We start from the raw sequence: 41,341 nt of genomic DNA on the forward strand, positions 1-41,341 counted from the left end.
CGGCGTGATGCGCGCTCGGGATCTGGACGAGGCGATCGAGTTTCAGAACACTCCTTTATATGGGCTGACTGCGGGGCTGCACGCGCTGGATCCGCTGGAGATCTCGCAGTGGCGCGATCGGGTGCACGCGGGGAACCTCTACGTGAACCGAGGGATCACCGGAGCGATCGTGCGCCGGCAGCCCTTCGGCGGGTGGAAGCACTCGGTCGTCGGTGCCGGCGCCAAAGCCGGGGGTCCCAACTACGTGGCGAGCCTGGGGTCGTGGGAACCCGCGGGTTCGCTGCTTATAGCCGTCGACCAGTTTCGGTCGCAATGCGCGGACGCGTGGGAGCGAATGCGGTCGCCGGTCGATTTCACTGGTCTCGTCGCCGAGTCGAACGTTTTTCGTTATGTGCCGCTTCGTTCGGTTCTGCTTTGCGCCGGGCTCGCGGCCGGCGAGAAGGAGGTCGAGCTCGCGCTCGCGGCGGCTTCGGTGTGCGGCGTAGCGGTGAAGGTTGTTGCTCACGCGGAGGCTGCCGACGCGGTGCTCGCCGGCGGGGTCGACAAGGTTCGGTTGATCGGGATGGCGGACATGAGGTTGCGGACGGTGGCGCGGGATGCCGGTCTTTGGGTTGATGACATCCCGGTTGTCCTCGACCCACGACGGGAGATCCTTCGGTGGGTCAGGGAGCAGGCGGTGAGCGAAACCCGCCACCGCCACGGAAACGTGACCAACCGCCGCCCGGGTTTGGTGCCGCTCGGAATGCTCTGAACCGAACGGTCAGGCGCTCAGCTCGGGGCCGTCAAAACGATCCACCGTTGCGAATGTTTCGACTTCCGCACGCCGCAGCCTGGTCGGTCGTTTACCGTCCTTCGGGTAACCGAGCACGAGCGCGCCGGCGACCGCCCACCCGTCGGGCGCCCCCAGGACTTTCAGCACTTCCGATTCGCTGTGAGCGAGCATGCTCGTGAACACCCCGCCGATGCCCACGTTGTGAGCTTCCAGGAGGATGCTCCACGCGAACGGGTAGATCGATGCACCCCCGATGAACGTGTAACGGTCGAGGTCGCGATCGACCGCGGCCAGGCCGCGAAGGTTTGCTAGGAGCACAAGGATCACCGGAGCGGAGTCGAGGTTCTCGGCGAACCCGGCCGGTCCGGCTGCCGACTGGGCAGCGATCTTCGGCGCCTCTTGCAACGCGCGGGCCTCGGCCTCCCGATCGGTGACCGGTGCCCACGGAACCAGCCCGGCCGAACCCAGCGCCATGTACTCGTACCAGCCTTCGAGGTAGAGGTCGCGCAGACGGCGCTTGGTATCACGGTCCTTGACGAGGATCACCTTCCACGCTTGGCGGTTACCTCCGCTCGGGGCGTAGCGGGCCACATCGAGTATGCGATAGACGACCTCGTCGGGCACCGGGTGCTCGGCGAAGTCGCGTACTGCCCCTGTCGTCTGGAGAGCCCGTTCCAGGTCCATAAGAAAAGGTATCCCGCTTCGCTACTCGACCCTGCGCAGCAACACTTCCTGGGCGACCGTGGCGAGATGGGTGCCGTCGGACGCGTAAACCTGGCCCACCGCCAAGCCTCGAGGCGTGCCTAAACCTTCGCAGCGAAAGTCGTGCAGCTGCCAGGCGTCCGCCGGAAACGGATGATGGAACCAGATGGCGTGGTCCAGGCTGATCCCGTTCCAGTGGCGTCCGGCGACGCCATCCAAGGACTGCTGCTGCGAACGGACTGCGTCTGTCGCGAGGTCGTCGGACAGATAGGCGAGAGCCGACGCGGCCAGGACCGCGTCGTCTGCTACGACGTCCGGGACTCTGAGCCACGCCATCGCGCGCCCTTCGCTCTCTTGTACGAAGCGGCGTTCGAAGAGAGGGCTCCAGCTGTTGTCGGGGACTGCGTCAGGATCGGGTGTCGTGGGGAACGGGGAGGGCACCCAGTACCGATCGGAGACGACCTGGGTGAAAGAGGCCGACATGTGAAGGATCGCCCCCATCGACTGGCGCGCGACGACAGCCCTCGTGACGAAGTTCCGACCGTTGCGCAGCCGGTCGACGTCGAAGCGGATCGGCTCGCTCGCGTCACCTCGCCTGATGAAGTAGGCGTGAAGGGAGTGGACCCGAAACGCCGGCTCCACGGTCGCCGCCGCAGCCCCGAGTGCCTGGGCGACGATCTGGCCTCCGTACAGGCCGCCCCACGGATAGCTCGGTCCGGTCCCGACGTACATGTCCGGCTCGCGTTCGTAAAGGGTCATCATTTCGGCGAACTTCACCGCGGCAGTCTGCCCGCGGTCAGCGCCAGAGGTCGACCAGGTCGATGCCTAGCTCGGCGAGCAAGCGGCGGAGCACCGGGAGCGACAGACCGCGGACCGTTCCGTCATTACCCTCGATCCTCTCGATCCACGGAGCCGAACGGCCTTCGAGGGTGAACGCTCCGGAAACGTGCAACGGTTCGTCGGTCGCTACGTAAGCGGCGATTTCCTTATCGGAAGGGTCGCCGAACCAGACCGTCGTTCCATCGGTGGCCGAGGCCTCTGATCCCGTCGCGGTGTCGATGACACAGTGCCCGGTATGCAGCACTCCGGCGCGGCCGCGCATCTGCCTCCAGCGGGCGGTGGCTTCGTCGGGGGAGAGTGGTTTTCCGGGTGCCGTCCCCTCGATTTCGAGGAGCGAGTCGCAGGCGAGCACGAGGTCAGCACCTTGGGGCAGCTTCGATGCCACCGCCCGGGCTTTCCGCTTGGCCAGCTCGAGGACCGCTTCGCCCGGCTTCAGGTGATCCACGCCCTCCTCGTCGACGTGGCTCGGGACGATCTCGGGCGCGAAGCCGGCGTCCTCCAGCAGGCGCCGGCGCGATTCCGATGCAGAGGCGAGGACGAGCCGGCGGTCCATGCGGAAGAGGCTAGGGCCGGCCTTCACCGCGTGACCGGGTAGGGAAAAGGAACCAGGGTTCCCAAACTCTACCCACTCAGGTCGAACAGGCGTTCGGTCCAAGGGGCTAACCTTCGGTCAATGACGGAAGACGCGCCGAGATGGGCTCTGGGTCTCGACGAGGTGCAGCGAGGGGCGGTCGAGCACGAGGACGGGCCGCTGCTCATCGTCGCCGGCGCAGGCACCGGCAAGACGCGGACGCTGGTTGCTCGGCTCGCTCGACTGGTCGACACCGGAACCGCGCCGGACCGGATCCTGCTCGTCACGTTCAGCCGGCGCGCTGCGGAGGAGATGATCCGCCGACTGGCACCTTTGGTGGGTCCCGAGGTCGCCAGGCGAGTTCACGCCGGCACTTTCCACTCGGTAGCTCACCGGCTACTCCGGCAGCACGCCGATGCTCTTGGATTGGGGGACGGTTTCACCGTCATCGACCAGGGTGACGCCGCGGACCTCATGCACCTGGCGAGGCAGGAAGTGGGAGGGGCCGAGGATGGGACAGGCCAGCGGAGGCGTCGTTTTCCGAGGAAGGACACCCTGGCGTCGGTCTATTCGCGGGTGATCAGCGCGCAGGAGCCTCTCGGACCCGTGCTGCGCCGGCACTTTCCCTGGGTGCAGGAGCATGAGCAGACGATCGGGGAGGTTTTTTCCGTGTACACCAGCAGGAAGAGGGCACAGTCGCTGCTCGACTTCGACGACCTGTTGCTTTACTGGCGTGCCGCGGCGGCGGATGCCGCGGTGGGCGAGGCGCTCGCGCGCGCTTACGACCACGTACTGGTCGACGAGTACCAGGACACCAACCTGCTGCAGGGCGAGATCGTCATGGCGTTGCGGCCCCGCGGCCGCCAATTGACGGTCGTCGGCGACGACGCGCAGTCGATCTACTCGTTCAGGGCGGCGACTGTGCGCAACATGCTTGACTTCCCGGCGCTCTTCCCCGGAACGACTTTGGTGAAGCTCGAGCGCAACTACCGCTCCACGCAGCCGATCCTCGACCTGGCCAATGCGGTGCTCGCGCAAGCGAGCGAGGGCTACAGCAAGCACCTGTGGACCGAGCAGGCCGGTGGAGGCAGGCCGGTGCTTGCGACGTGCCCCGACGAGGCATCACAAGCTGATGCGGTTGCGGACGTGATCCTCGAGCATCACGAGGCGGGTGTCGCGTTGCGAGACCAGGCGGTGCTGTTCAGGTCTGCTCATCACAGTGACCTGCTGGAGGTGGAACTTCGCCGGCGGGGGATCCCGTTCGTGAAGTACGGAGGGCTGCGTTTCCTCGAGGCAGCGCACATCAGGGACTTACTCGCCGCCTTGCGCGTCCTCGACAACCCGAAGGACGGGCTCGCGTGGTACCGCCTGCTTCAGCTGATGGAGGGTGTTGGGCCGGCGGGCGCTCGGAAGGTGATGGAGCGAATCGGCGTGTCTTCGGATATGGGTGACCCGCTCGCGGTGTTCCTCGAAACCGGCGAGTGCCTTCCCGTCCGGGCTTCGGGGGATTTCCAGTCCCTCGGCGGCGCCCTTTCCGATTGCAGGGGGGAGACCTGGTCTCCGGGCGCTCAGGTAGACAGGCTGCGCGAGGGCTTGGACCCCCTGCTCCGGCGCCGCTACGACAACCCCGATGTTCGCCTACGAGACCTGGACGCCTTGGGGCGGCTGGCCTCGGGCTACGAGACCACGGCGCGGATGGTTGCGGAGCTGACCCTCGACCCGCCGGCGTCGACTGGTGACCTGGCAGGTCCGCCGCTCCTCGACGACGACTACGTGATCCTGTCGACGGTGCATTCCGCGAAAGGAGGCGAGTGGCGGGTCGTGCACATCATCGACGCTGCCGAGGGAAGGTTCCCCTCGGATATGGCGACCGGCAGCCGCGGGGAGATCGAAGAGGAGAGGCGCCTTTTCTACGTGGCGGTCACCCGAGCCAAGGAGCATCTGCATATTTATGCACCCCTGCGCTACCACCACAGCGGGCCGTTCGGGCGAGGGGACAAGCACAGCTACGCGCAGCGAAGTCGTTTTCTGCCGCCGGAGGTCGATCTGCTCCTTGAACACCGCCCGGTGAGAGCGCGAGACGAAGATCTCGCTCTGCCGGCGCCGGCGGTGGCCTTGCCGGCGGCGGTCGACGAGTCGCTCAGGGGGCTGTGGTAGGCGCCGTCGTGGGCAGGGAGGTGGGTGCAGGCGAAGAAAGGCCGCCGAGGCCCGAGGGCCTCGGGCAACCCGCCGCCCTTCGGGCAGCGGGTTATCGGTTGCTGCTCGAACGCCCGTTGCGGGGCGGGGGACGCCGACGCTCGTTTCCTCGGCGATGAGGAGTGGTAGATCAGTCCTTGGTCGCCACGAAGTTCGGGGTCACATTCGACACCGGTTCGAATCGGTCGGATTGCACGTCATGAGCGTCGCCCCTGATCGAGCTGACCAGCGCTTCTCGGCACGACCCACACGGACCCCAGAACCTCTCGGTCACCTCGGCGTTGCACCGGGGGCAGCTGAAGGTGGAGCTATCGGACAGTGAGATGTCGTCGGCCATGGTGGGTCTGGAACCGTAACGCGCTCATAAGGCCAGCCGGTGGATGCCCCCGCTGATCAGGAAAGGCCGAGCGCTGCAGAGCAAGCCGGCCACTGGCCCCAGCCCGACTCAGACTGGAGCTTCTGGGCCGCCTGGTCCTGCATCCCTGGAGGTTCGAGGTCGGCGCGCCCGGGGTAGCCGAGGTTGCTCCACGTCGACTGGCTGAACTGGTAGGCCCCGTAGAAGCCGTTGCCGGTGTTGGCCTGGTAGTTGTCGCCCGACTCGCATTGGCGAAGCTGGAGCCAGACGCCCCCGGCGCCCCCGCCCGAAACTAGGGAGCGGACGACGGTCACGATGCCGCCGTTCACCGGCAGACCTTGCGTCCGGGCAGCCTCGAGGGACCCGAGCTTGCTCTGCAGGCTCGTTAACTGAGCCTGCTCGGCCTCGGCCTCTCGGAGGGCCGCCGCCCTGACGGCGGAAACCTTGTCGGCGGCAGCCTGGGTGGCCAGCTCCTGGCGCTCCAGGTTGGCCGCCGCGGCGCTCAGCTGGGTCTGCTCGAAGCGGTACTGGTCGACGGTGTCGGTCATGTCACCAGTCGCCACCTGCAGGTATTCGGCCCGGATCGAGGGATCCGCGCCCGCGGGCAGGTTTCCGGTCGAGGTGACCGTCCCGCCGGTGTAGCTCAGGATCGCCTCCTTGCGCAGCGCATTCTCGTCGGTCGAGACCTTCTCTCGAAGTTGGGCGATCTGCGCCTCGTCTGAGGCCACCTGCTGGCCCAGTATCTCGGCCTGCAGGCTCGCCTGGTCGTAGGCGAGTGCGAGGCTGTGGATGGCGCTGGCGCCGGCCGAGACCTGGCCCTGCAGGGCCGCGATCTGCTGTTTTGTGGCCCCGATCTGGGCGCCGCCGTTTCCGCTCGGATCCGCGCCCGCCCACGTGGAGGGCCCCAATCCCGACAGCACCAGGGGCGCGCCGAACAAGACAACGGCAACGATCCTTCCTGCCATCGTCCGCTTCACGAAGCCACGTCCGCGAAAGCCGGAGGCGGGCGCGGCTCGTAGGAGCCTCGCGATGCGTATCAAGTCGGTGGACGAACCTAGCCGCCTTCCCGCGGCCGAGTCCAACTGCGGGAGCCCCCGCAGGGACGCGGCAACCATTCGTAGCCAATACCCGCCGGCGCCCCCGGCGAATCGCCGCTAGGGGGCGCCCAGGACTGCTCGCACGGCCACCGTCGAGGACCCGAAGTCCGATCCGGAGAAAATTCTCCGTCTTCCTAGCCGCCCTACCCTGACCGGTCATGGGCAGCCCCGGGAGGCCGTTTCTCAACCCGAGGTACCAAGCCTTCGGGACGACAGTTTTCGCGGAGATGTCCGCTTTGGCAGAGAGGACGGGCTCGATCAACCTCGGCCAGGGTTTTCCGGACGAGGACGGGCCACCGGAGGTCCTCGAGGCAGCAGTCGAGGCGATCCGGTCCGGCCGCAACCAGTACCCGCCGGGCATCGGCGCCGCCGAGCTCCGCCACGCGATCGCAGGTCACCAGAAGCGGTTCTACGGGGTGGATGTCGACCCGGACACGCAGGTGCTGGTCACCGCGGGGGCGACCGAAGCGATCACCGCGGCTGTCATAGCTCTCTGCGACCGGGGCGACGAGGTGATCCTGTTCGAGCCCTTCTACGACTCTTACAAGGCCGCGGTCGCCATCGCCGGCGCCCAGCCTGTCCCGGTTCCGCTCGAGCCGCCGGTTTGGACGTTCGACCCCGACCGGCTCGCGGCCGCCATCACCCCCCGGACCCGGCTGATCATCGTCAACTCTCCGCACAACCCCACCGGAACCGTTTTCCCTCGCGACCTGCTGGAGGCCGTCGCCCGTCTGTGCGCCGAACGCGACCTGATCGCGGTCACCGACGAGGTCTACGAGCACCTGATCTTCGACGGGAATCACATTCCGCTGGCCACCCTGCCCGGCATGGCTGAGCGCACCGTGTCCATCTCCAGCGCCGGCAAGACCTTCTCGGTCACTGGGTGGAAGGTCGGCTGGGTGACCGGCACACCCGAGCTCGTCGGCGCGGTCCGCGCCGTTAAGCAGTTCCTCACTTACGTAAACGCGGGTCCCTTCCAGCCGGCCGTGGCGGCCGGACTGTCGCTTCCCGACACCTACTTCCGAGGCGCCGCCGACGCTTTGAAGCAGCGCCGGGACATTCTCTGCGCGGGCCTCGAAAAGGCAGGGCTCGAGGTCCACCGGCCGGCCGCCACCTACTTCGTCGTGGCCGACATCAGCCCGTTGGGAGAAAAAGACGGACGCGAGTTCTGCCTCAACCTCCCCGCGCGCTCCAGCGTGGTTGCGGTTCCCGCATCGGCGTTCTACGACGACCCGACTGCACCGCGACCGCTCGTTCGCTTCGCGTTCTGCAAGCGCCTCGAAGTTCTCGAGGAAGCCGCGCGCAGGCTCGCGCTCGTATCGAAGTAAGGCCCGCCCAGCTACCCTGGCCCCCTGATGGCAGAACGCTTTGGTGACGTGACAGTGGATGTCGGCGAAGACTTCGTTGCAGAGGTTGAGATCCATCGCCCACCAAACAACTTCTTCGATGCCTCGCTCATCCGCAACCTCGCCGACGCTTACTCGGCGCTCGACAAAGATCCCTCCTGCCGCGCGATCCTCCTCTGCTCCGAAGGAAAGCATTTCTGCGCCGGCGCTGATTTTCATCAGGAGAGCGACGCCGCGCCTCTGCCCACGGAGGGCGTGATGACCCTCTACCAAGAAGCCGTTCGGCTCTTCCGGGCGGAACTCCCCGTGGTCGTAGCCGTCCAGGGCGCTGCCATCGGTGGCGGGCTCGGCGTGGCTTGTTCGGCCGACTTTCGTGTGGGAGCCCCCGAAGCGCGCTTCGCGGCCAACTTCGCGCGGCTCGGCTTTCATCAGGGTTTCGGTTTGACCGTCACGTTGCCGCGCATTGTCGGGGAGCAGCGCGCGCTCGAGATGCTTTACACGGGCCGGCGGATCGGCGGCGAAGAGTCGGCGCGCATTGGCCTGCTCGACCGGCTTGCACCCCTTGACGGCCTGCGCGCCGCGGCGAGGGAGCTGGCCAGGGAGATCGCCGGCTCGGCGCCCCTCGCGGTCCGGTCGATCCGTCAGACGATGCGCGGGAATCTGGCCGACGAGGTTGCTCGCGCGACCGAGCGGGAGGACGCCGAGCAGACCCGCCTTCGCACCACCGCCGACTTCGCCGAAGGCACCAAGGCAAGCTTCGAGAGACGGGATCCGGTCTTCACCGGGCGCTGACCGCCGGCTTCCTCGCAGCAGCGGGGAGCCTTAGTGGGTAGCGAAAATCGACCATGATCGATTTTCCCTACCCGGCCGTGCTCAGTGGACCCGGTGGTACGCCCAGTCGAGACCCAGGATTACCGCGGCCGCCAGCAACGCCACCATCACGACGGCGAAGATGAGATCCGCCTTACGGGTGAGCAGTCCGTAGATTCCGAGCAGCTGCGCCACCCCGAGACAAATGCCTGCAAGAACCAAAAGACTCACGCGTTGTCGGGGCCGGCGATACGCATCCGAGTAAGGGTAATGGCGCGACCTCGGCCGCGGCCAGCACCCCCTTCATTCCCCTCAGGGAATAGGCGGGGTCCACAGGTCGAGAGCGTCCTCGGCCAGCCACTCGATGTTGCCGTCGCGAACGCCGCTCGACGACACGATTCCGTGCTCCAAAGGAAGTTGCAGCACCAGCGCGCCGGCGGGAAGGTCCGCAGGCACGACGCCGTGTCGTGGCGCGAGGAGTACGCGGGGAAGCAGGGCCACGGCAGCATCACGCGCGGAGCCCGACCCGCCGTACCAGCCGGGATCGGTGACCTGGAGCCACTTGTCGCTGCCGAGCACCACCGCGTCGTAGCCGGCGGCGATGTCGGAGATCAGGCCGCCGTCGTTGACGGCGACCGAGAGCCATGTCCTCGTTGCTGCGACCGCGTCGAGGAGCCGGACACGTTGGTCGAGCTGAGAGACGCCCGAGTCCTTTTTTCCGAGTGGGGAGTTCGAGACAGCGAGGACGAGCCGGTCGAGGCCACCCTGCCGCCACGCCGCCTCGGCGATCGCCACGTGGGCGACCGTCGGAGGGTCGAACGTGCCCGGGTAGACCCCGACCGTCTCGCTCACGATCGGCTCAGTACCGGTACAGCTCCGACTTGAACGGACCGCCCGGGTCGACTCCGAGGTACGCGGCCTGCTTGTCGGTCATCTGGGTCAGCCGGACGCCGAGCTTGTCGAGGTGCAGCCGGGCGACCTTCTCGTCGAGGTGCCGGGGAAGCACGTACACACCGGTCGGATAGTGCTCGGTCCGGGTGAACAGCTCGATCTGCGCGAGAACCTGGTTGGTGAAACTCGCCGACATGACGAAGCTCGGATGCCCGGTTGCGCAGCCCAGGTTCACCAGACGTCCTTCGGCGAGGATTATCACCGAGTGCCCGTCGGGAAAGTCCCAAGAGTCGACTTGTGGCTTGATGTTGGTGCGCTTTATGCCGGGGAAACGGGCTAGGCCGGCCATGTCGATCTCGTTGTCGAAGTGGCCGATGTTGCACACGATCGCGTTGTGCTTCATCCGAGACATCAGGTCGACGGGGATGATGTCGCGGTTGCCGGTGGCGGTCACGAATACGTCTGCTGTGCCGACGACGTCGTCGAGGGTGAGCACCTGGTAGCCCTCCATCGCGGCCTGCAAAGCACAGATCGGGTCGACCTCGGTGACGATGACGCGGGCACCTTGGCCGCGGAGCGATTGCGCGCACCCCTTGCCCACGTCCCCGAATCCGCAGACCACCGCGACCTTGCCGGCGATCATCACATCGGTGGCCCGGTTGATGCCGTCGATGAGCGAGTGACGGCAACCGTAGAGGTTGTCGAACTTCGACTTGGTCACCGAGTCGTTGACGTTGATGGCGGGGAACAGCAGGGTTCCCTCCTCGTGACGTTGATAGAGACGGTGGACGCCTGTGGTGGTTTCCTCGGTTACGCCTTTGATCGCCTCTGCAGTTCGGGTCCAAAGCTTGCCGTCTTCGCGCAGCGTCTTGTTCAGCGTGCCGAGGATGATGCCGTACTCCTCCGAGTCTTCCGGACCGAGGTCGGGGGTCTTCCCGTCGCGCTCGGACTCGACACCGAGATGCACCAGCAAAGTGGCGTCGCCACCATCGTCGAGGATCATGTTGGGGCCCTCTCCATCGGGCCACCGGAGAGCCTGTTCGGTGGACCACCAGTACTCCTCGAGGGTCTCACCCTTCCAGGCGAAGACTGGGATGCCCGCCTTGGCGATCGCCGCCGCAGCGTGATCCTGCGTGGAGAAGATGTTGCAACTCGCCCAGCGAACCTCGGCGCCTAGATGGACGAGGGTCTCGATGAGCACGGCCGTCTGGACGGTCATGTGCAGCGAGCCGCTGATGCGTGCGCCGGCGAGTGGCTTGCTGTCGCCGTATTCGGCCCGCAGCGACATCAGGCCGGGCATCTCCACCTCGGCGAGGTTGATCTCCCTGCGGCCGAAGTCGGCGAGGCTGATGTCGGCGACCTTGTATGGGGGAGAGGACGGGTCGGCCATTGGTGGCCTCCTTTTTTGATGAGTTCCAGGTCTTGACGGGATCGGCTTTGCGTGGGACGAGTCGCTCTCCGGTAGATGGTTTTGTGGGACATCTCGCTTTTGAGGGACAAATGAGCGGCTAAGCGCCCCGGATGTCCCGAAGAAACCGAATGTCATACAAAACTCAGCTCGGAGCGCGACGCAACACGCTCGCCGGGCCGGGGCCTTCAGGCCCTTCCCGTCTGGTCGGCCCGGACACCGCCAGCATACCTTGCGGTTGAGGGCCCCATCCGTGTCGAACTCACGGTACGTTCAACCCGTGGAAGACGTTCCCGATCGCATCCTGGTCGTGTTTGCCCATCCCGACGACGTCGACTTCGGTGCCGCGGGGAGCGTTGCCCGTTGGACCGACGCCGGTGCCACGGTGACGTATTGCGTAGTGACGGACGGGGCTGCCGGCGGCTCGGATCCATCGGTATCCCGGGACCAGATGCGCGTGATTCGCCGGAAGGAGCAAGAGGCGGCCGCGGCGGAGGTGGGGGTCAAGGAACTGGTGTGGCTCGGGTACCCGGACGGGCAGGTCGAGGCGTCGATCGAGCTGCGCAAGGACATCACCCGGGTTATCCGAGAGACCCGCCCGCAGCGCGTTCTGGCCCCGAGCCCTGATCGCATGTGGGACCGGATCTTCGCCAGCCACCCGGACCATCTCGCGGTCGGCGAAGCCGCGATGTGCGCCGTCTATCCGGACGCCCGCAACATCTTCGCGTTCCCCGAGCTGGCGGAGGCCGGCTTCCAGCCTCACACGGTGCCAGAGGTATGGCTCATGGGGGCACCCTCGTCCGACACCTACGTGGATGTCACCGATACATTCGATCGCAAGATGGCCGCGCTGCGCTCTCACGTCAGCCAGATCGGCGACCGCGAGGGGGAGCTGACCGACTTCGTCCGCACGTTTCTCTCCGACAACGGACGACGGGCTGGATGGGTAGACGGTCGTCTCGCCGAAGGCTTCCGTCGCATCGTTACCGGTTAGATCGCATCAGCACGGCCGGGCGTGGGGCAGGGGCCCCCACGCTCCCGGAGGAGGCCGGGTTAGGGCCCCGGCCGGGCTCGATTACAGAGTTTCCGAGAACGGCTTGTCCTTGTCGACCCTCGGCTCGGGCGGCAGCCCGAGGACCCTCTCTCCGAGGATGTTGTGTTGGATCTCGTCGGTGCCGCCACGAATCGACAACGACGGGCTCATCAAGAACATCGTCTCCCACTCGTCCGGATCATCCGCACCAACGGTTGCTTCCGCACCCTCGGTCGTCATCCCTAGCGATGCCAGTTTCTTTATGAACGCCGTGCCGCGCAGCTTCGACAGCGAATCCTCCGGACCGGGCGGCCGCCCGGCGGCCCGCTCCGCCTTTGCTCTCTCCGCAGACCAGCCGGCGATCCTGTACTCCGCGATCCGGGAGGCGAGTTGATCGCGAAGAACCGCGGGTGACGCTGAATCTGGGATCCTCGCGGCGAGCCGGCGCATCTGATCGAAAGTGACCCCAAGCCCGCCCCCAAGTGCTCCGCGCTCGAAGGAAAGGCAGGTGATCCCGACCGCCCAGCCCTGCCCGATATCACCGATCCTGTCGGTGTCGGGAAGCCACACGTCGTCCATGAACACTTCGTTGAAATGAGCGTCGCGGTTCATCTGCACGAGCGGCCGCACTGTCACGCCTCGCGACGACATGTCGAGACCGAACGCGGTGATGCCCTTGTGCTTGGGAATGCTCGGATCGTGTCTCGCCAACAACAGACCCCACTCGGAGTAATGAGCCCTCGACGTCCACACCTTCGATCCGGTGATTCTCCATCCATCACCGTCCCTCGTTGCCCGCGCCTTGAGCCCGGCGAGATCGGAGCCGGCGTCAGGCTCTGAGAACATCTGGCACCAGATCTCCTCGCCGCTTCGCAAGGGTGGGAGCCAGCGCGCCTTCTGCTCCACGTTCCCGTGGGCGAGAATGGTCGGCCCGACCAGGTCGATGCCGACGAGGAACGGATAAAGGTCCGGTGCTTTGAACCCCGACAGGACGGACCTGACCACGTTGGCTTCGGCCTTGCCGAGACCCATCCCGCCGTACTCGACGGGCCAGGTCGGAACCGCGAACCCGCCGGCAGCGAGAAGTTTGAGGTAAGCGCGCCCCGAGTCGAGGTCGTCACTGCCGGCGCCGAGCACGGCGACGCGTTCCGCGGAGTCGCGGCGCTCGAGCAGCTGCGACAGGCGCGCTCCGGTCTCGCGTCTCAGGGCGTCGAGCTCTTGGGCGTCAGGTTGGTTGGGCACTGTTGATCGAATCTACCGATCCCGAAGGGCAGCAACCGGTCCGGCACGGAAACAGTGAGGCTGGTAAGTCGCCGATCACTTTCGGCGTCACCTCCGGATTCTCTGCTTCGGCCACCAGGTCAAGCACCATGCCCGCGAAGCGCGGATCGGTTCCGGGCGTCGGCGTCCTGATGAGCTCGATGCCGCGTTTGGCGGCGGTGTCCTTCGCGACGAGGTCGAGGTCGTGCACGACTTCCATGTGGTCTGAGACGAAACCGATCGGCACGACGACGACCGTCTTCGTCTTGTCGTTCAGTTCGTTGATCGCGTCGTTGATGTCCGGCCCGAGCCACGGCTGTCCGGGACGCCCGGAACGGCTCTGGTAGACGATCTGCCAGGTGAGCGCGCCGGCGCTCTGGCCGACGACGTTCGCAACGTCGCAAAGCTCGCGTTCATAGTCGGACGCGCCTGCCATGGCCGCCGGGATGCTGTGGGCTGTCATCAGTACTGCAGCATCCGGGTGCTCTTTGAGCGCCTCACGCAACCCGTCGGCAAGTGGCTCGACGAATCCGGGATGGTTGAAAAAAGGTCGGAGTTTGATGACCTCGGGCGCGTCGAGACCGACACGTTCCCGCGCCGCCTCGATGTCCTCGATGTACTGCCGGCAGCTGCTGTATGACGAGTAGGCCGAGGTGACAAACGCAGCAGCCCGTTCGATGGCGTCGTCGCGCATCTCCTCGATCACATCATCGAGGTACGGGTACCAGTTGCGGTTTCCCCAGTAGACGGGCAGCTCGCGGTCTTGCGCGGTAAGGGTTCTTCGGATGTCGTCGATGAGCCGGCGGTTGAGCTCGTTGATCGGGCTCACCCCGCCGAAGCGGTCGTACTGCCCGGCGACCTTTTCGAGCCGTTCCGTCGGGACGGCCCGGCCCCGGACGACGTTCTGCAAGAACGGCATGACATCGTCGGGGCCTTCGGGGCCACCGAAAGATACGACCACGAGGGCATCGAACTTCACCGCCCCGAGCCTACGAGGCGGTGCGGGAATCCGTGCTCAGCTCTGCAACCACACCTCACGGTTCTGGGCGCCCCACGCGTTGCACTGCGCGGCCGTGGGCTCCCAGATGTCGAGGCGGTGACCGACGATCGAGCCCCCGGTGTCCTGTGCGATCCGAGTTCCGGCGCCGTCGACGTAGATGTGGCTTCCGAGCGGGATCACCGACGGGTCGACTGCGACGGTTTGGCTGTTGACCGGGGTGCCGGTCGCCGTGTTGCCACCCAGGTCGTAGCAGGTGACGAGGAACGTGCCGAGCGGCCGTCCCTGCGGCCCGACGACCGAAGCGGCTCCTACGGTTGCCGGGGGATCGGGCGGAGGGGGAGTTGGCCTGGTCGCCGCCCAGTACCCGGCTCCGTTCCGGGCGGCACCGATGGTTGCCACCTGGGTGCCGGACGGCTCGGTGGCGAGCGAACCGAGATAAGTCGCGTCGCCGAAGTTGAAGACTCCGCCGTCGGCCGCGGCGAGCCAGTACCCGCGGCCGCTTGTCGACGAGGCGATGCCCACTATCGAGGCGTTGAGATGCTGAGCGCCGGTGGAACCGAAGTAGCCGGCGTCTCCGAAGGTGAAGACACCCCCGTCGGAACCGACCAGCCAGTAGCCGGCTCCGGTCGGGGTGCCCGCAAGGCCGACGATCGGCTTGTTGAGCTGCACCCCGCCCAACGAACCGTGAAAGGCCGCGTCCCCAAAGGTGAAGACGCCGCCGTCCGACGCGACCAGCCAGTACCCGTGCCCGGTGTGCGTCGAGGCGATCCCGACGATCGGGGAGTTGAGATGCTGAGCGCCGGTTGAACCGAAGTAGCCGGCGTCACCAAATGTGAAGACACCTCCGTCGGAGCCGACGAGCCAGTATCCGTTCCCGGTTGGCGTGGCGGCGATCCCGACAATGGGGGAGTTGACGCGGATCCCGCCGAGCGATCCGAAGTACCCGGCGTCGCCGTAGTTGAACACCCCGCCGTCGCCGGCGGTGAGCCAGTAACCGTTGCTGGACGGGGTTGCCGCGAACCCGGCTACCGGCTTGGTGAGGTTGGCACCCGGTCCGCCGAGCCCGGCGGCCGAGCCGAATCCAGCCACGGCACCGGGGGTGTTCGCCGGCGGTGAGGGAGCGCTGTAGGCGGCGTTGCTGATGTGCAGGGGGGTGTGGACGGCCGGGTTCGCCGACGTCCGCGACAGGTGGGTCTGGTTTCCGAGCAGGAGAAGGGGGCCTGCTGCCGCAGTGGCGGCCACGAGGGCGACCTGCTTGGGGAGGCGACCGGGGCGGCGCCGGCGGAAGCCGGCGGGTCTGGGGCTGGTGCGGCCGAAATCAGGACGGCCTGTACCAACCCCGCATTCGGGCGTGGGACTGCTTTCAGTTGTGTTCACTTTGGGGGGGAACCCTTTCGTCAGCGCGCCGGCCGCGAAGAGCTCTTCAGAGCTGAAGGATTAGGGGAAGCGACCAGCGCGGGCCTCCGCTGGAAAGGGGAATGGCGGAGGTTGGCTTACGGCGCCCCGTCGGCGGTCTCTAGGACGGTCACCCGGGCGCCTTGTCTTTTCTTGGCCGAATAGGTTAACGGCACTAAGCGTTGACGGTACGGATTGTGACAAACGTCACGAGCAGGTAGGTCTACTAAGCCTGGCTCACTACCCGCGTTTGACGGAATCGAATCACCGCTACTCGAGCAACACACCCGGATTGAGCAGCCCCGTGGGATCGAGAGCGGATTTCACTGCCCGCATGGCCGCAAGCTCCGCCGGCGACCGGGACAGGTGGAGCCATTTCGTCTTCGCCCGTCCCACCCCGTGCTCGGCGCTGATCGAGCCGCCAAGGCTGGCGACCAGATCCAGGACGGCTTCGTCGACGGTCTCGTCCTCAGGGTCAGGCCCCACAACGTTGACGTGCAGGTTTCCGTCCCCGACATGACCGAAGAGCACGAGTTGCGAGCCGGGGGCCGCCTTTTCCACCGCTTCTCGCACGCTGTCCACAAAATCCTCGAGCTGGCGGAGCGGCAGGGTCACGTCCAGCTTGTGCGGGATGCCGAGGGTCGAAATAGCCTCCGTGTGGCGCTCCCGGTAGGACCAAAGTCGCTCCATGCCGGCGGGGTCGGTCGCGGCGGCGGTCGCCGACTCATCCAGCTCCAGCGCCATCAAGGCGTCGAACAACGACTCGCTCACGTCGCGGACTCCCGCGCACTCGACCAGCAGGTAGACCGGCCATCGCCGGGGCAACGGATCCCCGGCGCCCGAGTAGGACGTGACCAGGTGGAGTCCGTCCTCGAAGAACAACTCGGCCGCCTGAAGCCCCTCCGCCCGCCGGCGCAGCACGTCGAGCGCGTCCAACGCCGATCCGACGCCACCGAGGCCCAAGAGCGCGACGACCCGCTCGTTCTGTGCCGGTACCAGCCGGAGGCGGGCCGCGGTGACGACTCCGAGGGTCCCCTCGGAGCCGACCATGAGCTGGGAGAGGTCATAGCCGGTGTTGTCCTTGACCAGCCCTCCCAGGCGCGACACCGCCGTCCCGTCGGCGAGGACAACCTCGAGCCCGATCACCTGGGCGCGCGTCGAGCCGTACCGAAGCACGTGCAGCCCGCCGGCGTTCGTCGCTACGAGGCCGCCGACTGTTGCGCTGTCCCGGGCGGCCAGGTCCACGGGGAAGGACAACCCCACCTCACGTGCGGCCTGCTGGAGGCGTGCGAGGGTGACGCCCGCACCGGCGGTGACCTGCGCCGCCACAGGGTCGGGTTGCTCCATCCAGGTCAACCGGGAGGTGCTCAACACGACCGGGGCGGGCCCCGCCGGTCCGGGAACGGCGCCCCCGACCAGCCCTGTGTTTCCTCCCTGCGTTACGACCGGAACTCCCGCGCCGGCGCACGCAGCCACAACTCGTGCGACCTCGTCGGTCGACTCCGGGCGAACGACCAGCAGCGCAGCCCCGTTGAACCTCCTGGTCCAGTCCGTCTCGAACGCCGCCTTGGTGCCAGGATCGGTCAGGACGTGGCCCGGGCCCACGATCTCGGCTAGATCCGTCTCCAGACGGGCCAGGGACTCGGGCATCCAGTCATCTTCGCAGTAACACTGACCCGCCGGGGCCCCTAACCCCGGCTCCTCCGGCAGGCGGGGACCCCATCCCCGCCGCCGGCAGTAACGGCTCCCTTAGCATTGACCACGGCCGAGGGAGGTACCGCCAGATGACCGAGCAAGCAGCCGAGCAAGCAGCCGAGCGTGTAACCGTTGCCATCAAGGAGGGTGTCGCCGACGTGCGGCTGAACCGGCCGGACAAGCTCAACGCCCTCGACCAGGCGATGTTCGACGCGCTCGTCGAGACCAGCGCGAAACTCGCCGCCGATCCCTCCGTACGGGCCGTGGTCCTATCAGGCGAGGGGCGGGGTTTCTGCGCCGGCCTCGACTTCACGTCTTTCCAGGCGATGGCCAGCGAAGGGACCCGGGGCCGGGTGCGGCAGCTCGGGGACCGGCCGCCCGGGCGGATCGCCAACCACGGCCAGCAGGCCGCCTACGGGTGGACGGAACTGCCGGTGCCGGTCATCGCGGCGATCCACGGGGTGGCCTTGGGCGGAGGCTTCCAGGTAGCCCTGGGCGCCGATATCCGGATCGTGGCGCCCGACGCGCGGATCTCGGTCCTGGAGATGCGGTGGGGGCTGATCCCGGACATGACCGGCACCTTCATGCTGCGCCAGCTGGTCGGCCTCGAGGTGGCGAAGGAGTTGACCTTCACCGGGCGGATGGTCTCGGGCGAGGAAGCGCTGAAGCTGGGACTGGCGAGCAGGGTCACCGACAAACCTCGCGAAGCGGCGCTCGAGCTCGCTGCGCAGATCGCCAGCTCGAGCCCCGACGCGATTCGGGCCGCGAAGCGGCTCCTCAACCAGGCCGGCCAGATTCCCCTCCAACAGCAGCTGCTCGACGAGTCCCGGGAGATGGGCGCGTTGATCGGCAGCCCCAACCAGGTGGAGGCGGTGGCCGCATATTTCGAGAAGCGACCGCCTGTTTTCGCCGATCCGCACCTATGACCCGCGGAACCGCCGCCACTGCCTCTAATCTGGAGTCGTGACCGAAGCCCCCGCTCCGATCAACGAAATGGACGACGAGTCCGTCAACCCCGAGGACGCGGACTCCGTCCTGGCCGCTTTCCGCCGCCAGCTCGAAGGTCAGGTGTCCGTGCCGGCCTCCTTGGTCCAAGACACCCTGCTCGACCTCTGGGGAGTACTTCCCGAAGGAGAGTCCAGGACCGAGGTCGAGCGCTGGCTGACCGAGACCCTCGAGCGGAACCTCTACGCGGTCTCCGACGTCGACGCGAGGCTTTCGACCGTCTTCTCGGACAACTGACCAGAGCCGATCACAACTGATCAAATCCCGCGGAAGCGGGTACCGTCCTCTGGCGGCGCGCGACTGAGAGGCGTGCCAGGGGAGGAAATGAACGTGGCTGAGAACTCGAACCCTCGCCAGAACGTCACTTTCGCGAGCAACGGAAGCGAGGCTCACGGTTACCTCGCGTTGCCGCCTTCGGGCAGCGGCCCGGGCGTGATCGTGATCCAGGAATGGTGGGGTCTCACCACACATATAGCGAACATCGTCGACCGGCTCGCACAGGATGGCTTTGTCGCCCTCGCGCCCGACTTGTATGGCGGATCCACCACCCACAACGCCGATGAGGCCGGGCGGCTGATGCAAGAGCTGCCGGTGGATCGGGCGGCACGCGACCTCCGCGGTGCGGTCGACTATCTGCTCTCGAGGGACGAGGTCACCGGTGAGAGGGTCGGGATCGTCGGTTTTTGCATGGGCGGGGCGTTCGCCCTTCAGCTCGCCGTTCAAGAAGGCGGGAAGATCGCGGCAGCGATCGCGTATTACCCCGTGGGCAGCCTTCCCGATGACTACGCCGGCCTGCAGGCGGCTGTGCTCGTTCACGTCGCCGAGGGAGACCAGTTCGTTCCCGCCAGCCAGGCCGACCAGCTAGCTGAAAAGATCGCTGCCGGCACCGGCCGCAAACCGGAGCTCATCCGATATCCCGGTGGCCACGCCTTCAACAACCACGACAACCTCCTCGGAACCTACGACTCCGAGCTGTCCAAGAAGGCTTGGGGCAGCACGGTCGCGTTCCTAAGACAGCACCTCGGTTAAACCTCCCTGGCTCGGCTGTGCCACCGGCCGGCCGATCCTTCGAGAAGCAGCTCCATCCCGAACGTCGCCGAAAGTGAGGAGGCCGTCAGGCAATCCTCGATCGGCCCAGCGGTCACCAACCGCCCCTCCCTCAGCAACAGCACGTGGGTGAATCCAGACGGGATCTCCTCCACGTGATGGGTGATCATCACGATCGGGGGGCTCGACGGGTCAACTGCGAGGCCTCCCATCCGGGCGACGAGACGTTCGCGACCTCCCATGTCGAGGCCTGCTGCAGGTTCGTCGAGAAGGAGCAGAGACGGTTCGGTCATCAGAGCTCTCGCCAGGAGCACCTGCTGTCGCTCGCCGTCCGACAAGACTCCGAAGGGTCGATCCTCGATAGCCGCGAACCCGGCCTGGGCGAGGAGGCCACGTGCCCGCTCGAGCTCGGCTTCGGAGTAGGCGTGCCACCACGGCTCGAGCGCGCCATGAAGCGCGGACACGACGACCCCTGTAGCGCTTACCGAAGGGACGAGTTTCTTGGCGACGGCGGACGAGACCACGCCTATGTGCTCGCGAAGCCGGCGAACGTCGACGCGCCCAAGCCGGTGTCCGAGGATATGGACAGTCCCTCGAGTCGGATGGAGATAGCCGGATGCCAGCTCGAACATGGTCGTCTTGCCCGAACCGTTGGGACCGAGAACGACCCAGCGCTCGCCGGGCTGGACGGTCCAGTCGACGGAATGAAGGATCGGCGTGGCCAGACGGTCGAGGTCGACTGCCTCGAAGCGAAGCGCGGCTTGGGGACCATTTTTCACGAGCCCCTGAACCTACGCGACGATGAAAGGGTGCCCGGTGTGTACCAGACCCTCGATCAGCGTCTCAGAGAGGCCTTTGACTCCGTCGTGCCGGGAACCGATCCGGTCCTCCGCCCATCGACTCGGCCCGGTATCGACTTCCAGGCGAACGGGGCGATCGCGGTCGCCAAGCGCCTGGGTTCCAATCCGGGGCAACTGGCCGGCGAAGTCGTCGCAGCCGCCCGGCTGGAAGAAGTATGCAGCTCGGTCGAGGTGGCACCCCAGGGTTTCATCAACCTCACCCTCGACGACGGATTCCTTGCACAATCGGTGCAACAGCAAGCCACAGACCAGCGCCTCGGAGTTACCCCGGCGGAAACCCCGCGCACCGTCATAGTCGACTATTCGAGCCCGAACGTGGCGAAGGAGATGCACGCCGGACACTTGCGCACGACGATCATCGGCGACGCACTGGTCCGGATGCTCACCTTCGTCGGCGAGCAGGTCGTCCGCGAGAACCACGTCGGCGACTGGGGAACGCCGTTCGGGATGCTGATCGAGCACCTGCTCGACATCGGAGAGGAAAACGCCGCCCACGAACTGTCGGTGGGAGACCTCGACACCTTTTACCGCCAGGCCCGCACGACGTTCGACGCGAGCCCCGAATTCCAAGAGCGCAGCCGGCGACGCGTGGTCCTTTTACAGTCAGGCGATCCCGAGACCATGCGACTCTGGCGGATTCTCGTGGATGCGAGCGTCGCCTATTTCGACGAGGTCTACCAGGTTCTGGGTGTGCTCCTCACCGACGACGACATCTTCGGAGAGAGCTTCTACAACCCCCAGCTCGCGACCGTCGTCGAGGAGCTCGATCAGAAGGGTCTGCTGCGGGAGAGTGAAGGGGCGCTGTGCGTTTTCCCCGAGGGTTTCACGAATCGCGAAGGCGAGCCGCTGCCGCTCATCGTGCAGAAGAGCGACGGGGGCTATGGCTACGCGGCAACCGACCTCGCCGCGATCCGTGACAGGTTCGGGCGGCTCGGCGCGGACCTTGCCCTCTACGTCGTCGGCGCACCACAAGCGCAGCACCTGGCCATGGTGTTCGAAGCCGGAACCGAGGCGGCCTGGATCCCAAAGGGGAAGGAAGCGGTTCACGTCGCGTTCGGCAGCATCCTTGGATCGGATCGCCGCCCGTTCCGATCGCGCTCGGGCGATTCGGTGAAGCTCATCGAAGTCCTCGACGAGGCTGTCGCGCGAGCGGCTGCTGTGGTTGAAGCGAATACCGAGCTAAACGCGGCCGAGCGCGTTGAGGTCGCGAGGATGGTCGGCATAGGCGCGGTGAAGTACGCAGACCTCTCGACCGATCGGATACGTGACTACATCTTCGACTGGGACCGAATGCTGTCGTTCGACGGCAACACCGGGCCCTATTTGCAATACGCGAGGGTGCGTTGTCTTTCGATCTTTCGGCGGGGAGAGATCGATCCGCAGCCGTATGCAACTGGTGCTGTCCCAATCGTGCTTGGCGAGCCTGGAGAACGAGACCTCGCATTGCAGTTGGCCGGTTTTCCCGAAGCGGTCGGCTCTGCGATCGAAACTTGGAGCCCGCACAAGCTCTGCTCTTATCTGTTCGATCTAGCCGGCGCGTACACCACGTTCTTCGAAACCTGTCCGGTCCTCAAGGCTCCGGATCCCGCGGTTCGCGACAGCCGGCTCGCGCTGTGCGGAATAACCGCGTCAGTTCTCGGCGTCGGTCTCGCGGTGCTAGGCATCGAGACTCCCGAGCGGATGTAGAGGCCGTCGCGATGCCCGACGCGGTACGAATCGAAAAGAGTGGTCCTGTCACTACGGTGATCCTCCACCGACCAGAAGCCAAGAACGCGGTGGACCGGCCCACCGCGGAAGCTTTGGCGCAGGCGTTCCGAGAGTTCGACAACGACGCCGGCGCTTCCGTCGCCGTTCTCTTCGGTGAGGGAGACACTTTCTGCGCCGGCGCGGATTTGAAGGCGTTCGGCAGCGACCGCGTAAATCGCGTTGCCGCGGACGGCGACGGACCGATGGGACCGACACGCATGGTTCTCTCCAAGCCGGTCATCGCGGCGGTCAGCGGTTACGCGGTCGCGGGCGGGCTAGAGCTGGCGCTTTGGTGCGACCTGAGGGTCGTCGAGGAGGACGCGGTGTTCGGGGTGTTCTGCCGGCGCTGGGGGGTGCCTCTGATCGACGGCGGCACGGTCCGGCTTCCGAGGCTCATCGGCGAGAGCCGTGCGTTGGAGCTGATCCTCACCGGGCGACCCGTCCACGCCGGCGAGGCGGAGCGGATCGGCCTCGCCAACCGGGTCGTTCCGAACGGGGCCGCCCGGCAGGCATCCGAGGCGTGGGCAGCGGAGCTTGCCGAGTTCCCGCAAGTCTGCATGCGACAGGATCGCCTTTCCATGCTCGAACAGGCAGGGCTAGAAGAGGCGGACGCCGTACGAAACGAGCTCGAGCACGGGCGGATCTCACTGGCGAGCGCGGAGGTCGGCGATGGCGTCGATCGATTCCGCGCCGGCGCCGGCAGGCACGGCGACTTCACCGCCTAGCCCGCAACGACACCGACCCGTCGGGCCCCATAACACGGACTTGGCCCCGCCTCCTCCGGAGCATGGGAACCCCGCCTCCATGCCCGGCCGTCACACGGACCCGGCGGTTATCCCGGCCTCCTCCGGAGCATGGGGACCCCACCCCCATGCCCGGCCGTAGGATCGGCGTATGTCCATGCCGCCTCGGATCGCGATCGGGCCGAAGAGCGCAGCGTTCGCCGAGAACGCAGTCAGAGCTGGCGGGGGATTACCCGTGAAAATCGACGAGCCCGCCGAAGCCCTCGTCTGGCTGTCCGCGCATGACTTGGATTGTTTGAGCGAGGTCCTCGAGGACCGGCCCGACCTGCGATGGGTGCAGCTCCCCTTCGCCGGCGTCGAACGGGCGGTCGAAGCGGGGATCATCGATTCGAACCGCCTGTGGACCTGCGCAAAAGGGACTTACGCGGAGCCCGTTGCCGAGCACGCGCTGGCCCTCGCCCTTGCCGGCCTTCGCTGCCTCACCGAGCGAATCCGAGCGAAGACCTGGGGTTCACCCGCGGGTGTCTCCATTTACGGCCAACCGGTCACCATCCTCGGGGGCGGTGGGATCGCGACCGAACTGCTGAACGTTCTCCACCCCTTCGCCGTTAGGACGACCGTCGTCCGCCGGCTCGACGTCCCGCTCGCCGGCGCTACCGAGACGTTCACCGTCGACCGGATAGGTGACGCCGTCCGGGGAGCGCGGGTGGTGTTCGTGGCTCTGGCGCTCACCCCGGAGACCGAGCGCATCGTCGACGCCAAGCTCCTCGAGCAAATGGGCGAGCAGGCATGGCTGGTCAACGTCGCGCGCGGGCGTCACGTCGACACCCACGCGCTCGTCGAGGCGCTTCACTCCGGGACCATCGCCGGCGCCGGCCTCGACGTCACCGATCCGGAACCCCTTCCCGACGGGGATCCGCTCTGGACTGCGCCCAACTGCATCATCACGCCGCATACCGCGGACACGTGGGAGATGGTCCTGCCCCGACTGTCCGAACGCATCCGGGATAACGTCGCCGCCTTCGCCGCCGGCGAACCTCTCCGCGGTCCGGTCGACCCGGAGGCTGGTTACTGACCTGGCGAGAGGTTTGCCGGCGCTGCGGCCTGATCCAGCCGTTCGCCGGAAGGTGGCTGTGCGACTGCGGAGGTCTCCTCGACCTCGCCGGCCCACCGGCGGACCCCGTAGCGGACCTCCCGCCGCAGCCGTGGTCGATGTGGCGATACGGCAGTTCGATTCCTCCCGTCGAATCCTGGAAAAAGGCGACGCTCGGCGAGGGAATGACCCCCCTCGTCGAGATCTCCCCGGGTTTGTCGCTCAAGCTCGATCAGGTCTCGCCAACAGGATCCTTCAAGGACCGCGGGGCTGCGGTGCTGGTGTCGCTTGCCGCGGACCTCGGGGCCGGCACGGTCGTCGCGGACAGCAGCGGTAACGCGGGAAAGGCCGTCGCCGCGTACGCGGCGCGTGCCGGTCTGCCCGCCGAGGTCTACGTTCCTTCCGGCACTGCGGAGACGAAGTGCGCCGCCGCTCGAGCTAGCGGGGCCGAGGTCATCGTCGTCGACGGCGACCGGTCGGTTGCGGCTGCGGCCGCGAGGGCGCGCGTCCTGGACCCGTCGGCGTTCTACGCCAGCCACGTGTACCAGCCCGCGTTCGTACACGGGGTTAAGACCATCGCGTACGAGATCTGGGAGCAACTCGGCGGCGCGGCTCCCGGGACGGTCGTCGTTCCGGCAGGGAACGGAACTCTCGTCCAGGCGATGTGGCTGGGCTTTTCCGACCTGAACAGAGCCGGCCGAGTTCGCGGGTTGCCTCACATCGTGGCGGTTCAAGCCGAACGCTGCGCCCCGATCGCGGGTCTTACGATCGCCGAGTCACCGACGGCAGCCGCGGGCATCGCCATTGCCAATCCTCCTCGCGTCGGCCAGGTGAGGGCGGTCGTGGTTGCATCTGGGGGCCAAGTCGTGACCGTCTCTGAGGACGAACTCGAGCCCGCGCAAGACGAGCTGGCGAAGATGGGGATCGCGGTGGAGATCACGTCGGCGGCGGTATGGGCGGCTTGGAAAAGGGGAGCCGCCCCCGCAGACGGATCTGTCGTGATCGTCCTCACTGGCCGCTGAGCTCAGCGGTCGAGGCTCGTGTCGTCCAGCAGAACGGTCTTGATCTCCCACGGCGGAAGCTCGAAGCGCTCCTCCCAGCGCCCGAGCTCTCGACCGCACAGATCCACGAAGACTCCGCCTCGGCTGGGAATCTCGACCGGGTCGGCTCGGTCGGAGGGGTTGAACACGCGCATCTCTATCCGGTCTCCGTACCTGCGAAGCGACGACACCTTTGCGCCGTGCACCTCGAGGCGCGAGCCGCGAGGCGGCAGTTTTCCGGTCGCGGTGCTCGGCACGACAGGCATCGGTGTCCACAGATCCTCGGCGAGCCGCCAGGGATCCGCGTCTCCGACGACGAGGGCGTACCGCGCGCTGACCGGTCCGAGCATCTGGGCATCCTCGACAGGTATCGGTGGCCCGGCGATGTTCGGCCGCGCGGCGGTTGCCGGTCTCGAAAGGATTCCGGTCGCCCGCAATATGGTCAACGCAAGCGCGGACCCATCGTCGATCAGCTCGTACTCGCGTACTCCTTCATGGAGGATCGTCAGACCGCCGGCCGACACGAACCCGCGGGCGGGGTAAGTGGAGAGAGCCGGCTCACGTGGGCCACCCTCCGCCTTTTTCCTGGTGACAGAAGCGAAAACGCATCCCGCCGTGGTCGTCTCGGTCGGCGTTGGCAAGCGGAACTCCGTGCGCAGCCGGTGGTCACGGCACGGGTTGTCGAACCTCGTTTCGACCCTGACCGCCCTCTCGCCGGCGACGAGGACCAGGTCGGTCGTCACCTCGACCTGACGAAGGGAGCTCGTGCCGAGGCCGGCCGGCCACTCGAAGCTGCGCACGATCCGAAGCCGGCCCCGGACCGGCCCGGATTCGAGGACGTGGACTTCGACGTTGTCGGGGAGGTCGACCTTGGTCTGCGGGCTAGGAGGGGAGTAGTTGTAGGTGTCGCCGGCGTCAGGGCCGTCGACGAGCCGGTCCAGCCCGGTCAGATCGCCAATCGAGAACGTTCCGAGGTGAGGGTCGACTGTCAGGCGGACGAGTCCGTTGTCGAGCCGGTCGTTGTCGGCCCGTACCGGCTCGAACGGTAGCGGCTCGGGCGTCCAGGCCGCCCATCCGAACCCGGGTACGTCCCGGATGAGAGCGACCACCTTCTGGGCCGGCGGCCGGTCTACGCGCACGGTCAGCGGTGCGTCCGGTCGGGCGCCGGCGAGCGCCCACGCCTCGGCGATGGCTGAGGCGGTGGTGGGTTCTGGCCGGCGGGATGGGTCGTAGACGAGCGAGAGCTGCGGAACCCCGTCCTCGACGGCGACGGTCGCCTCGGTGCATTTCCCCGCCTCGCCGAGCCACCCCTGAGCGGTCAAGTCGCCGAGGACCTGCCCGAGATCGGCTCCGGTCGCCCGGCGGGCCTCGGTGCCACCGGGTTCGTGACCGAGGACCTGGGTCCCATCGGGAGGGATCTCGCCGGGAAGGACCAGCTCGACGGCCCCAGTTCGGGGGTGCGCCGAGGGGTTCAGCACGACCGGCCCATTGCTGTCGGTGGCGACGCCTGCGATGTCGGAAGCGTCCTGGATCACGGTCGCGGCGAGGGAGGAAGCGACGTCGTAGCGGTGGAGGACCGCCCGGGTCACCTCGTCGGATGAACAGGCGCAGATCGAGTCGTGGGCCGAGTTACGGATGGTCTCCAGCCACGCCCGGTCGAGGGTCTCCTGCGGCCAGAGGTCGGGGGGCAGCCAAAGCACCGCGAGGGGCTCGGCCAGCCGCTCGAGGGTGATTTCGGCGGCCGCGGCCGCGGCTTTGATGTCCGTCCGGTTGGAGACCGTCCCGGCGAGGATGGGGGCGCGGGCGCCGCTTCGAAGCTCGCCGGACCAGCAGGGCATGCCCTCCGTAGGCGCCTGGTCGAGGTAGTCGGGGAGCGAGGTGAGGGAGAACCGGTAGCGGTCCTGGGCGTGGTTTGCGCCGGCCAAGACCGCGGGAACGAAGGGCTGGATGCTTTGGTGATCGGTGCCGTTCATCAGCAGCAAGGGCGATTCCGGGCCGTCGAGCAGCTCCCCGGACTCTGCCTCGAGCGCTTCTACCCGACGGACGAGGGCCGCCGGGTCGTCCGGCAGGAAGGCCCCGTTGGCGTAGCCGACCGGGAGGTACTCGGCCCGGACCCGGCTTCCGTCGGGGGCCTGCCACCAGAACGCGGTCCGCCTGATCGCGTCCGGGACGCCGCGCCACACGACCGCGTGGCCGATGCCGGCGAGGGTGAGCAGCTGTGGCATCTGCGAGTTGTGGCCGAACATGTCCGGCAGGTAGCCGACGTGTTGGGCCGGGCCGAAGGAGCCCGCTCGCTCCATCCCGAGCTGCAGATTGCGGATGATCGTCTCGCCGGACACGCAGAACTCGTCCATCAGCACGTACCAGGGCCCGATGTTCAGGCGGCGTGCGGTCACGAGCGCTTCGATCCTTTTCCGGGCCCCTGGGCGGATGGCGAGGTAGTCGTCGAGGAGGGCGACCTGGCCGTCGAGAAGGAAGGCGGGCCAGTCGGAGTCGTCCTCCAGGGTGTCGAGGACACCTTCGATGACGCCGGCCAGTCGGAGCTGGAAAGCCTCGAAGGGGACATACCACTCGCGGTCCCAATGAGTGTGTGCGACTACCGGTACGGGGCGTGACACCGCGATGGAGGCTAGGCAGGTTGCCCGAGTCGTGCTACCTTCTCATGGCAACGAGGGTGCAGCATCGATTCACGAGCAGATCCCTCCCGGCTTCGGCCGGAGGCCGTCGGCTCCGTCTCAGGACGAGAGCCGCTCCGGCCAGGAAAGGAGGGATTGCTAGTGGCGACAGGAACCGTTAAGTGGTTCAACTCAGAAAAGGGCTACGGGTTCATCTCGCAGGAAAGCGGGCCGGACGTCTTCGTGCATTTCAGTGCGATCGAGGGCAACGGGTACCGAAACCTCGAGGAGAACGAGAAGGTGGAGTTCGAGGTCAACCAGGGTCCGAAGGGCCTTCAGGCGGCCAACGTACGCCGGCTCGGCTAGCCAGAGCCCATTGATCCCGACGGGCTGCTGGCCCGCCGGTCAAGTCCGTGACGTCCGTGACGTCTCTGACGTCTGGGGTGTCGGTGATGTCTGGGACGTCTGGGATGTCTGCAGCCACCGCGTTCTTTGGCGGTGCCGTGCCGTTTGGTGCGGCGCCGCTTTCCATTTCGCGGGGAGTCCCGGCTGTCTTCTGTTGTCCGCCCGGGCGGGTGGCCGACTTTTCCGTGGCAAATGGCTTTCTCCGTGACAAATGGATTCTCCGGGACAACGCGCACGGTTCGCGTCGCATACGTCCCTCAGAAGCCAGTTGCACCGCAAAAAACTCGCCTAGCGTGCCCCCTCGTCACAGGTCGAGGTTCGCACGCAGCGAGGTCACCGCGGCCGGGATGGTCACCCGGGCCCTCCCTCATGAGCGTCGAGCTGCTCGGGCGTGTCCAAGTCATCGAGGCAAAGGGGGTCGCCGGCGAAGGGCACCCAGGTGTCCTCCGGGACCAGCTGCGGCTTGACCTCGTCGATGAGAGAGAACATCGATCTGCTTCCCCCCGCAAGCAGCCGCGACGCCGCCGCGAGATCCTCCGGCTCGTAGCGGGCGCACAGAGGTTGCGGCACGCCGCGGGAGAGAGGCACGACTGAACAGCCAGGTTGGTGGTTCGCCAACCATCCGAGCATGGCAGCGTTCAGCCGGGGCAGGTCAGTGGCGACCACCAGGACCGGTCCTTTCCAACCGATTCGCACGAGCTCGGTAGCGCCGGCGACGAGCGCGGCGAGCGGCCCTGCTTGTGGCGGCGACTCGGCAACGCGGGACAGGTGGCTGAAGCCCGGACCGACTTCGAGCGCGACCTTGGTCGCGGCTTCGAGAAGTCGCGCCGTCCTCTCGGCGAGCGTGAGTGACATCGGTTCGCCATAACCGCTGCCGGACGATGGCAATCGGAGTGCCGCTTTGTCCGTTCCCATCCGGGCGCTACGACCTCCGGTCAGCAGCAATCCCGCGGTGTCCACGGTGGACATTGTGCCCCGCGGGGACATTGGCGATTCGCCGGCACGCGCGCGCCCAGAGCGTTCGTTCAGTCCGCCCAACGTGTGAACAAATTCCACAACGGATCCTCAACTTCGCACCGGCAGATGCCGACAACACAATCGGTGGTGCCTGACTCGCCCTTAAGAGTGCGGCAATCCGGGCGGGTAGGGAGCGCCTGGCTAGTCGCGGCCGGGATCACTCTTGGTGTCCTGGCAGGCGTCATCACGCCGGGTGCCGCGGCGGCGTACGCCAACCCCTCACATGGCTCCGCCGGGGCCCCGGTCGGACACGGAAACGGCAACCCCCACAATCAGACCTCGTCCGTGCAGACCCAATCGTCTAAATCGTCCATGATCCAGGCTGCCTCGACATCTGCGACTTCTTCGTCGCAACCGCCCGGCCACTCGAAGACATCGGGCGGCGTTCACGCCGCGTCGCTCGAGCCGGATTCGGGTTCGAGCACCATTTCAATTCCCGGCAACTGCCAGTCCCCTCAGTGCCAGGCGGTGGAAGCGACTTTGGCCCAGCTTGCGGGATCGCCGCCAGGCCCATCGGCGCAGACTCCAACTTCGTCGACGACTGTCCCGTCGGCCGGCCGTAACACGATCGTTCCCGGGCGGGTGCTCGCTTCGAGTCGGCCCAGACCCGCCGTCCGGGGCGCAAATCCCACAACCAACAAACCCTCCCTGGCACCACCTGCGCCGACTAACACCGGCCCGTCCGTGCTCGACGAACCGATGCAACTCGCAACGGGCGGCTGGCAGGGGATTTCGCTTCAGGCCGCTACCAGCCTCCGCATACCGATTCTCTTCGGAGCGGCTGTCTTGCTGTTCGTCTTGCTTCAGGCTCTTGTGGATCGACGCGATCCAAAGATGACCCGCGCCCCTGAGCGCGGCGAAGACGACAGCATGGGATTCTCTTGACGGTGGCCGCCCCCTTTCCGGCGGCTATCCGGGAGGGGGCGCACGAACTAACCAGCCTCGAAGAGCGTTTGGGCCTCCTCCTCATGGTCCGGATCGGGACCGTGGGATTCGTCGTTCTCACCGCGCTCTTCGCGTCGGCGCAGGTCGGCTTCGGGATCACGGACATCGGGCCGATATCCGCCACCTACCTCACGATCGTCGCGAGCGCGGAGTGGTACCGGCGAAAAGGGCGGCGTGGTCGCATGACCCTGCACCGCTTGCTCCTGCCGCTCGACGCGGTGTACCTCGCACTGGTGAGCGCGCCCTCCGGTGGTCCCCGGAGCCAGCTGGTCGTCCTGTTCGCGGTGCAGCTGATCGCCGTCACACTGCTGGTGAGCGAACGGGCCGGCCTGCGGATGGCGCTTTGGGACTCGTTCCTGTTCATACTCATCCCGACTCTGTCGTTGTCGGCGAGGATCGGCTCCTTCCTGGGCGTCCGCGCGGTGGCGGCCCCACGGGCCTCGGAGACAGCGCTCGCCATAATGGGCTTCTGGGCCGTCGCACTGTGCACCGCGTTCTTCTCGTCGGTCAGCGAGCGCGAACTGCGCCGCAGCAAGGCTGAGCTTTCGGAGCTTGCCGGGATGGCCGCGGCGATGGAGCTTCTCCACGCGGAGGAGGAGATCTTCTCGATACTGCTCTTGACGGTTACGAGGGCCTTCGGATTTCGAAGGGCGGCGCTGTGGTGGGTGCGCGGCAACCGACCGAGAGGACTGGTCCTTTCCCCGGGAGGCGACAAGACGGAGTCGTTCTCGGTTCCCGAAACTGCGCGGCACGACAAGGTCGTGAGGTTGGTCTGGGATTCGAGGAGCCCGATTCTCGTCAAGCACCTCAGCCTCGATGACGACCCGGCCGCTGCTGGCATGCTGCCCCATTCCCGCAACGTCGTAGTCCTCCCGATCCAACTCGAAGGCGGCGACCTGGGCGTGGTGCTTTTGGAGCACGGAGGCCATCCTTTTACCTCGAGGTTGCCCAAGCGGGTGCTGCTGATGCTCAGCCAATTCGTCGGCCACGCAGCCCTCTCCGTGCGCAACGCCCGGTTGCTAGACGAGCGCGAGCGGCTCGCCACCATCGACGGGCTCACCGGGGTCTCGAACCGAAGACAGTTCGATCACGTGCTGTCGAGAGAGGTGAGCCGTGCGGAGCGGTCGTCCGAACCGCTCGCGCTCGTCATCTTCGACCTCGACCACTTCAAGATCGTCAACGACACCCAGGGCCACCTCGCCGGCGACGAGGTGCTGAAGGCGTTTGCGGGCATTCTGAGCCATGCGGTGCGCGAGATGGACGTCGTAGCGCGCTACGGAGGCGAGGAGTTCGCTTTGGTCCTCCCCCGATGCGACCAGAACGGGGCCGTTCTGGTCGTCGAACGGGTGACCCGGGGACTTCGCCTTTCGGAAGCCCTTCAAGGTGTGACGGTCAGCGCCGGCGTGGCGTCCCTGCCCGCCAACGCCGCGGACGGGCGTGAGCTGATCGAGGCCGCCGACGAGGCGCTCTTCGAGTCCAAGCGTGCGGGACGCGACCGGTGGACGGTTTCGGCCCGGCACCCCAACGGGGACCGGCTGAGCAACCACCCCTCGTAGGAGAACGAAGGTCCGGCAGGCCCCGGAGCACTCGAATCGCTGCGGGCCCCCGGTCGTCGCGTGGCAGGCTGAGTCGGTGCCGTCACTGTTCGAAGACCTGCGCTGGCGAGGCCTGGTCCACCAGATCACCGACAACGAGATCCTCCCGGCTCGGCTCGACGCCGGCGGCATGGTTCTGTACATCGGCTTCGACCCGACCGCCGACAGCCTCCACGTCGGCAGCCTGCAGCAGCTCGTGATGCTGAAACGGTTCGAGCTGGCCGGACATCGTCCGATCGCTCTCGTCGGGGGCGGAACCGGAATGATCGGCGACCCGAGCGGCAAGACGGAGGAGCGGGGCCTCCTCGACGACGATCAGCTGAGAGCGAACCGGGACGCGGTCTCGGCTCAGATCGCCGGTTTTCTCGGCGTCAGCGGCACGTCCGACGGTCCCATCCTGGTCGACAACGCCGAATGGCTAGCCGAGGCCAGGCTCCTGGAGTTCCTCCGCGACGTCGGGAAGGTCTTCTCGGTCAACGAAATGGTGCGCAAGGAGTCGGTGCGGGCACGGCTGGAGGGACGCGAGCAGGGTCTGTCTTTTACCGAGTTCAGCTACATGCTTCTGCAGTCGTGGGACTTCTTGCAGCTGTTCGAGCGATACGGGTGCGAGCTCCAGCTGGGGGGGAGTGACCAGTGGGGCAACATCATCGAAGGCGTTGACCTGATCCGGCGGCTCAGGGGAGCGGCCGCCTACGGGCTCACGTCACCCCTCGTCACGAAGTCCGACGGAACCAAGTTCGGCAAGACGGAGTCCGGCAACGTCTGGCTCGACCCGAAGAAGACGTCGCCTTACGAGTTCTTCCAGTTCTGGGTCAGAACGACCGACGGGGACGTGCCGGACTACCTGCGGCGGCTCACCTTCCTTAGCAGAGAAAGGATCGAGGAGCTCGAACAGGAGCTGAAGGAACACCCCGAGCGAAGGGAAGCCCAGCGGGCCCTCTCGTTGGAGCTCACCGCGATGGTGCACGGCGCAACCGAAGCGCAAAAGGCCGAGGAGGCGGCCGCCGTGCTGTTCACCGAGGGGATCACCCGTCTCGATCCCGAAACCCTCGAGGCCGCCCTCGCCGACGCCCCGACCACTCCGATCCGCCGTACAGCGATCGAGCAGGGGCTGCCGATCGTCGAGGTTCTGGTCGAGACGGGACTGGCTTCGTCGAAAGGCAACGCCAGGCAACTCCTGAAGCAAGGCTCCATATACGTGAACGGCATGCGGGTGGGCGAGGAACGGTCGCTCGGCACCGATGACGTCATCCATGGGCGGTGGATCGCACTACGCAGAGGAAAATCCCACCAGCACATCCTCCTGTTGGAGGACTGAACCCAGCCCGTGAACCAAGTCAGTGAAACTCAGCCGTGAAACTCAGCCGTGAAACTCAGCCGTTGAGCGCCTCTCGGATGCTGGCGGCAAACTCCTCAGCCTCATCGTCGCTGTCGTAGTGGGTCCTGGGCCACAAGAAACCGCGGAGACCGTCCTTGCGCCGGCGCGGGATCACGTGCAGATGGACGTGGGGCACGCTCTGGCTGATCACGTCGTTCAGTAGGAAAAGCGTCCCGTCACAGCCCAAAGCCTTGCGCTGGGCGCCGGCGACCCTCCTCCCGGCCTCGGTCAGGCCGCACATCAAGTCGGGAGTGAGCTCAGACACCGTCTCTACGTGCGTTCGTGGCAGGACCAGGGTGTGACCCTTGAAGACCGGCCGCACGTCCAGGAACCCCACCACCTCCGAGTCGTCGAACACCCAGTGCCCGGAGTCCTCGCCGGCGATGATCCTGTCGAACACGCATCCCGGGTTGGTGACCACAACCTCTCAGGGTCGCGCGACGATGGGAGGCTGTGTCGGACCAATCGGATCTATCGCTGACAACCGGACCACCAGAGACGATCCTCCCGTCCCCTCCGCCGGATGCGCTGGCCGGCCTCCAAGATGCGCTCAAGGCGCCGGAGGGATCCCGCCGCGACGCGGTCGCAGCGGTCGTTGCCCGCCATCCGACCTTCCTGGATGGTTGGGCGGCGCTTGCATCCCTGGCCCGCGACGACGTCGAGGCTTACGCGTACGCGAGGGTCGGCTACCACCGGGGCCTGGACGCCCTGCGGGCGGCCGGCTGGCGCGGGTCCGGCTACGTGCGGTGGGGGCACGAGAGCAACCGCGGCTTTCTTCGATCGTTGGATGCCTTGCGGGCTGCAGCTTCGGGGATCGGTGAGAACTCAGAAGCCGACCGGTGCGCCACTTTCCTCCGTCAGCTCGATCCGGCGTGGGGATCCTCCTCAGGTCCCGGCCGGTAGTCTCTGCTGGTGGCCGACCACGAGTTGGTAGGTCCATTTCCTGCGGGTGTGGACCCCGACGCTTACGACCGGGCCCGCCGGCGGATCCTGTGGGCGATGCCTAGCGGCCTTTACGTGCTTGGAAGCGCCGCCGATGGACGGCGCAACCTGATGACGCTCAACTGGGCGTCGCAGGTCGCCACGAATCCCAAGCTGGTCTCGGTCAGCGTCGAGGTCGGGGCGGTGACCCACCAGCTGGTTCGCGACGGCGGGGGCTTCGCGCTGAACATCCTCTCCCGGGAGGATCGGGCGATCGTCCGCAAGTTCGTCAAGCCTCTTGAAGACAGTGGTGACACGGGAAGCTTGGGCGGTTTCGACGTCAAAGAGGCGGCGACGGGCTCACCGATCCTTGCGGTTGCTCTTGCCTGGCTCGACTGCGAGGTGCGGCATGAGGTGCCCTGCGGGAGCCACACCGTTTTTATCGGCGAGGCGGTTGCCTGCGGCGGGGAGCCGGATGACGATGCCGAGGTCCTTCGGATGGAGGACACTCGGATGAGCTACGGCGGCTGACCCGCCGGTCGAGGAGCGCCTTCCATTTACGACCTGATCACTACCGAGGGTGACCTTGAAGCGCTCGTCAAGCGCCTGTCCTCGGCGCGGCGGTACGCGCTCGACACCGAGTTCCACCGCGAGCGGACCTACTGGCCTCAGCTCGCCCTGGTCCAGATCGCGTGGGACGGGGACGGGTCCGGCCTGGCCGGCGTGGCGGTAATCGACCCGATGGCCGTCGACGTGCGCCCGCTCGCAGGGGTTCTGGCCGGGCCCGGCCTGATGGTCGCCCACGCAGCCGAGCAGGACCTCGAAGTGCTTGAGAGGTCGTGTGGCCGGGGACCCTCTCGCCTGTTCGACACCCAGGTCGCAGGTGGGTTCGCAGGGTACGGCTCTGCGAGCCTCTCGACTTTGTCCCAGGCCTTCCTCGGAAGAGAGGTTCCCAAGGGCGACCGGCTGACCGACTGGCGCCGTAGGCCGCTCACCGAATCGCAGCTTGCATACGCGGCCGCGGACGTCGAGCACCTCATCGCGCTGGCCGATTCCATCATCGTGGAGCTCGAACGGCGGGGGCGGCTGGGGTGGGCGGAAGAGGAGTGCGAGATGCTCCGTACCCGTCCCCACGGAGGGGGCGACCCGGTTCGTGCGTGGTGGAAGCTTCGCGACTCGCGATCCCTCAAAGGCGGCGCCCGAGGCGTCGCCCAGGAGGTCTCCGCGTGGCGGGAACGGCAGGCCCAGAAGGTCGACCTGCCGGTCCGCTCGGTCCTGCCCGATCTGGCGGTCCTGTCGATCGCCCATCGCCCACCTGCTTCGGCGAAGGCGCTGTCGGAGGTGCGCGGGCTCGAAGGGCGCCGGCTTCGAGGCGAGGTGGCTGACGAGGTGCTCGAAGCGGTCGAGAGAGGCCGGCGTCTCCCGGCGGAGCAGCTGGTCCTGCCTCCTGCAGACGAGGTCCCGCGCGAGATGCGAGCCGCCGTGGCTCTTCTCATGGCATGGATCGTGCAGGTTGCCCGGGACGAACGGGTCGACACGACGTTGCTGGCCACCCGTTCGGACGTGGCCGCACTCGTCAGGGGCGACCCGTCCGGGCGCCTTGCGAAAGGCTGGAGAGCGGAGATGATCGCCGGTCCGGCGAAGGCGTTGATCGAGGGCCGGGCATCGCTCGCTTTCGACGGGACCGACCGGCTGGTTCTCGAGACCCGCTCCAGCCGACCCCTGAAGAGCTAACCCGGTCCGAGTACGGCCGCCCCGTCGGGCCCCAGACGCAAGAACGAACTGCCTCCGGCGCCGTCCAGTTCCGTCGCGCCCGCGCTGACCTGGACCGACCACCCTCCTTCAGGAAGCTGAACGGACACTGCCGCGTCGGCGAAGTTCACCGCGACAACTCGCAGGTCGTTCTGATGCTCCCGCACGAAGACGAGCACTCCCTCCGGGGACTCCAGCCACCTAAACGACCCAGACTGCAGCGCCGGCGAAGCCTTCCGCACCGAGAGGATCCGTCGATAGAGCCAAAGCATCGATCCATCGTCGATCTGCTCCCGGGCGACGTTCTTCTCTCCGTCAGCACCGGGAGGCCAGGGCAGCCAAGCGTCCGGCCCGCCGGCCCATCCGTGAGCCGGGGAGTCGTCCCAGGGGATCGGAGCCCGGCAGCCGTCGCGCCCGCCGGGGTCGACCTGCCGCTCCGGCGGTATGACTGCGTCTTCGAGGCCGAGCTCTTCCCCCGCGTAGAGGAAAGGGGTCCCTCTCAAGGTCAGCAGGAGGACGGCCGCCGCCCGTGCTCTCGCCTCGGTGCCGTAACGGGTTCGGTGGCGCGGGTTGTCGTGGTTGGACAGGACCCACGTGGGCCACCAGCCTCCCGGGGCGAGCATCGCTTCGACGTGGTCGATCTGCCGGCGCCATGCCGACGCCTTCCAGGGCGCGCGGAGCGGGTGGAAGTTGAACGCCAGGTGGAGCTCGGGCTCTTCTCGCGTCCCGTAGTAAGCGGCGGAGTCCTCAGGAGACGGCAGGACGATCTCCCCGACGATCATGCGAGGAGGCTCCGGCCATCCGTCCACGAGGATGCGCATCTCGCGGATCATGGGGTGGACGGACGGGTCGTTTATGAGTGCCGCCATCGGGATCGGAGCGAGATCGTCCGGTAGATCGGGCAGCGCGGGGTCCTTGCCGATCCCGTGGACGACGTCCATCCGAAAGCCGTCCACGCCCCGGTCCAGCCAGAACCTCAGCACGTCGTGCATCGCCGCCCGCACATCGGGATTGGTCCAGTTCAGGTCGGGCTGCTGGGGAAGGAACAGGTGCAGGTAGAACTGACCGGTCTGCTCGTCCCACGTCCAAGCCGGCGGGAAGTCGGTTCCGCCGATGCCCAAGAACGCCGCTCTCCAATTGTTGGGCCAATTGTTGTGCCAATTGTTGTGCGGGCCGCCGGGTGAGCCGGCCGGTCCGGAGCCGCCGGCGCTGTCGGGGCGTCCGTCGCGCCACCAGTACCAGTCACGACGCGGGTTGTCCTTGGACGAACGTGACTCGGCGAACCAAGGGTGTTGATCGCTGGTGTGGTTCGGGACGAAGTCGACGATGACCTTGAGCCCCAGCCGGTGGGCGTCGGCCACCAGGGCGTCGAAATCGGCGAGTGAACCGAAGAGCGGGTCGACGTCGCAGTAGTCCGACACGTCGTAGCCGAAGTCGGCCATGGGCGACCGGTAGAACGGGGAGATCCACAGCGCGTCCACGCCCAGCCAGCAAAGGTGGCCGAGGCGGCTGCGGATCCCCTCGAGATCTCCGACCCCGTCGCCCGACGAGTCCGAAAACGACCTCGGATATATCTGGTAGACCACCGACCGCTCCCACCAGGGAGCCGTCACTCCCCGGTTCCCGCCCGCAGGTCGACGGTCAGTGTCAGCACGCCGTCCTCGATCCGGCCGGTGGCGTCGCCGATGATGGCGTAGTCCTGGAAGTCGATCCTCGCCTGGTCCACGAAACGCTTCCGCTCCGGCCCCTCGACCGGCGGTATCTGCCGCTGGCGGACCGCCTTCGCACGGGCCTTGAAGCGCTCGATCATGGCCTCCACGTCCAGCTCGTCAGGCATGGTCCTACCTTAAGCAGCGTCGCGCCATGAGAGGCCGAGAAAGACGCCGTACCCGGCGTCTTTCTTAGGCGGGCAATTCTGCGACGCTGCTAACTACCACCTAGAACTGGGAAATTCGCCGACGCGCCTACGAACCCGATACCCGCGAGGCGGCGATACAATAGGCGTCCAGCCCTGAAATGGGATTTGTCTCGATCTACGGGGAGCTCCACGTGAAAAAGGGACGGCATCGGCGCTTCGAGGAAGCGCGGGCACTAAAGCGCTTAACCGAGGAACACGTAGAGCCTTGCGCTGAATGCGGTGCCATGCCCGAAGCGGACCACGCGTCCTGGTGTCTGGCCATGGAGGACGAAGAAGAGGAGTACCCCGAGTACTCCGACACGGAGCCGCGCCGGGCGTAACTCGGCTCAGGCGCGGTTCTTGCGCCTCACAGCCGGATGGGGCAGCGGGGTCCAGGATTCGGACGGTCGCTCGCGCAGGTAGGCGGCGAGCTTGGCGTACACCTTCTTCCCGACCATCTCGGTCAGTTCGTCGCGCATGCTCTCGAACACGGGCTTCTTCGACCCGAACGCCTCGGGGGCTTCGGTGCACCACCAGTGGAACTCGGCGCCGCCCTCTCCCCAGTGCCGCCGTTCCCACTCGCCGACCATCGAAACGACCCGTCCCGACGCGTCGGTGACGTCCTCCCTCCGCAAAGGAAGCTGCCAGCACACGTCGGGCTTCATGTCGAGAGGACGCACGCCGCGCTTCATTGCGACCTGGTGCAACGCGCAGCCAGGTCCGGTCGGGAAGCCCGGCCGGTTCAGGAAAATGCAAGCGTCGTCGACGATGCGGGTGACCTTGGTGCCGTCGTCCTGCTTCTCGATCACGCCCCGGCGCCGCCCGATCTTGGCGAACTGCCATTCGTCGTCGGTGAGGGTTTTGGCGGCCGCCTTCACCCTGGCCACGTCAGCCGAGTCGGTGAAGTGCGCGCCGTACGAGCAGCACCCCTGAACCAGCTCCGGCGCGGGCCCGGTCAGAACCCCCTGGCAACCCCGGCCGAAGATGCACTCCCACCCCGAAAGTAGGAACGTCACGTCGAAGATCCAGGTTCGCTCCTCGTCGGGATCCTCGAAGCTCACCCACTCGTGGCTGCTGGCGGGAACCTTCGCCACTACGCCGCCCCCAGCTCGAGCAGAAGTTCGCCCGCAGCAAGCAGGCCTTTCCAGAACTGATCCATGACCATCCGTTCGTTCGGAGCGTGTATGCGGTCGCCTGGTAGTCCTACTCCGAGAAAAAGGACGGGCGCCGCGAGTACCCGGCCGAGTGCTTCCTCAGGGCCGCTTCCACCTTCACGGGTGAACAGCGGCGGATTGCCCCAGACCTTCTCAATGGCGCTTACGAGGGCGCGCATGGAGGGATGATCGACCGGAGTCAGTGCCGGAGCCACGCCTCCCTCCGGGGTCACCTCGAGCGACACCGCATCAGGCACCCTATCGCCGAGCCACGCGCGGAACGACGCTTCGACCTCGTCGGGTCGCTGGTCCGGCACGAGCCGGAACGCGACCTTGAAGCCCGCGGTGGCGGGCACGATCGTCTTGATTCCCGGTCCTCCGTAACCGGAGTGGATGCCGACGAGCTCGGCCGTCGGGCGCACACCGACCCGCTCGAGAGAGCTGAAGCCCTTCTCGCCCTCGAGGTACGGGACGCCACCAGCCGCCGCACGGAACTCTGCTTCGTCGAACGGCTGGGCATCGAGCGACGCCTGCTCTTCCGGTGACAAAGACCGAACCCTGTCGTAGAACCCCGGCAGCGTCACCCGGCCGGCACCGTCCACCAGGCCTGCCGCGATTCGCGCTGCGATCCGCGCGGCGTTCGGCACCGCTCCTCCCCACATGCCGCTGTGGAGGTCGATGGTCGCGGTGCGGATCGCGACGTCGAAGGCCACCAAGCCGCGCATGCCAACGGTCGACGAGGGAGTCTCCTGAGAGATCATCCCCGTGTCCGACACCACGATGACGTCACAGCTGAGCAGCTCCGACTGATCCTTGAGCAGCGCCTCGAAGTGGGCGCTGCCTACTTCCTCTTCTCCTTCGATCAGCAACTTCAAATTTACGGGCAGCCTCCCGTCGCGGCGAAGCAGCCCTCGTGCAGCCTCGATCTCGTAGAGCACCTGGCCCTTGTCGTCGATCGCCCCTCGGGCGCGGCACTCGCCGTCGACGATCACCGGGTCGAACGGTGGCGACTTCCATTCGTCGAGAGGATCGGTGGGCTGCACGTCGTGATGCCCGTAGACGAGGACCGTCGGCGCGTCCGGGCCGGCGTGCAGCCAGTCTGCATAAACGGCAGGCAGCCCGGGCGTTTCGAGAAGATTGACGTTCTGGAGGCCTGCGTCGCGCAGCAGGCCGGCGCAGAACTCGGCCGACTTGCGGACGTCACCGGCGTGATCCGGATCGGCCGAGATGGAAGGGATTCTCAGCCATTCGAACAGGGTGTCGATGATCCGCTGTTCTTCCGCGTCGCGATAGCCCGCCAGCGCCAACTTGGCCATTCCCTGCACGGTAGTTGACCCTGGGCGTCGAATAACCTCAGCGCCCGTGTTGACCACACACAGGCGGGTGATGGCGGCTTCGGCCGCCGCTGGGTTGCTCGTCACCGCCTGCTCGAGCGGGCAGTCGCGGGGAGCCCTTCGCCACGTCTCTTCGACAAGCAGTTCCGTCGCGTCAACTACGAGGGTTCCCGCGTCGACGATTCAGTGGCACGCCTGCTCGGGATCCGAGGGGCCTGCTCATTTTCAGTGCGCCACCATCTCGGTCCCACGCAATCCGGCAGATCCGTCATCCGGCACCATCCTGATGGCCATAGACAGGCGGCCGGCGAACGGCACGAAGTTGGGTTCGCTCATCGTCAATCCCGGAGGTCCCGGCGCGTCGGGGGTTGATTCGCTTCCCGAGTTGGTCGGTCCGATGCCGAACGACGTGCTCGCCAACTTCGACGTTGTGTCGTTCGACCCGCCCGGGGTGCAACGCACCGCTCCGATCGTCTGCCTGGACAGCGCTGGTCTTCAGAACTACTACCACGTCGACCCTGAACCAGTCACCCAGGCCGGCTTCGACGCGCTCGTTCAGGCCGATAGGACCTTTGACACGGGCTGCCAATCCAGAAGCGGTGCGGAACTTCCCTATGTCAGCACGGCGGACGCCGCCATGGACATGGACGTCCTTCGCCGGGATCTCGGCGACAACAAGATCACCTACCTCGGCTTCTCTTACGGGACGCTACTTGGGGCGGTCTACGCCAACCTGTTCCCTCACAACGTTCGAGCGATGGTCCTCGACGGCGCCTTGGACCCGTCTGTCGGCGTGATCCCTGCATTGGACCAGCAATCGGCCAGTCTCGATGGGCAGCTGAGACAGTTCTTCGCGTCCTGCGAACAATCGTCCTGTGCTTGGAAACCGTCGGGTGATCCCATGGCTGCCTACCAGGCTCTGTTGTCGAAGGTCCGCAGCACGCCGTTGAAAGTGACCGGGACCACGAGGACGGTGGGACCGGCGGAGTTCGTCTACGGGACGGCGGTGACCCTGTACTCGACCGCCACGTGGCAGGAGCTGGCGGTGGCGCTCCAGGCGGCCAGCGCGGGCGACGGCGGCCTATTTCTTCGGTTCTTCGATGCCTACACCGGACGCCAGGCGGACGGCAGCTACAACAACCTGTTCGAGGCCAACCCGGCGATCAACTGCGCGGACGCGCCGGCGCCGACCATCTCCCAGCTCCAGGCGGACGTCCCCGCCGCCCAGGCCGCTGCACCCGTCTTCGGGGTGCAGAACCTCTACAGCGAGCTCGGCTGCTCGGTCTGGCCGATCCCTGCGAGCGGCAAGCCGGGCCCCATCCACGCAGCGGGGGCCCCTCCGATCGTCGTGGTCGGAAGTACCGGCGACCCGATCACTCCCTACCAGTGGGCTCAGTCGCTCGCGTCTCAGCTGCAGAGCGGG

The 41,341-nt window shown here is 66.8% G+C and carries 41 protein-coding genes; 21 read left to right on the top strand and 20 right to left on the bottom strand.

What is annotated here, in order from left to right; translation table 11 throughout:
• The coding region (locus tag VFZ97_01005) for an aldehyde dehydrogenase family protein (protein ID HEX6391985.1) at positions 1–751 on the top strand (751 nt) is incomplete at its 5' end.
• A 9-nt stretch (positions 752–760) separates the two neighbouring features.
• On the opposite strand, the gene VFZ97_01010 is transcribed toward VFZ97_01005, so the two are convergent.
• Genes VFZ97_01010 through VFZ97_01020 form a run of 3 tightly spaced genes read right to left on the bottom strand, consistent with a single transcriptional unit; the run spans position 761 to position 2,867 of the window.
• Positions 761–1,456 carry a nitroreductase family protein gene (locus VFZ97_01010; protein ID HEX6391986.1) on the bottom strand — a complete coding sequence of 232 codons (696 nt, stop codon included), beginning with the start codon at positions 1,454–1,456 and terminating at the stop codon, positions 761–763.
• A 21-nt stretch (positions 1,457–1,477) separates the two neighbouring features.
• Positions 1,478–2,251, bottom strand: a complete 774-nt coding sequence (locus tag VFZ97_01015; GenBank protein HEX6391987.1) for an acyl-CoA thioesterase domain-containing protein — start codon at positions 2,249–2,251, stop codon at positions 1,478–1,480.
• Between the two features lie 19 nt (positions 2,252–2,270).
• Positions 2,271–2,867 (bottom strand): nucleoside triphosphate pyrophosphatase, encoded by a 597-nt coding sequence (locus VFZ97_01020; protein ID HEX6391988.1) that lies wholly within the window; start codon positions 2,865–2,867, stop codon positions 2,271–2,273.
• 120 nt (positions 2,868–2,987) lie between these two features.
• Between VFZ97_01020 and VFZ97_01025 the strand changes: the two genes are divergently transcribed.
• Positions 2,988–5,042 carry an ATP-dependent helicase gene (locus tag VFZ97_01025; GenBank protein ID HEX6391989.1) on the top strand — a complete coding sequence of 685 codons (2,055 nt, stop codon included), beginning with the start codon at positions 2,988–2,990 and terminating at the stop codon, positions 5,040–5,042.
• Positions 5,043–5,211: 169 nt separating this feature from the next.
• Here VFZ97_01025 and VFZ97_01030 read toward each other — a convergent pair whose 3' ends face one another.
• Complete coding sequence (locus VFZ97_01030; GenBank protein ID HEX6391990.1) at positions 5,212–5,418, bottom strand: hypothetical protein; 207 nt, start codon at positions 5,416–5,418, stop codon at positions 5,212–5,214.
• 56 nt (positions 5,419–5,474) lie between these two features.
• Positions 5,475–6,413, bottom strand: a complete 939-nt coding sequence (locus VFZ97_01035; protein ID HEX6391991.1) for a transglycosylase family protein — start codon at positions 6,411–6,413, stop codon at positions 5,475–5,477.
• A 278-nt stretch (positions 6,414–6,691) separates the two neighbouring features.
• Here VFZ97_01035 and VFZ97_01040 point away from each other — a divergent pair, with 278 nt between their 5' ends.
• Together VFZ97_01040 and VFZ97_01045 are read left to right on the top strand one after the other, a co-directional pair.
• Positions 6,692–7,861 carry a pyridoxal phosphate-dependent aminotransferase gene (locus tag VFZ97_01040; protein HEX6391992.1) on the top strand — a complete coding sequence of 390 codons (1,170 nt, stop codon included), beginning with the start codon at positions 6,692–6,694 and terminating at the stop codon, positions 7,859–7,861.
• Positions 7,862–7,888: 27 nt separating this feature from the next.
• Positions 7,889–8,671: an enoyl-CoA hydratase/isomerase family protein gene (locus tag VFZ97_01045; GenBank protein ID HEX6391993.1), complete on the top strand. Its 783-nt coding sequence runs from the start codon at positions 7,889–7,891 to the stop codon at positions 8,669–8,671.
• 81 nt (positions 8,672–8,752) lie between these two features.
• Here VFZ97_01045 and VFZ97_01050 read toward each other — a convergent pair whose 3' ends face one another.
• From VFZ97_01050 to ahcY, 3 genes are all read right to left on the bottom strand, one after another.
• Positions 8,753–8,884: a hypothetical protein gene (locus VFZ97_01050; GenBank protein HEX6391994.1), complete on the bottom strand. Its 132-nt coding sequence runs from the start codon at positions 8,882–8,884 to the stop codon at positions 8,753–8,755.
• Positions 8,885–9,001: 117 nt separating this feature from the next.
• Positions 9,002–9,541, bottom strand: a complete 540-nt coding sequence (locus VFZ97_01055; GenBank protein HEX6391995.1) for a hypothetical protein — start codon at positions 9,539–9,541, stop codon at positions 9,002–9,004.
• A 7-nt stretch (positions 9,542–9,548) separates the two neighbouring features.
• Positions 9,549–10,970 (bottom strand): adenosylhomocysteinase, encoded by a 1,422-nt coding sequence (ahcY, locus tag VFZ97_01060; GenBank protein HEX6391996.1) that lies wholly within the window; start codon positions 10,968–10,970, stop codon positions 9,549–9,551.
• A gap of 298 nt (positions 10,971–11,268) precedes the next feature.
• Here ahcY and VFZ97_01065 point away from each other — a divergent pair, with 298 nt between their 5' ends.
• Complete coding sequence (locus tag VFZ97_01065; protein HEX6391997.1) at positions 11,269–11,982, top strand: PIG-L deacetylase family protein; 714 nt, start codon at positions 11,269–11,271, stop codon at positions 11,980–11,982.
• Positions 11,983–12,063: 81 nt separating this feature from the next.
• Here VFZ97_01065 and VFZ97_01070 read toward each other — a convergent pair whose 3' ends face one another.
• The 4 genes from VFZ97_01070 to VFZ97_01085 all read right to left on the bottom strand — a co-directional run bounded on the left by VFZ97_01070 (position 12,064) and on the right by VFZ97_01085 (position 17,326).
• Complete coding sequence (locus VFZ97_01070) at positions 12,064–13,263, bottom strand: acyl-CoA dehydrogenase family protein (protein ID HEX6391998.1); 1,200 nt, start codon at positions 13,261–13,263, stop codon at positions 12,064–12,066.
• Positions 13,247–14,260: a ferrochelatase gene (locus VFZ97_01075; protein ID HEX6391999.1), complete on the bottom strand. Its 1,014-nt coding sequence runs from the start codon at positions 14,258–14,260 to the stop codon at positions 13,247–13,249. The genes VFZ97_01070 and VFZ97_01075 overlap by 17 nt, the downstream gene beginning before the upstream one ends.
• Positions 14,261–14,296: 36 nt before the next feature.
• Positions 14,297–15,658, bottom strand: coding sequence for a 3D domain-containing protein (locus VFZ97_01080; GenBank protein ID HEX6392000.1), 1,362 nt, complete (start codon positions 15,656–15,658; stop codon positions 14,297–14,299).
• Between the two features lie 288 nt (positions 15,659–15,946).
• On the bottom strand, positions 15,947–17,326 hold the full coding sequence (locus VFZ97_01085) for an FAD-binding oxidoreductase (protein HEX6392001.1): 1,380 nt from the start codon (positions 17,324–17,326) through the stop codon (positions 15,947–15,949).
• 134 nt (positions 17,327–17,460) lie between these two features.
• Here VFZ97_01085 and VFZ97_01090 point away from each other — a divergent pair, with 134 nt between their 5' ends.
• The 3 genes from VFZ97_01090 (at position 17,461) to VFZ97_01100 (ending at position 19,405) form a co-directional block, all read left to right on the top strand.
• On the top strand, positions 17,461–18,297 hold the full coding sequence (locus tag VFZ97_01090) for a crotonase/enoyl-CoA hydratase family protein (protein ID HEX6392002.1): 837 nt from the start codon (positions 17,461–17,463) through the stop codon (positions 18,295–18,297).
• 37 nt (positions 18,298–18,334) lie between these two features.
• Positions 18,335–18,613 carry a hypothetical protein gene (locus VFZ97_01095; protein ID HEX6392003.1) on the top strand — a complete coding sequence of 93 codons (279 nt, stop codon included), beginning with the start codon at positions 18,335–18,337 and terminating at the stop codon, positions 18,611–18,613.
• Positions 18,614–18,706: 93 nt separating this feature from the next.
• Complete coding sequence (locus VFZ97_01100; protein ID HEX6392004.1) at positions 18,707–19,405, top strand: alpha/beta fold hydrolase; 699 nt, start codon at positions 18,707–18,709, stop codon at positions 19,403–19,405.
• Here VFZ97_01100 and VFZ97_01105 read toward each other — a convergent pair.
• The gene (locus VFZ97_01105; GenBank protein ID HEX6392005.1) at positions 19,402–20,202 is read right to left on the bottom strand and encodes an ATP-binding cassette domain-containing protein; all 801 of its coding nucleotides are present in this window, start codon (positions 20,200–20,202) and stop codon (positions 19,402–19,404) included. The genes VFZ97_01100 and VFZ97_01105 overlap by 4 nt on opposite strands.
• Positions 20,203–20,232: 30 nt before the next feature.
• On the opposite strand from VFZ97_01105, the gene argS reads away from it, so the two are divergent.
• The 4 genes from argS to VFZ97_01125 all read left to right on the top strand — a co-directional run bounded on the left by argS (position 20,233) and on the right by VFZ97_01125 (position 24,887).
• Complete coding sequence (gene argS, locus VFZ97_01110) at positions 20,233–21,969, top strand: arginine--tRNA ligase (GenBank protein HEX6392006.1); 1,737 nt, start codon at positions 20,233–20,235, stop codon at positions 21,967–21,969.
• A gap of 11 nt (positions 21,970–21,980) precedes the next feature.
• Positions 21,981–22,754: a crotonase/enoyl-CoA hydratase family protein gene (locus tag VFZ97_01115; protein HEX6392007.1), complete on the top strand. Its 774-nt coding sequence runs from the start codon at positions 21,981–21,983 to the stop codon at positions 22,752–22,754.
• 169 nt (positions 22,755–22,923) lie between these two features.
• Positions 22,924–23,847 (top strand): D-isomer specific 2-hydroxyacid dehydrogenase family protein, encoded by a 924-nt coding sequence (locus VFZ97_01120; GenBank protein ID HEX6392008.1) that lies wholly within the window; start codon positions 22,924–22,926, stop codon positions 23,845–23,847.
• Between the two features lie 137 nt (positions 23,848–23,984).
• Positions 23,985–24,887, top strand: coding sequence for a pyridoxal-phosphate dependent enzyme (locus tag VFZ97_01125; GenBank protein HEX6392009.1), 903 nt, complete (start codon positions 23,985–23,987; stop codon positions 24,885–24,887).
• Positions 24,888–24,889: 2 nt separating this feature from the next.
• Here VFZ97_01125 and VFZ97_01130 read toward each other — a convergent pair whose 3' ends face one another.
• The gene (locus VFZ97_01130) at positions 24,890–27,523 is read right to left on the bottom strand and encodes a glycoside hydrolase family 38 C-terminal domain-containing protein (protein ID HEX6392010.1); all 2,634 of its coding nucleotides are present in this window, start codon (positions 27,521–27,523) and stop codon (positions 24,890–24,892) included.
• Positions 27,524–27,682: 159 nt separating this feature from the next.
• On the opposite strand from VFZ97_01130, the gene VFZ97_01135 reads away from it, so the two are divergent.
• Entirely contained in the window at positions 27,683–27,886 is a 204-nt protein-coding gene (locus VFZ97_01135) for a cold-shock protein (GenBank protein ID HEX6392011.1), read from the top strand.
• Between the two features lie 390 nt (positions 27,887–28,276).
• On the opposite strand, the gene VFZ97_01140 is transcribed toward VFZ97_01135, so the two are convergent.
• Positions 28,277–28,885, bottom strand: a complete 609-nt coding sequence (locus tag VFZ97_01140) for a molybdenum cofactor guanylyltransferase (GenBank protein ID HEX6392012.1) — start codon at positions 28,883–28,885, stop codon at positions 28,277–28,279.
• Positions 28,886–29,029: 144 nt separating this feature from the next.
• Here VFZ97_01140 and VFZ97_01145 point away from each other — a divergent pair, with 144 nt between their 5' ends.
• The 3 genes from VFZ97_01145 to tyrS all read left to right on the top strand — a co-directional run bounded on the left by VFZ97_01145 (position 29,030) and on the right by tyrS (position 32,800).
• The gene (locus tag VFZ97_01145; GenBank protein HEX6392013.1) at positions 29,030–29,827 is read left to right on the top strand and encodes a hypothetical protein; all 798 of its coding nucleotides are present in this window, start codon (positions 29,030–29,032) and stop codon (positions 29,825–29,827) included.
• A 2-nt stretch (positions 29,828–29,829) separates the two neighbouring features.
• Positions 29,830–31,443 carry a sensor domain-containing diguanylate cyclase gene (locus VFZ97_01150; GenBank protein ID HEX6392014.1) on the top strand — a complete coding sequence of 538 codons (1,614 nt, stop codon included), beginning with the start codon at positions 29,830–29,832 and terminating at the stop codon, positions 31,441–31,443.
• Positions 31,444–31,519: 76 nt separating this feature from the next.
• On the top strand, positions 31,520–32,800 hold the full coding sequence (gene tyrS, locus VFZ97_01155) for a tyrosine--tRNA ligase (protein ID HEX6392015.1): 1,281 nt from the start codon (positions 31,520–31,522) through the stop codon (positions 32,798–32,800).
• A gap of 55 nt (positions 32,801–32,855) precedes the next feature.
• On the opposite strand, the gene VFZ97_01160 is transcribed toward tyrS, so the two are convergent.
• Positions 32,856–33,281, bottom strand: a complete 426-nt coding sequence (locus VFZ97_01160) for an HIT family protein (protein ID HEX6392016.1) — start codon at positions 33,279–33,281, stop codon at positions 32,856–32,858.
• A gap of 32 nt (positions 33,282–33,313) precedes the next feature.
• Here VFZ97_01160 and VFZ97_01165 point away from each other — a divergent pair, with 32 nt between their 5' ends.
• The 3 genes from VFZ97_01165 to VFZ97_01175 are packed head-to-tail and all read left to right on the top strand — an operon-like array spanning position 33,314 to position 35,515.
• Positions 33,314–33,763 (top strand): DUF3151 domain-containing protein, encoded by a 450-nt coding sequence (locus VFZ97_01165; GenBank protein ID HEX6392017.1) that lies wholly within the window; start codon positions 33,314–33,316, stop codon positions 33,761–33,763.
• Positions 33,764–33,772: 9 nt separating this feature from the next.
• Positions 33,773–34,312 (top strand): flavin reductase family protein, encoded by a 540-nt coding sequence (locus tag VFZ97_01170; GenBank protein ID HEX6392018.1) that lies wholly within the window; start codon positions 33,773–33,775, stop codon positions 34,310–34,312.
• Positions 34,313–34,348: 36 nt separating this feature from the next.
• Positions 34,349–35,515, top strand: coding sequence for an HRDC domain-containing protein (locus tag VFZ97_01175; protein HEX6392019.1), 1,167 nt, complete (start codon positions 34,349–34,351; stop codon positions 35,513–35,515).
• Here VFZ97_01175 and VFZ97_01180 read toward each other — a convergent pair.
• On the bottom strand, positions 35,512–37,146 hold the full coding sequence (locus VFZ97_01180; GenBank protein HEX6392020.1) for an alpha-amylase family glycosyl hydrolase: 1,635 nt from the start codon (positions 37,144–37,146) through the stop codon (positions 35,512–35,514). The genes VFZ97_01175 and VFZ97_01180 overlap by 4 nt on opposite strands.
• On the bottom strand, positions 37,143–37,370 hold the full coding sequence (locus VFZ97_01185) for a hypothetical protein (GenBank protein ID HEX6392021.1): 228 nt from the start codon (positions 37,368–37,370) through the stop codon (positions 37,143–37,145). Before VFZ97_01185 ends, VFZ97_01180 begins: the two co-directional genes overlap by 4 nt.
• A 179-nt stretch (positions 37,371–37,549) precedes the next feature.
• On the opposite strand from VFZ97_01185, the gene VFZ97_01190 reads away from it, so the two are divergent.
• Positions 37,550–37,771: a hypothetical protein gene (locus tag VFZ97_01190; GenBank protein HEX6392022.1), complete on the top strand. Its 222-nt coding sequence runs from the start codon at positions 37,550–37,552 to the stop codon at positions 37,769–37,771.
• 6 nt (positions 37,772–37,777) lie between these two features.
• Here VFZ97_01190 and VFZ97_01195 read toward each other — a convergent pair whose 3' ends face one another.
• On the bottom strand, positions 37,778–38,524 hold the full coding sequence (locus VFZ97_01195) for a hypothetical protein (GenBank protein ID HEX6392023.1): 747 nt from the start codon (positions 38,522–38,524) through the stop codon (positions 37,778–37,780).
• On the bottom strand, positions 38,524–39,900 hold the full coding sequence (locus VFZ97_01200) for a dipeptidase (protein HEX6392024.1): 1,377 nt from the start codon (positions 39,898–39,900) through the stop codon (positions 38,524–38,526). The genes VFZ97_01195 and VFZ97_01200 overlap by 1 nt, the downstream gene beginning before the upstream one ends.
• Positions 39,901–39,946: 46 nt before the next feature.
• Between VFZ97_01200 and VFZ97_01205 the strand changes: the two genes are divergently transcribed.
• A partial coding sequence (locus tag VFZ97_01205; protein HEX6392025.1) for an alpha/beta fold hydrolase occupies positions 39,947–41,341 on the top strand: 1,395 nt, incomplete at its 3' end.

This window comes from Acidimicrobiales bacterium (assembly GCA_036378675.1).
Lineage (GTDB): Bacteria > Actinomycetota > Acidimicrobiia > Acidimicrobiales > Palsa-688 > DASUWA01.

Excerpts from the sequence above, each read along its gene's own strand:
- VFZ97_01010 (HEX6391986.1), bottom strand. The coding sequence starts at position 1,456 with ATGGACCTGGAACGGGCTCTCCAGACGACAGGGGCAGTACGCGACTTC.
- VFZ97_01020 (HEX6391988.1), bottom strand. The coding sequence starts at position 2,867 with ATGGACCGCCGGCTCGTCCTCGCCTCTGCATCGGAATCGCGCCGGCGC.
- VFZ97_01025 (HEX6391989.1), top strand. The coding sequence starts at position 2,988 with ATGACGGAAGACGCGCCGAGATGGGCTCTGGGTCTCGACGAGGTGCAG.
- VFZ97_01030 (HEX6391990.1), bottom strand. The coding sequence starts at position 5,418 with ATGGCCGACGACATCTCACTGTCCGATAGCTCCACCTTCAGCTGCCCC.
- VFZ97_01040 (HEX6391992.1), top strand. The coding sequence starts at position 6,692 with ATGGGCAGCCCCGGGAGGCCGTTTCTCAACCCGAGGTACCAAGCCTTC.
- VFZ97_01045 (HEX6391993.1), top strand. The coding sequence starts at position 7,889 with ATGGCAGAACGCTTTGGTGACGTGACAGTGGATGTCGGCGAAGACTTC.
- ahcY (HEX6391996.1), bottom strand. The coding sequence starts at position 10,970 with ATGGCCGACCCGTCCTCTCCCCCATACAAGGTCGCCGACATCAGCCTC.
- VFZ97_01085 (HEX6392001.1), bottom strand. The coding sequence starts at position 17,326 with ATGCCCGAGTCCCTGGCCCGTCTGGAGACGGATCTAGCCGAGATCGTG.
- VFZ97_01090 (HEX6392002.1), top strand. The coding sequence starts at position 17,461 with ATGACCGAGCAAGCAGCCGAGCAAGCAGCCGAGCGTGTAACCGTTGCC.
- VFZ97_01115 (HEX6392007.1), top strand. The coding sequence starts at position 21,981 with ATGCCCGACGCGGTACGAATCGAAAAGAGTGGTCCTGTCACTACGGTG.
- VFZ97_01120 (HEX6392008.1), top strand. The coding sequence starts at position 22,924 with ATGTCCATGCCGCCTCGGATCGCGATCGGGCCGAAGAGCGCAGCGTTC.
- VFZ97_01125 (HEX6392009.1), top strand. The coding sequence starts at position 23,985 with ATGTGGCGATACGGCAGTTCGATTCCTCCCGTCGAATCCTGGAAAAAG.
- VFZ97_01185 (HEX6392021.1), bottom strand. The coding sequence starts at position 37,370 with ATGCCTGACGAGCTGGACGTGGAGGCCATGATCGAGCGCTTCAAGGCC.
- VFZ97_01190 (HEX6392022.1), top strand. The coding sequence starts at position 37,550 with ATGGGATTTGTCTCGATCTACGGGGAGCTCCACGTGAAAAAGGGACGG.
- VFZ97_01200 (HEX6392024.1), bottom strand. The coding sequence starts at position 39,900 with ATGGCCAAGTTGGCGCTGGCGGGCTATCGCGACGCGGAAGAACAGCGG.